Below are 57,671 nucleotides of genomic sequence, written 5' to 3' on the forward strand. Positions count from 1 at the left end.
GTCGTTGGCGATCTTCATCAGCGCCACGGCCAGTGTTTTCAGCGCACCATGCGCGCTGACCAGCGCCTCATGTCCGGCCAGCGCGGCATACGGATTGGGCGCACGGCGAAACGGCAGGCCGGTATCGCGCACGAGCAGCGCGGCGACCCGCTGGCCGAATTCCGGGTGGGTGTTCAGGCCGGTGCCCACCGCAGTGCCGCCCACCGCCAGCGCGTGAAGCCCGTCCAGACTGGCCTGCACGCCCTGCTCCGCCAGCGCGAGCTGCGCCACCCAGCCCGACATTTCCTGTCCGAGCGTGAGCGGCGTGGCGTCCTGCAAGTGGGTGCGGCCAATCTTCACGATGTCGTCAAATGCCGTGGATTTTGCTTCGAGCGTGCTGCGCAGTACCCGCAACGCGGGCAGCAGGTCATGCGCGAGCGCCAGCACAGCGGCGACATGCATGGCAGTCGGGAAAATGTCGTTCGACGACTGGCCCAGGTTCACGTGATCGTTCGGATGCACGACCCGACCGTCACCGCGGCCACCGCCCATCAGCTCCGACGCCCGATTGGCCAGCACCTCGTTCATGTTCATGTTGCTCTGCGTGCCCGAACCGGTCTGCCAGACCGACAGCGGAAAGGCGTCGGCATGCGCGCCGGCCAGCACCTCGTCGGCGGCGGCGGCAATCGACGCCGCACGCGCTGCGTCGAGCAGGCCCAGGTCGCCATTGACCAGGGCCGCGCAGCGCTTCACACGGGCCAGCGCATGCAGCAGTGCGTCGGGCATGCGCTCGGTGGAGATGCAGAAGTGGACGAGCGAACGCTGCGTCTGCGCACCCCACAGGGCGGCAGCCGGTACCTCGATGTCGCCGAACGCATCGTGCTCGGTCCGTGTGGCAGGTGTCATGGCATGGCCTCCGGTACGACGCCGGTCCGTGACACGGTCCGGCGACCTCTCGCTTGCAGCCTAGTCCTTCGCGACGGCATCCGCCTGCCCGGCGCAGGGACGCATGGTGCGAAGCTGTCATCTATGCTGGAAATGTGCGGTTCCGTATGCGTGATCCACGCCGCCGGCAACGCGCCGTATCATCGCTGCGGTGCGCGTCGGCAGCGCCACGCATCACGCCCGACACATACAACGATGAATCAGAAGAGGAGAAGGATCATGCTTATCGTTCATCACCTGAACAACTCGCGGTCGCACCGCATCGTGTGGCTGTGCGAGGAACTGGGCATCGACTACGAACTGGTCGGACACGCGCGCGACCCTGACAGCCAGCGCTCGCCCGACTCGCTGAAGAAGGTGCACCCGCTGGGCAAGGCGCCATTGATCCAGCACAACGGGCAGACGATCGTCGAGTCAGAAGCCATCATCGAATACATCTGCAATGTCTGCGCCGACGGACGGCTCAGCGTGAAGCCTTCGTCGCCGGAATACGGGCAGTACCAGCAGTGGCTGGCGTTTTCCGAAGGCACGCTGTTTCCAGGCCTTCTGGTCGATCTGGTCGACGCCTGGACCGGCCGCAGCAGTCCGGACCTGATGGGTTTCTTCGATGTGGAAACCGCGAAGAACCACCAGTTCGCCGAAGACGCGCTCAAGCAGCAGGACTACCTGCTGAAGTCCGGCTTTTCGGGCGCCGACATCAACCTGGGCTGGGCACTGGAATTCAGCGAATGCCGCGGCTGGCTGCGCGACTACCCGGCACTGCAGGCCTACGTCGAGCGCCTGCGCGCACGTGCCGGTTACCGCAAGGCGATTTCGCGCGGCGGACCCCAGGACCTGTCCGTATTCTCCGCCGGCGCCCGCTGACCGTCGTCTGGCTCCAGCGGAAAATCGGCAGCGCGATCCGCAGTCGCCGTGTCGGCATGAATGACGCGATGCTTTTGCCGGCGCGATCCATCGATCGCGATCCGGCACATTGATCAGGCACCTGCACCTTTTCAAGGTCCGCTTTCGCGATCAATGGGCGGCACGGGGGTTTCGGCGAGCACCCGCCGCCGCCCGCAGGGCCGGCTGTGGCGCACTCACATGAAAACCTTCAACCGGATGAAGGCAACGCCGCTTTCAGGCAGCGGGCTTCAGCGCATCTTCGGGTTGAGCGTGCCGCGGTTGTAATCCTTGTCGCCCGGCATCAGCACGCGGGTGCCGAACCAGCCACCTTGAGCGCCTTCGGGGCGCAGGTGATTCTCGGGGTAGGTGTCGGCGATTTTCTTCGCTTCGGCCTGCTTCGCCTGATCGATGAACTTCCAGCGGCCGTCGGGCAGCAGCTGCACGCGCTCGCCGGCTGCCGTGGTCGCTTCGATCACCGTGCCCTCGCCTGCCTGCGCAGACGCGCCGGGCAGGAAGGCTGCGGCGGCCACCAGGGCGGCGAACGCCACAAGCATCGATCGTTTCATTACGCTTGTCACGCCACCTTTCCCTTCACCCAGGCGGCCACGCCGGCCAGCGCTGCCGGCAGGTTTTCCGGCTGTGTGCCGCCTGCCTGCGCCATGTCCGGCTTGCCCCCGCCCTTCCCGCCGACCTGGGCAGCCACGAAATTGACCAGTTCGCCGGCCTTCACCTTCGCGGTCAGATCCGGCGTCACGCCGGCGATCAGGCTGACCTTGCCGTCCGCCTCGGTCGCGAGGACGACGACCGCCGAGCCGAGCTTGTCCTTGAGCTGATCGAGCGTGACGCGCAGTGCCTTTGAATCGGCCCCGTCGAGGCGCGCGGCGAGCACCTTGATGCCCTCGATCAGGATCGCCTGAGACGCCAAATCCTGACCGGCGGAGCTGGCGAGTTTGGCCTTGAGCTGCTCGAGCTCCTTTTCGAGCCGACGGCTGCGCTCGAGCAGCGCAACGACCCGCTGATCGATGTCGTCGCGTCCGCCCTTGAGGAGTCCGGCAAGGCGAATGAGTCGATCCTCGTCGGCCTCGATCCAATCGAGTGCGGTCGCACCGGTCACGGCCTCGATTCGCCGCACACCGGAGGCGATGCCGTTCTCGCCGACGACCTTGACCAGGCCGATATCGCCGACCGCTTTGACGTGGGTGCCGCCGCACAGCTCGGTGGAGAAGTCACCCATGCGCAGCACGCGCACCTGCTCGGAGTATTTCTCGCCGAAGAGTGCCATGGCTCCGGACGCCTTGGCATCGTCGAGGCTCATGATACGGGTCTCGACGAGATGATTCTCGCGGACCTCGCGGTTGACCATCCGCTCGATCTCGAGCAGCTGCTCGCGCGAGACTGCCTCGTAGTGCGAAAAATCAAAGCGCAGTCGCTCCGGACCGACGAGCGAGCCCTTCTGCTGCACATGCTCGCCCAAGACTTGACGCAAGGCCGCGTGCAGCAGGTGGGTCGCGGAGTGGTTCAGCGCGGTGGCGCGCCGACGCTCGCCGTCGACGCGCGCATCGACCCGATCGCCGACCGCCAGGACACCCTCGCCGACACGCCCGAGATGACAAACGGCGCCCTCGCCTTTCTTCTGGGCATCCAGCACTTCGAACCGGCCGCCCTCGCCGACGAGCCAACCGCGATCCCCGACTTGGCCGCCGGACTCCGCATAGAAGGGCGTGAGATCCAGGACGACCAGACCTTCCTCGCCTGCGGCGAGCTGATCGCGCGAGCCATCGGCGGAGTAGATGGCGACCACGGTTGCCTCCTCTTGCAGCCGCTCGTAGCCACAAAACTCGGTCTCGCCCTGGACATCGATCTCGAGAGTGGCCGCGCCGCCGAAATGGCTGGCGGCGCGTGCGCGCTCGCGCTGCTGCGCCATCGCCTGCTCGAAGCCGTCCATGTCGAGGGTCAGACCGCGCTCGCGTGCAATGTCGGCCGTCAGGTCGGTCGGAAAGCCATAGGTATCATAGAGCTTGAAGACGGTCTCGCCCGGGATCTGCACATCGGCCAGACCCGCGATGGCCTCGTCGAGCAGGCGCAGACCGTGCTCGAGGGTCTCGGCAAAGCGCTCTTCTTCGAGCAGGATGATGCGCTCCACATGCTCACGAGCGGCGACCAGCTCGGGGTAGGCCGCTCCCATCTCGGCGACCAGCGGCGACACCAGCCGATGGAAAAATGGCGCGGTGCAACCGAGCTGGTAGCCATGTCGGATGGCCCGACGCATGATGCGACGCAGGACATAGCCCCTGCCCTCGTTGCCGGGCGTCACCCCGTCGGTGATCAGAAAGGCGGCCGAGCGGATGTGGTCGGCGATGACACGCAGCGATTTGTTCTCGCGATCCGCGCAGCCGGTGAAGCGTGCCGCCGCGTCGATGAGACGCACGAACAGATCGATCTCGTAGTTGCTGTGCACGCCCTGCATGACGGCGGCAAGGCGCTCCAGACCCATCCCGGTGTCGACCGACGGGCGCGGCAGCGGGGTCAGATTGCCCTCGGCGTCGCGGTTGTACTGCATGAAGACCAGATTCCAGATCTCCACGTAGCGGTCGCCGTCCTCGTCCGGCGAGCCGGGCGGGCCGCCGGGGATCTCGGGGCCGTGGTCGTAGAAGATTTCCGAACAGGGGCCGCAGGGTCCGGTTTCGCCCATCGACCAGAAGTTGTCTTTCGCCCCGCAGCGCGAGAAGCGCGAGGCGTCGGCGCCGATCTCCTTCAGCCAGATGTCGGCTGCTTCGTCGTCTTCGGTGTAAACGGTAATCCAGAGCCGCTCGGGCGGCAGGGCCAGGACGCGGGTCAGATAGTCCCAGGCATACTCGATCGCCTCGCGCTTGAAATAGTCCCCGAAGCTGAAGTTGCCGAGCATCTCGAAGAAGGTGTGATGCCGCGCGGTGTAGCCGACGTTCTCCAGATCGTTGTGCTTGCCGCCGGCGCGCACGCAACGCTGCGAGCTGACCGCGCGGTTGTAGGCGCGACGTTCGCGCCCGAGAAAGACCTCCTTGAACTGCACCATCCCGGCATTGGTGAAGAGCAGGGTCGGGTCGTTGCCCGGCACCAGTGGGCTGGACGGCACGGGTTCGTGATCGCGTTGCGCGAAATAGTCGAGAAAACTCGCTCGAAGCTCAGCGCTGGTGCGGATACTGGTGCTGGTGGTCATGGGTATGCTCGGTTGGACTGCGGACGCCGGCCGGTCACTCGGGCCAGCGCAGGAAGCGGCGGATCATCTCGGGGGGAAATCCACGTTGCTCGAGGAACCGACCGCGTCGGGCGTACTCGGCCCGGTCGGGCGGCGGCTTGCTGCCGAATCGGCGATCGTAGATTTCTGCCATATAGGCGACCCAATCATCCCGCATGGCGTCGAGATGAGGGTCGACGAGGGTATCGGGAAGGCCCTTGTCATACAACTCGGCGCGGATGCGCAGGGGGCCGAACCCTTTGGCGGCGCGCTCGGCAACATACTGCTCGACCATACGCTCTTCATCGAGCGCGCCTTCGGCAACCAGCCGGTCAAGCGCCTGCGCGATCCCTGCGTCGTCGAAGCCGCGCGCGCGGAGCTTGCGCAGAAGCTCCGCGCGCGAATGCTCGCGGGCGGCCAGCAGCCGACGGGCTCGATCGGCGATCTGCGCCGCGGGGTCGGGTTCGTCCATCGCTCGACGAGGGGCTTCGGCCTAGATCTCCGCCGGGTCTTCGGCGAGCGGGGCATCGGCGAGCGGTGAGGCGCCGGGCAAGGGTTCGCCGATCTTGGGTAGAAGCTTGTCGCGAATCTTCGCCTCGATCGCCCGTGCGATCTCGGGGTTCTCGCACAGGAAGACCCGCGCATTGTCCTTGCCCTGCCCGATGCGATTGCCCTCGTAGCTGTACCAGGCACCGGACTTCTCGATGAAGCCCTCATTCACGCCCAGGCTGATGATCTCGCCTTCGCGCGAGATGCCTTGGCCGTAGAGGATGTCGAACTCGGCCTGTCTGAAGGGCGGCGCGACCTTGTTCTTGACGACCTTGACCTTGGTCTCGTTGCCGATGACCTCGTCGCCCTTCTTGATGCTGCCGATGCGCCGGATATCCAGCCGCACCGAGGCGTAGAACTTGAGTGCGTTGCCGCCGGTCGTGGTCTCGGGCGAGCCGAACATGACGCCGATCTTCATCCGGATCTGATTGATGAAGATGACCAGGCAGTTGGAGCGCTTGATGTTGCCGGTGAGCTTGCGCAGGGCCTGGGACATGAGGCGCGCCTGCAGACCCACGTGGGAGTCGCCCATCTCGCCCTCGATCTCGGCCTTCGGGGTCAATGCCGCGACCGAGTCGACAACCACGACATCGACCGCGCCGGAGCGCACCAGCATGTCGGTGATCTCGAGCGCCTGCTCGCCGGTGTCGGGCTGGGAGACCAGCAGGTCGTTCATATTCACGCCGAGTTTCTCGGCGTATCCGGGGTCCAGGGCATGCTCGGCATCCACGAAGGCCGCCGTGCCGCCGGCCTTTTGCGCCTCGGCGATGATGTGCAGCGTCAGGGTGGTCTTGCCGGAGGATTCGGGCCCGTAGATCTCGACCACGCGACCCTTGGGCACGCCGCCGATCCCGAGCGCGAGATCCAGGCCGAGCGAGCCGGTCGAGATGGCCTCCACCTCGCGAATGACGCCGGTGTCGCCCATGCGCATCACCGAGCCCTTGCCGAACTGTTTTTCGATCTGGGTCAGCGCGGCGGCCAGTGCCTTTTTGCGGTTGTCGTCCATTGGGTCTCCGTTGAACCTGATCGGTTTGATCGTTCGTAAGGGGGGCTTGCTCTGCAACGTTTGGATCCGACGTGGCCGGCGAGCGCCCGGGTGTCCGACAAGACACCCGTAGCCCCACGCCGCGGCTCGCGGATTATCGCATAGCGAATCGGAAAACGTCACAGGCATGCCAAATGGGATCGACCTCGACAGGCTTGACGAGCGTTGGAGTCGGCGCGGTTTAACATATTAAAAAATATATTATTTCAAACCGCGTCCCCGCCTAGGGTCCATGGATGCACCAAACGTCGAGCTCACTCGAAAACGAGCATCTCGCTCTGGACGCGGTTTAGATCAACGTCCAGCGACGACGTACCCGATAACGCGGCCCGGGACCGCCGTATCCGGCGGCCAGCACAAGCTCGCGGGCCGACCAACGAATCGGCGTCGGCCAGTCCGATCTCGGCGCCGCCGCGGCCTTGCGTGCGAGTGTGATATGCGGACGATACGGACGCGGATCGGCGGCGAGACCGCAGGTCGAGAGCCGCTCCCGAAGATCCGCGGCGAGCGCCGGCAATGCCTCGGGCGGCGATGCAGGCGCGCACCAAAGCACGCGCGCCCGCGCAAAATGACCGACCCGATCGATCTCCAGATCGAATGCGGCGGCACGGATCCGATCCGCGGCCTGCTCCGCACAAGCGAGCACATCGGGCGCGAGCGGGCCGAGGAAGGCAAGCGTCAGATGAAGGTCGCTCGGATGGGTTGCCCGTGCGCCGACGGGCAGGAGCGCGGGGATCCGGGCAGCCACGGCGTCGCGGACCGCCTCATCGGGCCACAGTGCAAAAAACCAGCGTTCAGACAAGGTCGCCGAGCCGCTCGACCAAGCCGTCGATCGCCGCCTGCACCGAGCAACGCCGCACGTCATCGCGATCGCCGTCGAAGTGGAAACGCCGGGTCTCGACCCGCCCCTTGGGCCAGGCCCAGGCCAGACAGACGGTCCCGACCGGTTTCTCGGGACTTCCCCCGCCGGGTCCGGCCACACCGCTGATGGCGACGGCGACTTGCGCTTGGCTGCGACTCAAGGCGCCCATCGCCATCTCCGCAACCACCGCCTCGCTCACGGCACCCCGAGCGGCAAGCGTCTCGGCACGCACGCCGAGCATCTCCTGCTTAGCCGCGTTGCTGTAGGTGACGAAACCACGATCGAGCCAAGCGCTGCTCCCGGCGAGATCCGTGACGACCTTCGCCAACCAGCCGCCGGTGCAGGACTCCGCAACCACAAGCCGCAGACCCGCGCGCAGCATCAGCTCGGCAAGCAGGGCTGCGCTCGGCTCTCGCTCGCGGGGGGATTCAGTGTCGTTCATCGTGGAATCAAACCGCAAAGGCGCAGAGGACGCAAAGTTTTTCAGGCGTACCGATGGATCACTCTCCCGGGCCCCGCAGCTCGTAAGCGTCCCTTCAGCCGGCCTCTCGGGTGGAAAATCCAACGGATTAGCTCCAGAATGCCGAGCCATCAAAGCCAGACCCGCCGATCGCGGCGGCCGACCCCGGAGCCGATGGATGACCGACCTTCAGATTTACTGCGAGCATAAGCCCTCACCCGCCAAGCTGGACGTTCTCGGCGTCGAGGACTGGGCGATCTGGAAAAAAGAGCCCTCGACCTTTCCCTGGCGTTACGATCGTGCCGAGACCTGCTATGTGGTGCGCGGGCGCTTTCATGTCACCCCGACCGGCGGCGTGCCCCAGACATTCGGCCGCGGCGACCTCATCACCTTCCCCGCCGGCATGGAATGCACCTGGGAGGTCGTCGAGCCGGTCGAGAAGCACTACCGATTCGACTAAACCCACAATACAAAAACACAACCGGAGAGAGACGACAATGAGAAAGATTCTGCTGTCACTGCTGATCGCCCTTCTGCCCTTGACCTTCCTCGCCACTCAGACGCATGCCGAAAGCATGACGATCGCCGATACCGTGCTCAAGATGCCGCTGGCCGAGGATGTTTCGATGGATGACGCCGTCGAATCCATGAAGCTTCGGGCCAACACGCTGAACTTCAAACTCGTCGCTCACCTGCCGCTCTACAAGGAGCTGGAGTCGATGGGTGTGGAGACCAAGCGCATCGAGATCTTCCAGTTCTGCGATGCTCGGATCGCCAATGAGATGATCAAGGAAAACATCGACTTCTCCGCATACCTGCCCTGTCGAATCACCCTGATCGAGGATCAGGAAGGCAAGGCATGGCTGACGACGCTCGATCTGAACAAGGTCATCGAGATGGCCGGCCTGCCGCCGAATCTGATGGAGAATGCGATCGAGGTGCGCGATACGATCGAAGAGATTATGACCGCAGGCGCCACCGGCGACCTCTAAACCGCGTCCGGAGCGAGAGGCTCACTTCCGAGTGAGCTCGACCTTTGGCGCATCCACGGCCTTTGGCGGGGACGCGGTTTAAGACCTGCCGCCATGGCCGCTCACGAAGGCGTGCAACGGCTGAGTCTCCTCGAACAGACGCGCCTGATCCGCAGTCGCCTCTTGCTGATAGCGGGTCTTCCAGTCCGCGTAGGGCATGCCGTAAATCGCCTCGCGTGCTTGGTCGTAGGACATCTCGACGCCGCGCTCGGCAGCGGCGTTCATGTACCACTTCGACAGGCAGTTTCGGCAGAAACCGGCCAGGTTCATGAGGTCGATGTTCTGCACGTCGGTGCGGCGTTGCAGGTGCTCGACCAAACCACGGAATGCGGCGGCTTCGATCTGTGCCTTGGTGTTGTCGTCCACGTCATCTCTCCTTCGAAAGGCGGGTTGAGCCGATGGATTGAAGTCGCACCGGGAGGCGCGGATACTCGGCACCGGATGATATCGGGATGACGCGGAGGTTTTGCGCGTTCGACCCGAGCAAACACCTTGCGTACGACAACCCGACCCGCCGGCCGGAACGGAGACCTCACGCCCATGGACTACCTGAGCCTATCCCGCGCCGCACGCCTCGCGGGCGTTACCCGCGCGGAGCTGCAGCGGCGTATCAGACGCGGCGAGATCGCCACCTTCGAGGGCTCGGTCGCCGTCGGCGATCTCCTGCGCGCCTTTCCGGCGGTGAGTCTCGCGGACGACGCTGCGCTCGAGCGGGTCGAGCGCATCAAAAGCGATGCGCTTCCCAAGACCGAGGGGCACGACGCTGTGCTGCCCAGCCCGCAGGTTCTGGTTGCACGACTGCGCGCGATGAGCAAGACGCTCGTCGAGCGCATGTCCGCTTTGAGTGCCGCCGAGGACCTTTTGGATCAGGTCGGCGTTCGCCTGGAGTCGCTCGCGGACTTACCCCCGGAAACGGCTCGGATCAAGGCTCGCGAAACATGCGATTGGCTCCGGGCGGCACGCGCGACGCTGGACACGGACACCTTGAACGACGAACGCGCACAACTCTTCGCCAAAGATACCTTTCTTCGCATCATGGCAGCCAACGTCAAGCTCATTCCAAGCGGTCACGACTACTTCGTCGAGGGCAACGAGTCGATTCTCGACGCCTCGGTGCGGGCCGGGATCAACCTCAATTACGGTTGTGCGAGCGGTAATTGCGGGGCCTGCAAGGCGCGCTTGATCAGCGGGGAAACGCGGAAGATCCGCGAGCACGACTATGTCTTGAGCGAGCGCGAGAAGGCGATGGGCTACCTCTTGACCTGCTCGCATACGGCGGTGACCGACGTCGTCATCGAGGCGGCCGAGGCCCTTTCGGTCGCCGATCTCCCGCATCAGGAGATTCGAGCCAGTCTACGCAAGCTCGAGCACATCTCCGAGGATCTCGTCTCGCTCAACGTCCAGACCCCGCGGACCCAGACGCTGCGCTTCATGTCGGGCCAGCGCGTGCGACTCACGCTCGAAGACGGCGCGAGTCGCGAGCTGCCGATCGCGAGCTGTCCCTGCAACGCCCGAAACCTCTGGTTTTACGTCAGACGCGGCGCCGATGCCTTCTCCGAGGCGGTCTTCAAACCACTGCGCCCCGGCCATCTGATCACGGTCGAGGGGCCTTACGGTGGGTTCGTCTTGACCGAGGACGCGCCGGAGCCCGCGGTTTTCATCGCCTTCGGAGACGGCATTGCGCCTGTGAAGAGCCTGATCGAGCACGCCGTCTCGATCGATGTGATCGAGTCCTTCCACCTCTACTGGGATACGCAGTATCCGGAGGGGCACTATCAGGGACGTTGGGGCCGCGCGCTCACGGACGCGCTGGACAACTTCCAACTGACTCCCCTGATGAGCGGCCGGGCGGAAGATGTCTTTGCGGTGATCCGCGCCGATCACCCGGATCTGCGCAGACTGCGTTTCTATCTGGCCGGTCAGGAAGCGCCCATCAATCGGCTGACGGAACTGCTCCGCAGCGAAGGAATTGCCGATGACCGGATCGCTTGCGAGATCACCGAGACCTAAACCGCGCCGGCTCCGAGGTCCGATAAAACCCGGTATCCGGCCTCGGATCCTCCCGTCAATAGAGTCACGTCAATCGCCCTGTTCTCCCTGTTCACCCTCCTCCCGGAGATCGTCGAGCAAGGTCAAGGGCTCGATCACCACGCCCGAACCGTCCGGCGCGGGAAAGACGGCAACCATCCGGCCGTCCTTCGCCATACCGGTCAACCAGCGGGTCATGAAGACGTCGAGCGCCAGCGGCTCGGCACGACAATCGGCCCATTCCCGTGTCGCCAGCGCCGTGGCACATGCCGCATCGGGCCAGAAGGGAAAACACTCCCGCCCGTCATCGTCGGAGAAGGCGATAAAACCATCATCTCCCTTCAAGGTCCAGACCTGGCCCTGTTGTGTGACCCGTGCAAGAAACGCGATATAGCGCTCTTCACCCGGCAGGTCGAAACTGCCCGAGAGATCCTCTGCGTTCGGTAATGCGTTCATTGCAAGGTCGTTTCCCAAAGTGTTGTCAGCCGAAATCCTGCTCGAGGATCGCATTGACCCGTCGGCAGATCTCGCGCCCGTAGTCGGTCCAAAGGCCCTGCCCCCAGTAGCGATAGCAGCTCGTTTGAGAGGCCATCAGATGGAAGAGCGCATTGCGATAGCGCGGGTCGTTGGTAGCGACGTCGGGGATCAGGACCTTTTGGTTGAAGTTGGCGCTCGCCTCCTCCATCGGGCCCAGCACGTCGTCGTAGCCCTTCACCCAGGACAGATCGGATGTCCAACTGCCGCCTTCCATGTGGAATCGGCCGTCTTCCTGCTTGAGTTCGGCGATCGCCTTTTCCAGCTTCTCCGGTCCGTCGCCCGGCTGGATGCGCGCCCAGATGCGATCGTGAAACAGGGGCTGGACCTCGGGCAGATCGGACTCCTTGATCCCGAGCGCGAACAGATGCTCCAGATATTCGCTCCCGTTCATCATGGGCGTGTCGGTGTGGCTCGAGGCGGCGACGACCTCCATGAACTTGCCCGGGAACTCGTTCATCATGACGCCGCCGTTCTCGCCGTCGGCGATCTGGGTGACCAGCGGCGGGATCGACTGACCGGCGAGCGCGACGCGCTGCAGCCCTTGCGCCTCGTACCAGGGCTGCATCTGGGCGACCAGCTTGGTGTCGGAGCCCTGCGTCTTGACGATGGCGATGATGCTCGCGGTCTCGCCGTGCGAGTTGGTGACGACCAGACGATGCGGGATGTGCGGCTGCTGCGGATTCCGCCCGGTGTCGACCTGCTGGACCGTGTGCTCCTGCACCAGGACCCATTGAAAACCGCAATCCAGGAGCGTCTTGACGAAGGCGTAAGCCACGTCGGGATGGTTCGGCAGGGCCATCTCCGAAGGCGAGAAGCCGCGCATCCGCTCCAACGCCTCCCATCCGAAGATGGCGGCGAAGTGATGCTGGAACGCCTTCACGTGCAGACGGAAATCCTGCACCGGCGTAGAGGGCGCGACCGCATGGCCCCAGGGCATGCCGAGCCACTCCACGGCCCAGTTGTAGTCCGGGTTGCAGGTCATGCCCTTGAGCGCATCGATCACATGATGCTCGCCCATCTTGCGCAGACCGTGCAGCAGGGTGCCCGAGTATTCGAGCATGCAGCGCGGCGACTTGCCCTCGTTGATCAACTGCGGGATGAACTCCCCCATCCGCTTGTAGCACCAGACGAAGGCCGGGGCGTTGTAATTGTCCCCGATGTGCTGGTTCTCCATCATGTATTGGAGGTTGCTGATCAGGGCGGCGCTGCGCAGATCCCCGCCGCCGGCCGGGATCAGGGGCTGATGCTGATGCAGCGCGATGGTGGTTGCCGAGCGGATGGAGCTGAAATCGATGCCGCCGCGATCGGCGAACAGAGTACGCGTGCGCGCTTCGGCAACGACGGCCTCCACCTCCGATTCATGGCCGCAGATATTCGGAAGGTCATCGACGTACTCGGGTAGCGGTTTCACGCTGGACTCCTTGAGAAGTGTGGCTCCGGGGTTGCCGGAGAGGTTCAAGATGCTCTCGGTGCGGGTGTCTCGAATGCGGCCGGCGGATCGGGCGCATGGGTCGTCGGCGGGGCGTTCGCGGTCGCCTCGGTGCGGATGTCCATGACATCCGCAGCAGACGCGGGAGTTGTATCGGTCGCGGTCGCGGGTGCGGGCGCAGGTGCGGGTGTATCCGTGTCGGTCGGCTCCGGGCGGATCCCGACACGCTCGAGCGCGGCACGACTGGCCTCGAGATCGGCCTCGGCACGCGGCACCCAGGCCTCGCCCCAGTAAAGGTGGCAGCTCGTCTCGGCGCGCAGCAGACGCCACATCGCCTCCTCGATCGCCTCGGCCTCCGGGCCTTCGGAGACGCCTCGCTCGGTGGCGTACCAACGCGCGTCATGCACTAGACGGCTGGCCTTGGCGAAGGCGTCGATCGCCTGTTTCTGGCGATCCGAGCCGGTCCATTGGGTGAAGTCGCGCCCGTGATGCCAGCCGGTGTTCCAGGCGCCGGTGCGCACGCGCACCTCGCCGTGAGCGCCGTAGTTATCCAGATAGCAGCTGATGAAGGTGGGTGCGATCGCGGCCTCGCCGGCGGCAACCCGCTCGAGCAAGGGCAGATAGAAGGCACTCCAGAAGTTGGCCCCTTCGGTCACGTTCCTGAACCAGCCGCCGTTCTCGCCGTCGGTACAGGTCGTCACCAGAGGCGTGAAGTCGCACCACTGAGTCCGCTCGGCAACCTCGGCGAGGAACCAATCCAACTCCATCCCGGATTCCTGCGCATCGGAGAGATCGCGATCGCGCACGATGACCGTGATCGCCTCGCCGCCGAACCGCGCAATGTGCGGTCGATAACGCAGCTCCTGCCAGCTCATGGGCGAGATCGGCTCGACATGTTCGCTGTCGACCATGACATAGCGATAGCCGAATGCGCGCAGCAGCGGGATCAGCTCCATCGAGAAGCCCATCTCGGGCGGCCAGAAGCCTTGGAAGCGCGGACGCCACAGCAGGTGATGTGCGATGCCGAGCCAGCGGCGCAGCTGCTCCTCGCGGTCGGCCTCGGGGATCAGCGGCAGTACCGGATGGTAGTAACCCGTCCCCAAGACCTCGAAGAGCTTCTCGTTCTGGAAGTGCCACAAAAGAGACCCGCAATCCACGGTACCGTAGACACGCTTCTGGAACTCGGGATTCGACAGGGTCTCGAGCAGGGTACCGGATAGGGAGAGATGGACGCGAGCCAGGTCTTCGTGACCCCAGAGACTGCGCGGGATGCGATCCAGGGCGAAGAGGATCTCGTTGGCCTCCCAGCTCTGGTTGTCGAGGAGCTCCTCGAGATTGCCGGCGGGCTGATGCAGGTTTAGAACAAGCGCATGCTGAGCGATCACGGTACGACACTCCCGGATGGCATGAAGGCCGTTAGGATAACAGAGGCGCGACCAACGCCCAAAAACCCGACACCTCCTGTCGATGCGCACTTGCGAGCGCGAAGCGGACGCACCATCTCGCTGGAGGGGTGGTGCGTTTCACCCTCCAATCGAGTACGCCGCGCTCCCCGTCGATCCAAGCCTTCGAGACCGGATATCGCATGCCCAAGATTCTCATCGACCCCGAGTCGACGTCGCTGGATCACAGATTCGCGATCGTCAAGACAAAGCGAACCGACCGTGCCCGCTATCCGGAGGGGTGCGTCACGGTCGTCGCGGACGCGGACGCGGCACTCGCCGGGGCTGTCGCGGGAGCGGAGCGCGGGCTCCATCCGGCGATCGTCTACGGGCCGTCGAGCTCATCGGAGGGTCAGCGACTCTACTATCTGGTGCGTTGGCTCGCATGAGTGCACCGACCTTTGACCAGCCCTCCGCAGACGTCCCGGTGCTGCGCATCCGGGATCTGCACAAGTTCTATCGCGAGGGCGAAGGCACGACCGAGCACCGCGTCTTGGACGGGATCAACTTCGACGTGGGCCGAGGCGAGTGCGTCGCTCTGCTGGGGCGAAGCGGCTCGGGAAAATCGACCCTGCTCAACCTGCTTGCCGGCATCGATCGGCCCGACCAAGGACAGGTCGAGGTCATGGGGCATCGCCTCTCGACGCTCGGCGAGCCCGGCCTGACGCTCCTGCGACGGCGCCAAGTCGGATTCATCTATCAGTTCTTCAATCTGATCCCGACCCTGACGGTCGCCGAGAATCTCGCCTTGCCGCTCGAGCTGAACGCCACCTCGCTCGCACGCGGCATGCCGCGGGTCGCCGAGATGTTGGAGCGTCTCGGACTCGGCGCTCGCGCCCGGGCCTTCCCGGATCAGCTCTCGGGCGGGGAGCAGCAGCGCGTCGCCATCGGTCGCGCGCTCATCCACTCCCCCGCCTTGGTGTTGGCCGACGAGCCGACCGGCAACCTGGATGTGGAGACCGGCGAGCAGATCCTCGCGCTGCTGGCCGAGCTGTTTGCGGATCGGCGTCGTACGCTGATCCTGGTGACGCACAGCCTCGCGGTCTCGCGCATCGCCGACCGCGTGCTCACGCTCGACAAGGGCCAGCTGGTCGACTCGGCTCGGGATCTCGCCTGGTGATTCCGGTCCTCGTCCGCGCCAGCCTGCGCTATCTGGCCCGCCACCGCTGGCAGTCCGGTCTTTCGATCCTCGGCATCGCGCTCGGCGTGGCGGTCGTCATCGCCGTGGACATCGCCAACGAGAGCGCACGGCGGGCCTTCGACCTCTCGATCGAGCGCGTCGCCGGTCGAGCGACCCACCGCATCGAGTCGGCCTCCGGCGGCATCCCGGATGCGGTCTATGCCGATCTGCGCCGCCGCGGCGGGCTCGCAGCCGCCGATGCCACGCCGGTCATCGAGGCCCCGATTCGGATCGGCGAGGCGACCTTCACACTGATCGGGCTCGATCTGCTGGCCTTCTCCTCCATACGCGGCACCGGATTGACGGTGGAAGGCACGTCGCTGATCCGTCTGCTGACGCAGCCCGACACCCTGCTCCTGAGCGCAGCCGACGCGCAGCGTCTCGGCGTCGCGCCGGGCGATGCCTTGCCGTTGCGGATCGGGACCCGCGCCATCTCGGCCGAGCTGGTTGGTATCCTCGCCTCGGATCAGGCGGGGGGCTTCGAGGGTCTGGCGATCGCGGACATCGCAACCGCGCAGGAGATCGCCGGGCGGATCGGCTCGATCGACCGGATCGATCTGGTCCTCACGCCCGAGGACGCGCCCGTTCTGGCCGAAAGGCTTCCACCCGGACTGCGGCTGGTCGAGTCTGCGCAACGCAGCGAGACCCTGCGCCAGATGACACGGGCCTTCCATACCAATCTGACCGCCATGAGCCTGCTCGCCATGCTGGTCGGCGGATTCATCATCTACAACACCATGACCTTCGCGGTGCTGCAACGGCGCAGCCTGCTCGGATCATTGAGGACACTCGGCTGCACGCGTGCGCAGCTCTTTGTGTTGGTCCTGTCGGAGGCATTGGTCTTCGCGCTGGCCGGCGCACTCCTCGGGCTGGGCTTGGGCATCCTGACCGGCTGGGGATTGGTGCAACTGGTCACGCGCACCATCAACGACATCTATTTCACGCTGACCGTACGCGAGCTCTTCGTCACGCCGCTCTCGCTCGTGAAGGGCGTCGCCGCCGGACTGCTGATTACCCTGGTCGCCGCACTCGGCCCGGCGATCGAGGCCGCGCGGGCTCAGCCGCGCGACATGCTGCGTGCCAACAGCCTGGAGCGTCGCGGACAGCGCTGGGTGCTCTGGCTGGGTGTATTCGGTCTGGCCCTGATGATTACCGGATGGGGTGCGGCCCAGATCCCGAGTCGCTCGCTCGGTCTCGGCTTCCTGGCCATCCTGATCCTGATTCTCGGCTTCAGCCTCTGTGTCCCCGCACTGCTCCGCGCGATCGCACTCGGCTTGACGCGCATTGTCGGACCGATCGGCGGAGTCCCGGCCGTGCTCGCGGCGCGCGGAGTGGCCGCATCCATCACACGGACCGGCATCGCCGCGGCGGCCCTGACCGTCGCCATCTCCTCGACCCTCGGGGTCGGCGTCATGATCGACAGCTTTCGCAGCAGTCTGGTCGTTTGGCTCGACACGACGCTGCAAAGCGACATCTATGTCTCGGCGCCCTCGGAGACGGGGAATCGCGCGGACGGCGTCCTGCCGTCCGGTCTTGCACAGCGGCTGGCCAGCCTTCCTGGCATCGCCGAGATCAGCATGGGGCGCAGCGTGCGTGTCGAGACGGACACCGGCTCGGTGCTCCTGCTCGGGCTGACCTCCTCCTCGGTCAGCCCGAGCGGTTTCAGCTTCGAGGGCGGAGCAGCCGCGGATCTCTGGACGCGTTTCGAGACCGGCGAGCTGATCCTCGCCTCCGAGCCCTACGCCTATCACCACGACGTCGGTGTCGGAGACCGGGTTGTCCTCTTCACCGCCCGGGGCCGGCAGTCCTTCGAGATCGGCGGGATCTTTCGCGACTACGGCTCGGATGCAGGGATGCTGGTCATGTCGGGTGCCCGTTACGCCGCGCTTTGGGGCGATGATGCCGTCTCCTCAATCGGCATCATGGTGCGCGACGACACCGATCGCGCCGAGGTCTTCGAACGGGTCCGCGACCTGACGGAGGCGCTCGATGCCCCGGTCCTCGTCGCCTTGAACGATGAGATCCGCGAGCAATCACTCGAGATCTTCGACCGCACATTCGCCATCACCCATGTCCTGCGTCTGCTGGCGATCGGTGTCGCCTTCATCGGCGTGCTGAGCGCCCTGATGGCGCTCGAGCTGGAGCGGCGTCGCGACTACGCCGTGATGCGCGCGACCGGCATGACCCGGCGCGAGCTGACCCTGTTGATCTTGACCCAAACCTCGATCTTGGGCCTCGCGGCCGGCCTGCTGGCGATCCCGCTCGGACTGGTCATGGCAGACCTCCTCATCGGTGTCGTGAATCTGCGATCCTTTGGCTGGACCATGGAGATGCGCATCCCGCCCCTGACCCTGATTCAGGGTGTGGTGCTCGCTTGGAGCGCCGCCTTGCTCGCAGGCCTCTACCCGGCTTATCGCTCTGCCAACACGGACCCGGCGCGGGCGTTGCGGTCGGAATAAGAGGGTTGAAATCCAAGCGTCCGTTCTTGCCACGAAAGCGAGAATCCCGTGTATCCTTATCGGCGATGAGAGAAAGAACCGCCGGTCTTGAATGAAGACGTTGAATGACCGACGGGGTCTCAGTAAAAACCCCGAAGAGACCACACCGGAATCCAAGAGGCGAGCGACATGGCCGACGACAAAACCATCGTAACCAAGAAGACGGCGCCCAAGGCAGCCGCAGACACCAAGAACACAGCCATCAAGAAGACCGCAGCGAAAAAGACGGTCCCGAATTCGGCCGCCGTCGCAAGCGCCGGGCTCAAGGCTCCACAGAGCAAAGCTGCACCAACCAAGGCGACTCCCGAGAAGGCCCCCGCCAAACCGACCGCCATCGCGACGAAACCAGCCCCGGAAAAGCCAGCTCCATTGAAGCCGGTCGAGACGAAGAAGACCGCACCCGCATCCGCCAAGACCTCGACGTCGGCCACAAGCGCAAAAAAAACACTTGCCAAGAAAGCAGCCGCAAAACCCGCGGCCGCGGCGACGCGATCCGCCCCGAGTGCACTCGCAGGCAAATCGATCAGCCTCAAATCACTCGCCAATGTCTCGGACGAGGAGCGACGACACATGATTGACGAAGCGGCCTATTACCGCGCCGAGAAGCGCCGCTTCGAGCCCGGACACGAGATCGAGGATTGGGCCGAAGCTGAACGCGAAATCGACGAGCTGCTCGCCAATGCCAAGCGGATCTCCGGACGCTGACCCCGAACGATGTGCCGAACGGAGCCGGTTCAGCGTGTTCGCGAAACACCGCTCGATACCTGTCAGCTCGCCGAGAAGCCAAACCGGCCGGCCCAACCGACCGGAAACCCAAGCAAAAAATCGAGGATGGGTAGAGCGCAGCGAAACCCATCCTCCCACACTTAAAGCTTCAAGCCGCAGCGCCGAGATCGCAGCGCAACCCATCCTCGCGCACCCAACACCAAAACCAGACCCGTTCAGCGCAGCATAGTCTGCACCCCGACCAAGGCCCAGCGTCGCGCCAATAACGCCGACAGCACGCTGCGAGTCAAGCCCGGCTCCAACGCCACCAGCGCGATCAAGACGCTCGGCAGACCGATCGAAGAGCGTCGCCCGACTAGCGTCACGCCGAATCGCTCGGCCGTGCAGTCCCCAAAAGCCCGTCAACCTTCCGGAAAGACGGAAAGACCCGGATCTGGCCAGAGATAAGGCCTTGTATTACACTTTCATGTCAACTTCATGACGCTTTTGTCTGCGTCCTTGATGCTCCGTCGACCACAGGGGAAGAGGGATCTTGGCATGACTCGAATCGCGATGAACCAGCTCCGTCTTTCAACTCCGTTTTCGAGCGGGCTCCGCCGGCTTATCGGCTGGATCGGCGCGATGTTTTTCGTCGCGGCCTGGTATCTGGTTGCGCAGGCGCTCATGGATCTCCTGTTCGAGGTCAGACCAGGACCCGAGGCCTTTCGAGCTGACCTGATCGCGCACCTCTTGATCGGCACCCTGCTTTACGGTATGTCGAGCAGCCTCGCACGCTTTGCACTCGCAACGGCGGCCCTGTTCACCGCGCTGACGCTCGGCAATGCGCTCAAGATGTCGGTCCTGGGCGGCCCCTTGATGCCGGACGACTTCGTTGCCGCCAAGAACATGTTTCTACTGCTCGACGGATGGCGACTCGTAGGTGCTGCACTCATGGTGGCCGTCCCGGCGATCCTGCTCTGGTGGATGATCGCCTGGCGTCGGGCTTGGTCCTGGCTCAATCTAGGCGTCGTCACGCTCGCCGTCGCACTGCTCGTCGCCTTCCCCGAGCCGGCAAGCCTTCAGCTTGACAAGCAGTTCGGCAACTCGGTGTGGAACCAAAGGGGCAACTTCGAGTCTCGAGGTCTCCCGTTGCAGCTCCTGCAGGAGGGCGTGCGCAGCCGCGCCCGGCACGAACCCGCGCCGACGGCCGGTGAGGTCGAATCAGCGCTTTCACGACTCGGCGCCACGGCTCCAAGCGACCTGATCAAGACCGCAAGTCCGGCGGGCCCAAGCCGTAATCTCCATATGATCGTGCTGGAGTCCTTCTGGGATCCGATGCTGCTGAGCGCGTCCGAGCTCTCGGCGGATCCCCTCGATCCGGCCTTCCGTGCGCTTTGGGCCGCCTCCGGACACGCCAATGCCCTCGCACCTGTCTTCGGCGGCTACACCGCAAACACCGAGTTCGAGATCCTCTGCGGCTTCCCGGTCGAGCGCGACAACGTCTTCTTCGAGGGCGGACTGCGCAACAAAGCACCCTGTCTGCCGCGCCATTTGGCGAGCGCCGGCTATCGGTCCTTCGCATCGCACCCCAACGCTGCGTCCTTTTGGAACCGCGTCAACGCCTATCGTCGCATCGGATTCGACACCTACTGGTCCGACGGCGATTTCGAGCTCGACGACATGAATCGCTCGTTCCTGAGCGATGCATCGCTTTATCGGCAGGTCCTCGACCGGCTCGGACCACAGCTGCAGGGACCCGCGCCCGTCTTCAACTACGTCTTGACCTACTTCGGGCATCTTCCCTACTCGCTCAACGCGCAACGCCCGAACCTCATCAGCGCCGCCGAGGGGCACGAGACGGTCGAGGCTTACGCCAATACCATGTACTACAAGTCGCGCGAGCTGATGGACTTCCTGCGCGAGCTGCGGCAGCGCGACCCGGACGGGCTGATCGTCCTCTTCGGCGACCATCTCCCGGCGCTCGGCAACCAGTTCGGCGGCTTCAGGGAATCCGGCCTCCTGGCTTCGAGCCGCGCCGAATTCACCGACGAGATGTTCCGCACCCTGGTCGCAACCCCCTTGATCCTGATCGACGGAAGCCGCGGCGTCCTCGAGACCGGCGACCTGCCCTTCTACCAGCTCCCGGGGCTACTGCTTCGGCTTTTGGGCGACACGCGCCACTCGATGATGGCCTTGACCGCCCCCGAGCCCGGCGCCCCGGCGATCCGCCCGCTGCCCGGCCTACACGTCATCGACGACGGCGACACGGTGACCACCTGCCGCGATCCTGCAGACCAACCCGCCGCCTGCGCGGCATCCACCTCCTGGCTCGCGGCACTTCGCGTCATCGGCCGCGACATCTTCGGCGGTGCCCAACACGCCTTGCGCCGTCTGGAGCCCGCCCCCGGTTTCAGGGCCGCCGCCACCGCGTTGCCGCCGGATGAGGTGAAACACAGACTCTGATGCCACCGCGCCGGACGGCACCCCCACACGCGCAAACCTCGTTAGAATAACCGTCGCCGACCCCATATCCCGTCCTGCCTCGGCAGCAGGCGGGCGGGCATCCTTGCAGATATCGGAGTTGTCGACATGAACTACACCGAGGTCATGGACGCGCTGGATCGGGCCAGCTTGTTCGAGCTCTTTCGCTTGAACGCGGCCATCAGCAACCAGCTCGACGACCCGAGGCGCATCCATGCCGTGAAGCAGGCGCTGCGTGTCGGTCAGACGGTGCGTTGGTTCGACCATGTCGAGAACAGGCTGCAGGAGGCCAAGCTGCTGCGGATCAATCGGACTCGTGCGGAGATCGAGAATCTCGGTGACGGGAAGCGATGGAGTATTCCCTTCCATCAGATCGATCTGGAGGGCGAGGACGTGACGATCGCCACGCAGAAGCGCCAAGCGGTGGACCGCAATCGGCTGAGCGTCGGCGATCGGGTCGCCTTCAAGGATCGCGATGGGCATGAGCGGTTCGGCCAGGTGGTGAAGCTGAACACCAAGACCGCGTCGGTGCAGGTCGGTACCGTCCGCTGGCGGGTGGGCTACGGGCTCTTGACGCCCGTGATCGACGGCGCTCTCGGCGAACTCCTCGACGACCCGCTCGCGCTGCCGGGCGTCTGGAGCCGGGTCGAGCCATGACGCAAGAGGTGCGGATCGGTGTCGACGGCATGACCTGCGCCTCATGCGTGGCGCGCGTGGAGCGTGCAATCGCGCGCGCGCCGGGCGTGGAGTCGGCGACGGTGAACCTCTCAGCCGGCACCGCGGTCGTGCAGTTCGATCAGGTGAGCGTGCCGGCCTTGCTCGATGCGGTTCGCGGCGCCGGTTACGAGCCGGTGGTCGAGTCGGTCGCCTTGGGCGTCGGCGGCATGACCTGCGCGTCCTGTGTGGCGCGCGTGGAGCGGGCCATTCAAGCCGTGCCGGGCGTCATCGAGGCGAGCGTCAATCTCGGCACCGAATCGGCGACCGTCGGTTATCTTCCCGCCACGGTGAGCCCGGAGCGCATCGCCCAAGCGATCCGTGCGGCAGGCTACGAGCCGGCTGCGCTCGAGCAAACGGCGGAGACGGACGAGACACGCAAGGCACATGAGCTGCGCGGTCTCGCACGCGACCTGGGCGTCGCCGCGTCCCTGACCTTGCCGTTGTTGCTGATCAGCATGGGGCCGATGGTCGTGCCGGGTCTCCATGCACTCATGGACAGCGTGGCACCGACGGGCCTATGGGCCTGGCTCGAGCTGATACTGGCCACCCCGGTGCTCTTCTGGTCCGGGCGGCGCTTCCTCGCGCGCGGTCTGAGCGAGCTTCGGCATCGCAGTCCCGGCATGGACAGTCTGGTCATGCTCGGCAGCGGCGCGGCCTATCTCTACTCGCTGCTGGCACTGACCCTGCCGGGACTGTTTCCCGCGGGAACGGTCCATCTCTATTTCGAGGCCGCAGCGGTCATCGTCACCCTGATCCTGCTCGGGCGTTATCTCGAGGCCGTTGCCAAAGGACGAACCTCGCAGGCCATTCGACGTCTGGTGAACCTACAGCCCAAGACCGCCCGCATCATCGGTCCGGACGGCGAGCTCGAGATCCCCGCCGACGCGGTCGTTCCGGGCGACGTCATCCAAGTGCGCCCGGGCGAACGCATCCCGGTCGACGGCACCCTGACCGAGGGCGGCAGCCGGGTCGATGAGTCCATGATCAGCGGCGAGCCGGTACCGGTGCGCAAGGATCCGGGAGACGAGGTCATCGGTGGCACGCTCAATCAGACCGGATCCTTCCGCTACCGCGCCAACCGCGTGGGCGCCGAGACGGTGCTGGCGCAGATCATCCGGCTGGTCGAGGACGCCCAATCCGGCAAGCCGCCGATCCAGCGTGTCGCCGACCGGATCGCGGCTGTTTTCGTGCCCGTGGTCATGGTCGTCGCGCTCGTCACCTTCGTGGTCTGGCTCTGGCTCGGTCCGTCGCCGCCCTTGAGCTATGCCTTCGTCGCCGCGGTCAGCGTGCTGCTGATCGCCTGTCCATGTGCCATGGGGCTTGCGACGCCGACGGCCATCATGGTCGCTACAGGACGCGGCGCGGCCTTGGGGATCCTCGTCCGCAACGGCGCCGCGCTGGAAACGCTGGCCCGCGTGGACACCCTCGTCCTGGACAAAACCGGGACCTTGACCGAAGGCCATCCTGCCCTGACCGCGCTCGACGCCTACGGCATGGACGAGGACGCGGCGCTGGCCTTGACGGCGGCAGTCGAGCACCACAGCGAGCATCCGATCGCCGCGGCCATCGTCGCGGAGGCCAAGGCGCGTGGATTGACCCTGCCGGGGGCCACGCAGATCGAAGCGGAGCCCGGGTTCGGCATTCAGGGCCAGGTCGACAAGCAACGGATCGCCGTCGGCGCACGGCGCTGGATGGAGCGTCTGGAGGTGCCCCTCGACGCAGCGAACGAGATCGCCGAGCGACTCGGCGCGGAAGGCCAGACCCCGATCTATGTCGCGGCGGATCAACAACTGATCGCGGTTCTGGCTGTCGCGGATCCCATCAAGGCCGGCAGCCGGGAGGCAATCGCGCAACTGCGTGCGCTGGGACTCGAAGTCGGGATGCTGACTGGTGACGGCCGCCTGACCGCCGAGGCGATCGCACGCCAAGTCGGCATCACACGCGTCCTCGCCGAGGTGTTGCCGGCGGATAAGGCCGCCGAAGTCAAGCGTCTGCAAGCCGAAGGGCGTCGCGTCGCCTTCGTCGGGGACGGCATCAACGACGCCCCTGCCCTTGCGCAGGCGGATGTCGGCATCGCCATCGGCACGGGGACCGATATCGCGGTCGAAGCCGGCGAGGTGATCCTGATGCAGGGCGACCTGCGCGGCACCGCCACCGCGATCGCTTTGGCGCGCAAGACGCTGCGCACCATCCGCATCAACTTCTTCTGGGCCTATGCCTACAACGTCGCGCTCATCCCGCTCGCGGCCGGCCTCTTCTTCCCGCTCACCGGATGGCTGCTCAACCCCATGCTTGCCGCCGGCGCCATGAGCGTGTCGAGCCTCTTCGTCGTCACCAACAGCCTACGGCTGCGGCGCTTCGGTCAAGCCGCGCAGGGCTCCCGCCAGCTTGCCGCCAAGTCATCGTAGACGACATCGATCTGCTCCGGCGTCAGCGCGCCGAAGTGCTGGCTCAGGCGGTATCCCAGATTCAGCCAGGTCAAGCGCTCGAGCTTCTCGGGCTCGTACACCTTACCCTCCAGCGCCGCAGCCCAGCCCACCCGGAACTTGCTGCTGCGATGCGCATCCGGCGCCTTGCGCTCGTCACGATCGTAGACGAGTGCGGCGAAGGCCTCGTCGATGGCCTGATGTGTTGGAGTCGGCATGATGGGTCTCTCTGTCCTGTTGTGGCCTGAATCCGGCGGTTGAACTGCCCTTGGCATGCTTCAAGCGGGGTGTCCGAGCATACCGGGGGCGCATTATAGATCCACAATGCCTGTAGGGTGCGTTGAGAGATCGCAAACCCGACAGAGAGCCGCGACGGCCGGCTGTTTTGGACGCTTTGCGGTCGCTCACAGGCAACCCCGTGTGCGACTCTGGACGGCCAATTCCCGTTACCCACCCAACCGCGGCGACCGTCTCCTGACCGGCTCAAAGCGGTAACTGCAAGGTAAGTGATCCGTTAACCCAAAACCCTGCTGGGCAGGGGTTGATGGATCACTTACGGAGATTCGTGGTCGGGGCATATAGGGGTCCCGCTCGCGGACTCAGGTCGAGTCCAGTCCTCGCGTTGTCCTTTTCACTGCCGAGGTTCCGGGCCTACCAACGCGACTATCTTGGCCCGAACGTCGTTCAGCTCGGCGGTGGACACCTTCCCTTTGCGCAGGGCCTTGCGGGCCACCCAATCGAAGCTCTTGACCTGGTCGGCTAGAACGGCGCCCGGGCGATCCCCCGGTATCGGTACTTCGAAGGGGTAGCCCTTGACTTGCGTGGTCATGGGACAGCAGAGCATCAGCCCGGTCTTGCCGTTGTAGGCCGAAGGGCTGACAACCAGCGCCGGCCTGTGGCCAGCCTGCTCATGTCCAGCCTGCGGATCGAAGTGCAGCCACACGATGTCGCCAGCCTCGGGAGTGTAACACCGAACCATCAGAGCGCTTCCTGACCCACGGGTCCACCAAAGTCAACTTCTGCGTGCAGGTTCTCCGGTGTGATGCCGGCCAGCAATTCGGCAAGGTCGTATCCCCTGGGTCGTACCGGCTCGATCACGATGGTCCCGCCTTCTTCGCGGATATCCACGACTTCATCCAGTGTCAGGTGGGCCGCCTCCATGACGGCGGCAGGTATACGCACCGACGCACTGTTGCCCCACTTCTTCACAGTTACACGCATAGCCGATTTCCGATGTATCTTCAATGTTGATACATTACGCCGGAGCCACGCGGCTTGCAACCTTGCCGACCGTCGGGTCGGGTCGCCGCGAAGACCCCGCCAGCGCACTACCCGGTTGGAAGATGAGCAACGTCTGCTAACTGCCCCCTATGTCAGGATAGATGTCGCCACGCCTCGGGATGAACCATGCCGGCCGGCAGGATTCTTCTCCTTGAGCGCCGGGAGTGTGAGTGCGGAGGACTTACCCTTGGATTTGGCACGCAAGCTTACCCGCTATCCGGTGCCCGTGGCGTTGCTCGGGCGCTTGGCCGTCGACGAGACCTTCAAGGGCCGAGGACTCGGTTCGATCATGCTCTCCGACGCCTGCAAGAAGGTCATTCAGGCCAGCCGTGTTCTGGCGGTTGCTGCGCTGTTGGTCGATGCCAAGGATCCATCGGCGGCGGCATTCTATCGGCACTTCGGCTTTACGGCCCTTCCGGGCCGACCCGACCGACTTCTGTTGCCGGAGAGGGTATTGCGGAAACTCTTTCCCCGATCGGATCCGCCTGACTAGAGCGGATGGCTTCGGCTGACCCTTGCTGCGGTCTGGCATCGTATCAGGGGGACTCCGCCGCCTTCTCTTGCGGTGTTTTAGCCTTGATCGTCAAGGTGTGCAGTGCCCCGGACTTCAACTCGTCCTTGAACAGGGCCAATACGCCGATGATCTCGCCCTTGATGAAGAGTTGCGGGAAGGTAGATCTGACCGTCGATCTCCATGGACCGCAACGGCTTGAGTCGCTCGCCGGAGCACAACACACTCAAGGATTCACCGGTCGTCGGGTCATAGACGATGCCGTGCATGGAGCAGCGCAGATGCTCGTGCGCTGCATCGAAGACCGCGTCGTGCATGCAGTCCAGACGCCGGACCATGTGCACGCATTGATTCAAGTCGGCATAGACCCGGCCGCCATGCCGCAGCACGATGACGCTCTGCGGCTCGTGCTTGAACAGCACGGGGATGATGCGATGCCGACGATCCGTCAAATCAGTGCTGGCACAGACCAGCAGCTTGCGTTTGTCGAGCGCGGAAGCGGCCCGGGGTTGGTGCCGTGCTCACCGTTCAGGACCCCTGGTTCGCATTCAGATGGGCGATGAGAACGTTCGGTTTCGGTGTGTGGGTTGGTGCCATGCGGTCGATTTGCGCTGCTGTTGTGCTTAGGCTAACGAACGCAAACGACGGGCCAATAATCGTGAACTATTTTTCAATGACCTACCGGAAAATACGGCCCGTTGCGAGGGCGACGTGTCGCATTCGCGACAAGGACAGGCAAGAGGTCAGCCACGGCGAGTGACATGTCGCCACATCCGGTCCGCCCGCATGCAGTGAAGCAGTGCCGCGGCACCAGCGGGTGCGCGCCGGCGACAGACGTGTCAAGCGGCGTTGGCCATTGCCGACCAAGAGACGGCGTGCCAGATGAGCGAGAAGACCTTTTGAAAGCAACAGCATCTCATCTCGGCTCGGCCTCCTCGGACAGAACGCCGTTTCGCACCAGCACGCGATGGATCTTGCGAGCGGTCTTGGCCAGACGCGACAGGTCTGCAAGACTCGGCCGGTCTCCCTCGGCAAGCCGCTGCTCCCGGGCCGCCAGCTCTCCATCCAGATAGTCCAACAGCTTCTGCGAGCAGCCCGAGCAGTCGCCGCTGCAGACGCGGGCCTGTACCGCGTCGAACGGGATCGCGCCGCGCACCTGATCGATGAGCTGGCGCATCGCGGTTCGGGTATCGGATCTCATGCTGCTTTCGGTGTTCGGGAGACCGGCCTCTCTCGGGCGAATCCCCTAAAAAGGTGCCCGGGGTTGAAGGGAGACGTCACATGAGATCTCGTGGACCGCATACATCGTCAGTCGCGGGGCATCCGTGCCCCGCATTCCGGACTTGATCGATCTAAGGCATCCTGCAATCGACGGGACGGGTGATCAGTCGAAAAGCCGCCGGAAGGATCCGAGATCCATGAACCAGGTTTCGCCCGACCAGTCGTCGACTCCGTCGTTGTCGGTCACCACGAAGGTACGCCCGGCTGCGGTAATCGCGACCCCTTCCGGTTTGTCCGTGATCCAACCATGGGTCGACTTCAACCGCGGTATCAGATCATAGACAGCCTTGTCGTCTTCGGCGACCACCCCGTCGCGCAGGTCGCGCTGCGACACCCTGACGAGCGTCTTGAGTGCGGCGAAATCTCCGGTCAGATTGTCGCGCTCGATCAGCACGTAGGACCCGTCTCGGGCGCGTGTGATCTCGGAGAGTCCGACCCAGGACGCGTTCTCGGGCAAGGGCGCCAACTCCCACGCCATGTGATCCCAGGACATCGCCTTCGGGTCGTAGATCCAAATTCGCGTCAGGTTCGGCTGACCGAGCGCATTCAGGCCACCTGCATCGTCGTCGAGCGCCTCGCATTCGCCCGTCGTGTAGTCCCAACCGCGCTGCTGGGCGACCAACAAACGATATCCGCCACGCATCGGCTCGACCGCAACACCCTCGAAGCCCGAACCCAGGGTCGCCCGGTTCGCTGTCGCCTTGCGACACGCCAGAACCTCCGGGGGCAGACCGATCTCTTGCATGACCTGACCGGTCGCCGGATCGACCTGAAGCAGACGATTCGGCCGCGAGTCGCTCGCGTTTCCTTCGCTGGCGATCCAAAGGGTACCGTCCGGCGCCACCGCGATGCCTTCCGGATCATAATCCCCGGAGCCGCCTTGGACGGTCAGAGCGTCGGTGATCACGGCCGGCTTGGCAGAGACATCAATGCCGAAGATGCGGCTTTCGGAGAAATAGGAATCCCAAACCGCCAGAAGGCGATTCGGCTCTCCGGGAACAGCGACCATCCCGGACAAGGCCGACCAGGGGATCGGCGAGCCGCCGGCGGTGTCGGACAAGATCTCGGGATAGGTCGGCCGGCCACGATTGAGCTGGTAGATCATGACCGCGGAGCGCACGCCGAACTCGGGATCGTCGTTCTCGCCGGTGGCGATCAGGAGGTTGCGGGACGGGATCGCGAGCAGACCTTCCGGACCCAAGGGCGCCGGCAGGAGCTGCTTGAAGACCGGGCCGTTCCCCGTCAGCTCATAGACGGCCACGAAGCTGCCGCGTTCCGAGCCGACGAAGAGGTAATCCCGAGCGCCGAAGCGGCCGTATTCGATCGACTCGGGCTCATTCCCCTTGTTCTCGGAACGTGACTCCGGGTAATGACCGTGCTGGACCGCGATCTCTTCGAGCGAGGCTCCGCTATCAAAGAGCACCCCCCCCTTGCGGTCGAAGATCGAGAATCCGCGGCTGCCGCCGAACAGGTCGCCCTCGTTGGCTGTTGCGATGCCATAGGTTCGGCCGAAGCGGCCGGTCGGAAGAACCCAGGCCACGGCGTCCGGCTCGCGCGGGATGTCGGTCAGGGATTCCGTCAGTGCAATAACGTCGTCTTCCGTGGCGTCGATCCCGTCCAATGACACCGTGCCGGCCTCGAAGTGACGCCTCACGACGCCACTGACCAGATCGACAATGACCAGATGATTGTTCTCCTGGAGCGAGACCACGGCCTCGTTCGCGGCGTTGATGTCCACGAATTCGGGCTCGGGATCCTCTGGCGCGTAGCTCGCAAGACCCGTCAGGTCGACGGTCCGCAGCAACCAATTCGTCGGATCCTTGCCCTTGATGTCGACGATCGCGAGGAACCCCGCGGGCAGCTGCGGAAGACCGCCCTCGACGTCACCGACTTCGCGCTCTTCATCGCGCTCGTTCTCGATCGCAATGGCGACGTAGCGACGATCGGGACTGATCTTGATCGAATCCGGTTGGCCTCCCAGCGCGATCGCACCGATGATCGTCCGGGTCGCGATATCGACCACCACCAACTCGCCGCTCACGTCGACGAAGTCCCGGCTGGTGTTCACCGCAACCAGCGCAAGGTCATTGTCCAGGATATCGACGGAGGTCGGCTCACCAGGCAGCTCCAACGTCCCGGTCGGCTTCGGATTGCTCGGATCCGCGATATCGATAAAGCCGATACGCTCACCGGGGCTGTCCGTATAGACCAGCGTCTTTCCGTCTTTGGTCGCAGCAATGATCTCCGACACCGTTTCCTCTGCGATGTCGTCCCGGTTCAGATAATTTCCGAGTGTTGCGATCCGTTGAAAGCTTTGGACCGGCGGGCGCCAGCGCAGATCGTATGAGGACGCCCATGAGTCGTTCGGATTGAGGGTCGCCTGGCTGGTGCCGACCAGACCGACCATCAGGAGACTGGCCAAGGCCAGCCAAATCTTCGTTCTACGCATTTGATTTGTCTCTTCGCTGGGTTGATCGCCTACCGAACCGATACCGCCGCTCCCGAGACGAGACCCGGAGGACTCTTTCCGGCCGGACCCGTCCGCAGCGGAGTCGGCCGGCAATCATCCACGAACCCTGCCCGAGACAATGACGCGGGGCGGCAATCCAAGAGGCCGCTTCCCGAAACCGACTCCAGGGCCGACCGCAGACGCGGCGCGGCCTCGAGACAGCTCGGATCCGCCGGGGTCGGTTAAGACCGACCCGGGCTCGCGGAGGGTAACGGAATCGGTTCGGCGAGTTGTTACGCGGGCATGACGATTGCCGTCGTAAGGTTTGGACGCGCACGGGCAATCGCTCGCGCGCCACCGAGGTACGGATCGGGCGCGTGGCGCCGCCCGGGTCCGGAGCTTCGCCATTGAGCTAAGGACCTTCACCCCATCGCAGCCGCGGATATCCTCGCCTTGACGTTCACCGCCCGCAGCAGGCTGTCCGGCGAACCGGCTCGCAGCGCTCCGGCAAGCCGGGTAGCCCGAAGTCCGACGGCAGCCACGCCCAAGAGGACCCGGTTTGACATTCGCACGAGTTGGATGCGACGCGCGGTCGCCCGGGGTTCGCAGATTACCTCCGATGCCCTGCGCACTGTCTGTCGCCCGGGCGACGCTTGGTATACCATCACGGCGCTCGACATGAATTCGGTCAACCCTCTTCATGCGAGTCTCTCTTGTGAAGAGTTCCTCGCCCTGTATCGACCCGCGGCGGTGATCGCGTACCGCACCCTCTTGAGTCGGAACGGGATGTCACGGCGCCCAGCCGAGGTTTCGATGGTCAACATCGGCTCGCGACCCTTCGCGCTCGGCTGCGGTCAGGCCGGCGGCTTGCCTCGCGACCTCGGCAATCGTTTTCGACAATATCCCGGGCAGCCCCATCGGTCGCTCGTGTTCCCGCTTCAGCGAACAGCCTTGGCCGTCCGAGCGTCCGCCGCGAGCACCCGAGAGCTCACTTCAGACCGGGCCCCGACGGAGCGCCGTCGGATCCGGGTCCGCCATTTCGCAGCAGGATGTCTATGAAGATTCCCAAACGCCTCGAACCCTTGGTCCAAGACGGCCTAATCGACGAGGTGATCCGGCCGCTCAAGAGCGGCAAAGAGGCCGCGGTCTATGTGGTGCATGCCGATGGCGCGGTGCGTTGTGCCAAGGTCTACAAGGAGGCCAATCAACGGGGTTTTCATAAGCAGGTCTTGTACAGCGAAGGGCGTAAGGTGCGAAACAGCCGACAGGCGCGCGCCATGGCAAAAGGCTCGCGCTACGGGCGCCAACAGCAGGAAGACGTTTGGCAGAACACCGAGGTCGATGCCTTGTACCGATTGGCCGCTGCGGGTGTGCGCGTGCCCAAGCCTCATCTGTATGTCGAGGGCGTCTTGTTGATGGAGCTGGTCACCGACGACGAGGGCAATGCGGCGCCGCGGCTCAATGATCTGGACCTGACGGGCGAACAAGCGCTCCGCTACCACGAGATCCTACTCAAGGATGTGGTGCGGATGCTCTGCAGCGGGCTCGTTCACGGCGATCTCTCGGAATTCAACATCCTGGTCGACCAGGATGGCCCCGTGATCATCGACCTTCCGCAAGCGGTCGATGCGGCGGCCAACAACAATGCCGCGCGAATGCTGGAGCGCGATGTCGGAAACCTGGCGGCCTATTTCGGACAATTCGCCCCGGAGCTGCTCTCGACCAGCTATGCGAAAGAGATCTGGTACATCTACGAGAGCGGCGCCTTGACGCCAGAGATCAAATTGACCGGGCACTTCAAGGGCACCAATAAGGAAGTCGACATCGACAGCATCATGCGAGAGATCGACGATGCACGCGAGGATGCGGTCAGGCGTCGCCAGGGTCGCGAGGAGGCATGATGCGCGATTCGCATGGACCGACCTGAACCGGCGCACAGCGCCGGCAGAGGCGCGACACCGCCGGAGCGGTTTCGCGTGCGCCACCCGAGAAGGGTCACGCCGGTGCCGGCTTCGCCCTGAACAACCGGCCCAGACGTCCATGCGCACTGTCGTGGATCGAGAGCAACGCCGGGATGACGAGCAGAACCAACAGGGTCGCAAAGCCGAGCCCGAAGGCGATCGAGGTCGCCATCGGGATCAGGAACTGGGCCTGCACTGATTTCTCGAATAGCAGCGGCGTCAGTCCGGCGATCGTGGTCAGCGAGGTCAAGAGCACGGCGCGCAGCCGCTGGCAGGCCGCCTCGATCAACGCCTCGCTGCTGGCGATCCCTTGGTCGAGCTGCTCCTGGTAGAACTTAACGAGGATGATGGAGTCGTTGATCACGATTCCGGACAGGCCGAACATCCCGAACAGCGAGAGTATGGTGACATCGATGCCGATCAGCCAGTGCCCGAAGAGTGCGCCGGTCAAGCCGAACGGGATCGCGGTCATGACGACCAGCGGCCATCCGTAGGACGAGAAGACCCAGGTCAGGATGATATAGATCAGGATCAGACCGAGCACCAAACCCTTTCGCATGTCGCCCAAGGTCTCGCGTTGATCGGCGGAGCGGCCTTCGAACGAGTAGCTGATTCCGTAGGTCGCCTCGAGCTCGGGCAGGGTCGAGGCGACCAACCCTTCAATGATGGCCCCGGCGTTGTTGACGTCGGAGTCGACATCCGCAGAGACCTCCACCGCCAACTTGCCCTCGGCATGACGCAGGATCTCGAAGCCGCGTTGCGAGCGCCATTGCGCAACCGTCGTGAGCGGCACCGAGGTCCCGTCGGGAAGGCGGATGTTGATGCGCTCGAGTGTTCCCAAACGCTCGCGCTCGGCCCGCGGGAGCTTGACGCGGACCTCGACCTCGTCCGCGCCGTCTTGGAAGATCTGGACCAATTGCCCTTCGAACGCGGTCCGCAGCTGGGTCCCCAGCTCGGCAACCGTGAGACCGAGCGCCTGTCCGGCGGGGGTGAGCGAGTAGATGATCTGCTCGCGCCCGAAGGCCATGTCGTCCTCGACGGCCATGACGCCCGAGATCCCTTTGAGAACCTCGGAGATATCCAGTGCCGCGGCCTTCAGCGTCGCCGCATCCGCACCGAAGAGCCGCACCGTCAGGTCTCGGCCGGGCGGACCGGCGCGCCGCGAAGCAATCGTGAAACCCTCGAGCCCGGCAGGCAGCTCGATGCGTTCCTGCCAGGCCCGGATGAACTCCTCGTTGCGCACCTCGCGCGCGTCGGGTGCGACAAGCTCCACCTGCAGGGCACCGAGCTGGTCCGCGGAAGAGCCGCTGCCCTCGCCTTTGGAGCCGTGCAGGGCGATCGCCAGATTGACCAGCTTGCCTTGATCGAAGGCGCGTTCGGTTTCCCAAAGCGTCTCGTCGAGGTGCTCCAGAAGCGCATCGACACGCGCGCGCGGTGTGCCTGCGACAAAGGTCACATTTGCCGTGATGATCTGGCCCTCCGGCGTCGGGAAGAAGACGAAACCCAAGCGCCCGCCGGCCAGCAGTCCGATGGCAATCATCAAGGTCGCCACCGCACCGGCAATGGTGGCAAATCGATGGTGAACGGCGAGCGTCACCAGGGGTCGGAACAGTCGGTCGCGAAAGTACTCGAAGGCCCGATCCAAGCGTGCGCGCAGCGAATCGGGTTTGACCTTGTGCGAGTGCACGAAGGCGCCGCGCAGATGGCCGGGCAGGACCAGCATGCTCTCCAGGAGCGAGGCGAGGATGACGGCAACGATGACCAGCGGGATGACGTTGAGGATGTTGCCGATCACACCGCCGACCAACATCAGCGGCAGGAAGGCCGCGATGGTGGTCAGCGAGGACGCGACCACCGGCGCCAGCATCCGACGCACCCCGCCCTCGGCCGCGAGGAGCGGATCCTCGCCCATCTGATGGTGGGCCATGGCATCCTCGCCGACCACGATGGCGTCGTCCACGATGATGCCCAACGCCATGATGAGCGCGAAGAGGCTCATCATGTTGATGCTTCCGCCGGCCAGGTAGAGGATGAAGAGTGTCGCCATGAAGGACACCGGGATCCCCCAAGCGACCCAGAAGGCGACCCGACCGCTCAAGAACAAAAAGAGGATCGCCACGACCAGGACGAGACCGCCGGCCCCGTTCGTGACCAGCAACATGATGCGGTCGCGAATCAGCTCCCAGGAGGCGTCGTAGACCACCAGCTCGACCCCGGGCGGGAGCAAGGGACGCGTCTCGGCCAGCCAGTCGTCGAGCGCCTTGGCCGCGGCGAGCGAGTTGCCCGTTTCGGCGCGCTGCAGGACCATCTCAACCGCAGGACTTCCGTTCATCGAGAGCCGCAGGGTCGCGTCGCGCGGCACACGCTCGATCTCGGCGATATCGCCGAGCTGTAGATTCAGCGTCTCCTCGGTCTTGATCGGGATCTGTGCGAACTCGAGCGCATCCCGGCGCTTATCCAGGCTGCGCAGCTCGCGCGTCGCCTCGCCCCGACCGATCGCCCCGGCCGGCAGATCGCGGCTGAAGGCACCGACCCGCTCGCCGATCTGCGGCAGCCCCAAACCCAGCTCTTCGAGCCGCGCCTGATCGACCTGGATGCTGATCTCTTCCAGCGGAAGCCCGCGGATCTCCACCTTGTCGATCCCGTTCTCGAGCAGCTCGGACTCGAAGCGACGTGCCAGCTGACGCAGCTCGTCCGGGCGCTCGAGTCCGGTCAGGACCAGCCGGGCGACGGACTCGTAGCGCGTCACCAGCGAGACCTCGGGCTTCTCGGCGTCCTGCGGGAGGTTGCGGAAATCGTCGACCAGGCGCCGCACCTGATCCAGGGCCAGCAAGGGGTCGACCCCCTCGTTGAACTCGATCGTGATCGACGAGACGCCCTGGGTCGACGTGGAGGTCATCTTGCGCAGCTCATCGACCGAGCGCAGACGCTGCTCCAAGGGATTGGTGATGCCGTCCTCGATGTCCTCGGCACTCGCACCGGTCCAGATGACCCGCACCGTCACCAAATCAAGATCGAAGTTCGGGAAGAACTGCACGTTCAGGCGATCCAGCGCGAAGATCCCGCTCAGAATCATGACCGCCATCAGGAGGTTGGCCGCGACCTTGTGGTGGGCGAAGAGGCCGACGATGTCGTTTTGATGCCCCTTGACCACCTTTTCCTTCACCGGCCTGCTGCTCGTCACTGCACCGTCTCCACCCGCAGCCCGTCCACGGCATTGGGCATGTGGGTCACGATCAGGCGGTCCCCTGCGGCAAGATCGGCTGCCTGAACCAGCAGGCGTTCCTCGCCCGTCTCGGTAAACCAGCTCCCCAGACTGCGCACCGGCACGCCCTTCATTCGGCCGTCGACGAGCTTGTAGACGCGATCACCGCCGTAGACAGCGCCGAAGGGAGCCGGCACCACACCCTCCTGCGGCGGACGGTCCAGGCGCAACGCGATCATCTGCCCGGCGCGCAGAAGGCCTTCCTCGTCCTCGACATCGAAGAGTCCGTCGATCCCGCTCGCACTCGCCTCCCCGGCGAGTCGTTCCAGCGAGAGCTGCAGGGTACGATCCCCGACTCTGGCCGTCGCGGGCAGTCGGCCCGCAGCCTGCAGCGAGGCGGTCAGCTCCGCTTGAAAGGGCGCCGGGATGCGCGCCCGCACCTCTAGGCTATCGATGGCGTAGAGCGTCAACAGGACATCGTCCTTGCGCACCTGATCACCCGCCGTCACCGAGACCTTGGCGATAATGGCGGCGTAGGGCGCGACCACCGGGGCACGCTCGAGCTCGAGCGCGATCTCGTCGAAACCCGCCCGGGCGCTCGCGAGTTTGGCCTCGAGTGCACGTTGACGCGCCGGAAAATCCGCGATGCTCATCTCGCGGTTGCTCACGGCCAGCGCTTGGCGGGCCAGTTCCTGCTCGGCGATATCCAGGTCGGTCTGAGAGCCGACGCGCTGTTTGGTGAGCTGCGAGGCGCGCTGCACACCGTCTTGCGCAATCGCGAGCAGCTTGCGCTCCTGCTCCAGCGCGGCGAGATCGGTCTCGTGCCCGGTGCGCTCGCTCTGGACCTGTGCCTCCAACTCGTCGATCTGCGCCCGGGCTTGGGCGAGACGGAAACTGAAATCGCGCGGGTCAAGCTCGACCAAAAGTTGCCCGGCCTCGACCCGATCGCCCTCGCGCACCAGCACCCGAGCGACGCGCGCCTGCGCCGAGGCCGCCGCGCGCAGAAGATCCGGCGTCTGAACGCTCCCGTACAACTCAAGCCCGGGCGAGAGCCTGCGTGGCTCCACCGTCTCGGCCTCGATCCGCCAGATGCGCTCCACGATCTCCGCCGGCGGGCGCTCCGGACGGGTCTGCTTGAGATACTGAAAGACTCCGATACCGACGGCGAGGATCAGAACGGGCAACAAGAACTTGGTCAGGCGCTTCACGGTGACTCGCGGGGTGACGAACTGGGAGTCTAGTGTCGGGGCGCATCCTGTTCAAAGCAACTCGTCGGAGCACCCGGCGAATCGGCAACGGCGGCCGATCCGGGGTGTGCCATAGCTACAGGTCGCTGAGGAGACGCAGTATTCGGCGGCCCGTTCCATCGAGCCTGGATCCGGGTGCGCGCCCTCCTCGCGCGCGCATTCTCGGGACCACCCCGTCGGGTTCAGCTATCCTTGACCCAAAAGGCATCGTCCACTCCTCCGGAGGGTTCATCCGCGCAACACAGGAAGCAGCGTCTTGACTCAACCGAGGGGATCTGATATGAGCGCAACCGAGATCCACCGCGGGCGTCACCAGCGGGTGCTTCGCCTGCTCGACCCGGCGGCTGGTCCCTTGATCGTCAAGCAAGGCCGCGATGACGGGGATCTCGGCTCCGCCCGGGCCGCGCTGCACAACGAGCAACGTATCCTGGATCGCTTGCAGGGCCTCCCCGGTTGTCCGCGTCTGGTGCGCTACGACCCGGCCACGCCGGAGCTGGCCATGGCGGATTTCGGCGGGATCACCCTGCAGGCGTCGGGGTTCTTGGGCGACCTCGATCTGGAGCGCTTTCTGACCATCGCCCACGCGCTGGCGCATGCCGTGGCGTGCATCCACGGGCGCGGCGTCATTCACAAGGATCTGAACCCCGCCAACATCCTGGTGCGGCCCTCGGACCTACGTGTTCAGATCATCGATTACGATCTGGCCACGACCTTTGCCGAGGAACACCCGGGGTTCGATCACCCGAGTGTCCTGCCGGGCACCCCGGCCTATCTGTCGCCCGAGCAGACCGGGCGGATGAACCGGCCGGTCGACTACCGCACCGACCTTTATTCGCTCGGCGCCACCCTCTATGCCCTGGCCACCGGTGCCCCGCCCTTCGCGGGCACCGATACCCTCAGCCTGATCCACGCCCACCTGGCCCGCACGCCGGTGCCGCCGCAAGAGCGGGCGCCCTGGTTGCCGCCCCGCGTGGCAGAGCTGATCCTGACCCTGCTCGCCAAGGAACCGGACGACCGCTATCAGAGCGCGGCCGGGCTCGCCCACGATCTGGAGCAGTTGCACACCGCGCTGGCCGCCGATCAGCCACTCGCGGCGGTGCGGTTGAAGGAGTTCGACCTGACCCTCGCCCCCCGCCCGCCGCGCCGCCTATACGGACGCGAGCAGGAGCTGGCCACGCTGATGGCAGCCTTTACCGACGCGTCTGCAGGCGGTGCGCGGGGCTTCTTTGTGGCCGGCTACTCGGGGGTCGGCAAGACGGTGCTGATCCACGAGATCCACCGGCCGGTGACGCTGGGCAATGGCCTCTTTATAAGCGGCAAGTTCGAGCAGTTCAGCCGCAACCGCCCGTTTCTGGCCCCGGCACAGGGCCTGCGCCAGTTGTGCCAGTTGCTTCTCGCGGAACCGGAGGCACAGGTCGAGGCGTGGCGCGCGCGCATCCTCGATGGCGTCGGCCCGGACGCCGCCGCCTTGTTCGAGGTCGTGCCGGAACTGGAGGCCCTGCTCGGTGCGCAGCCCCCCGCACCGGAACTGGGGCCACGCGAGGCGCAGGTGCGTTTGCGCGCACTCTTGGTCGCCCTGCTGCGGCAGGTCGCTGCGCCCGAGCATCCGCTGGTGCTGTTTCTCGACGATCTGCAATGGGCCGACCAACCGTCACTGGACTTCATCGGGGCATTGCTCGAAGACACGGCGCTGCGTGGACTCTTATTGATCGGCGCCTATCGCGACAACGAGGTCGACGCGGCCCACCCCCTCCTGCGCCTGCTGCGCCAACCGACAGCCACCGGCAGCCCGGCCCAGGTGCTGACCCTGGCCAGCCTGACGGCGGACGACATGACCAGGTTGCTTGCCGACATGCTGCACCGTCAGCCGGACAGCGTACAACCCCTGGCCACCGCGCTCTACGCCAAGACCAGCGGCAACCCCTTCTTTACCATCGAGTTCCTGAACGCGCTTTACCGCGAAGGGGCGCTGCGGCCGGACCCGCAGAAGGGGAGCTGGCACTGGGACCTCGCCGCCATTGCCGCCCACCCGGCAAGCACCAATGTCGTGGATTTCCTCGCCGACGGGCTGCGCACCTTGGCGCAGGAGAGCGCCGATACCTTGGTCGCCGCCGCCTGTCTGGGCAACGCCTGCACCCTGGGCTTACTGGCGCTCGCCACCGGTGAGGATCCCGACGCACTCGCGCCGCGGCTCGGACCTGCGTTGGAGCGCGGAATTCTGGTCACGCCCAAGGCGCTGGCCATGCATCGAGCCGACCGCGGGGCGGCGCTGGCGTTTTGCCACGACCGCATGCAGCAGGCGGTGTATCAACTGCGCGACGACGCCTGGCGCGAGCGGCTGCATCTGGCGATGGCCCGGCGCCTGGTCCAGGCCGCGGCCGATCCCGAGCATCCCTTACGCGCCGCCGAACATTATGCGATGGCCGCGCCGCTGATCGTCGAGAGCGCCGAGCGCTCGCGCGCCCGCGCACTCTTCCTCGCGGCCGCGGTTCAGGCCCGCCAGGCCGGTTCATTGATCACCGCGGAGCGATTCCTGACGCTGGGGATCGGGCTGTTGGCGGCGGACGCCTGGCAGCGCGATCAGGCCGCGGCGTTCAGCGTCCATTGCGAATTGCACCTGGTGCTCTATAGCCAATCGCGCCACGACGAGGCCGATGCGGTCTATGCCATGCTGGCGCCGCAGGCGGCATCGCCGCGTCAATTGCTCGCACCCCTGTGCATCCAGATTGCCAGTCTGTCCAACCGCACCCGCTACGACGAGGCCGTCAGTCTGGGGTCCGGCCTGCTGGCCGAGTTGGGTATCGCATTGCCGCTGGAGAACACCCGCGACCATCTCGATCAGGAGCTCGATCGCTTCTACCGCCACGTTGCGGCCGGCGCGCTGGAGCAGTTACCCACCCAATGCAACCTGGACGATGAGCAGCTGCTCATGGTCGCGCAGCTGCTCAACCGTTTGATCCCGGCCGCGCTCTTTTCCGGCTCGCTGCTGGGATTCTGGATGATGGCGCGCTGCAGCCGCCTGTGGATCGAGGCCGGCTACTGCGAGCTCCTGTGCTACCCGATGTGCTGTATCACGATGGTGACCATCGCCCTGCGGGACGACTATGCCACGGGTTACCGCGCGGCCCGCGCGGCACTGGAAACCGCACTCGCGCGCGATCACGGCCCTGAAGTGGCTCGCGCCCAGCATGCCTTCGGGCTCTTTGCCTGTCATTGGTTTCAGCCACTGCCCGATGATCTGGACCATGCCCGGGCGGCTTACGCCGGGCTCTTGCGGGCCGGCGACCTGGAGTTCGCCAACTTTACTTTTTTTAACTCGCTGGCGGCCCTGTTCGACACCTGCGCACAACTCGCCGAGATGGACACTGAGCTCGCTGCGGCCATCGGCTTTACGCGCAAGACCGGGAGCAGGCATTCGGAGCAGGCGTTCTTGCCCTACCGCCAGCTCGTGCGTGCCTTGCAGGGCAAGACCCGCGAGCGCGGGGGCTTTGCCGACGCCGATTTCGACGATGCGGCGCACCTCGCGGCCATCCAGGGCAACGCCATGGCGCTCGCCTTTTATCAGACCTATCGGGCGCTGGGGGCCTGTCTGTTCAACGACATGGCGGGGCTGTCTCGCCATGCCGAGGCCGCGGTCGGCCTGTCGCGTCACATCAGCGGTTTCTACCCGACCGCCCTGACCATGTTTCTGCATTCACTCGCGCTGATCGAGCAACTGCGGCTGACCGACGAGGCCGGCCGGCCTGCCCTGCTGGAACGGCTCGGTGCGAACCAGACCTGGCTCGCTGTGCGCGCCGCCGACGCACCCATGAACTTTGGCCATCTCCACGACCTGGTGGAGGCCGAGCGGCTGGACGTCCTGGAGCAACCCTGGGACGCGCTCCAGCGCTTTGAACGGGCGATACGCCACGCCGGCGCCGAGCGGCGCCCCTGGCACCAGGCACTGATCATCGAGCGGGCCGGACACTGCTACCTGCGCCGCGGGCTGGAGGACGCCGGCCGCGCCCTGCTGGCGCGCGCGCATGCCCTCTATCGGCATTGGGGAGCCGTTGGAAAGGCGCGGGCGATGCGCGACGCCTGGCCGTTTTTGGACACCAGCCGTCCAGGCAGCGCGCGGGATAGCCAATGCGATGCCTTGGACCATGAGGCACTGCTGCGCGCCTCCCAGGCCCTTGCCGCCGAGCGGTCGCTGCCGCGACTGGTGGCGCGGGTGGTGGAGCTGGTGGGCCAACTGACCGGCGCGACCGACGTGCGGTTGCTGGTCCTGAACGAAGCCGGGCGCTGGTACCTGGAGGGCGGGGTGCGCGGCGAGGAGTCGTTGGAGCGCATGACGGTTGAAGAGGCCGCGGAGAGGGGAATCATCACCGCCGCCGGGATGCGGTTGGCGCTGAAGACGCGCGTGCCCCTGGTCTCCGACGATGCGGTCATCGACAGCCGCTTTGCCGGGGATCCCCACTTCGCCGGTCTGCCGCTGTGTTCGCTGCTGGGCCTGCCGATCTTCCTCCATGGGCGACTCACGGCTTTTCTGGTCCTTGAGAACCGGCTGTTTCGCGCCGCCTTTACCGCCGCGCGCATCGAGGCCGTGTCCGTCCTCGGCGGACAGTTGGCGGTTTCACTCGAAAACGCCGGGCTTTACCGGTCACTCGAAGAGAAGGTCGCGCGGCGCACCGGCGAGCTGTCCGAGGCCAACCGGCTGCTCACGGACGCCATCGATCGCGCCGAGGCGGAAATCGCCGAACGTCAGCAGGTGGAAGCGGCATTGCGCGAGAGCGAGGAAAAGTTCAAGGCCATCGCCAATTACGCGGCCAGTTGGGAGGCCTGGTTCAGTCCGGAAGGCAAGCTGTTATGGATGAATCCGTTTTCGTTGGAGCTGACGGGCTTCACCCCGGAAGAATACGTGGCCGCCGACGACTTCCTGATCATGGTCACGGACGAGAACGATCGGCCCCCGGTGGCCAGGGCATTCCAGGAGGCGATAGAGGGGAGTAGCGGCGAAAATCTGGAGTTCCGGAGTCGATGCAAGGACGGTTCGACAGTCTGGGTGTCCGTGTCCTGGCGCCCCATCCTCGATGCCAATGGCCGTTCGCTCGGTTTTCGCACCAGTGCCCAGGACATCACCGCGAGCCGACAGGCGCGGGAGGAACTCGCCCGCGCCCGGGCGGCTGCCGAGGCCGCCAACCGCGAACTGGCGATCCTGAGCACCACCGACAGCCTGACCGGCCTCGCCAATCGTCGCCGCTTCGACGAGACGCTGCAGGCCGAGTGGCAACGCGCTACCCGCGCCGCACGGCCTCTAAGCCTGGCGATGCTCGACGTGGACTGGTTCAAGCATTACAACGATCGCTACGGCCACCAGGCCGGCGATGAATGCCTGCGCGCCATTGCCGGGGTACTGAGCGCCCAGGCGCACCGGATCAGCGACCTGGCTGCCCGCTATGGCGGCGAGGAGTTCGCGGTCATCGCCCCCGACACCGACGCGGCGGGCATGCTGCGCCTCGTCGAGTCGATCCGCAGCTCCCTGGAGGCCCTGGCCCTGCCCCATGACGCCTCACCGCTCCGCCGGGTCACAGTCAGCATCGGCGTGGCGGTGCTGGTACCCGGGGACGCCACCTCGCCCGAGTCACTGCTGCGGCTGGCGGACGAGGCGCTCTACCGCGCCAAGGCCGGGGGTCGCAATCGGACGTTCCCGGGAGGCGCGGGGTCCATGCCATTGCCGTAAGCGGTCCGGCGATAGGGTCTGCGGAATCCTGGATCAAACCGCGTCCCCGCAGGCACCGCCGTAGTCGAAGGTGATCTCCTCGTCGACCGCAATCGCCCGGCGTGCGTAGAGATCGAAGCCGTCGAGCTCGGCGTTCGGGACGTCGCTGTGGTTCAGCCAACGCAGGAGGTTGCGCCCCTCGCGACCGGTGAGGACGTTGCCCTCGGCATCATAGGTCCAGAGCACATGGGTGCCGTCTCGGTCCACCACGGGGCCTTCGAAGGTGCCGATGAAGTCGCCGCTGCGAAACGCGATCTTGGCAAAGCAGCCTTGGCCGTGAATCGGCGAGGCGGCGCGGTAGACACGCGTGCGCAGCAGGTCGTCGGCGGAGTGTGAGCGGCGGCCCATCAGAGGCGGGGGCGGGGCGCGATCGCGTCGCGTTACGCGACCTCAGCGGCGTTTGGCCTTGGCGAAGGCATCCGCCATGGTCCCGCCGCCGGAGGCCTCGGACGCTGCCGGCGTCTTGGCGCGTGCCGCACCTCGCCCGTCGGATGCCGGGCGTGCATCGGCCGAGCGGCCGGGCCGACCCGGCGTCGTGTGTGCCCTCGGGCGCGGCTCTCGACCCGGCGAGCGGCTCTCCGAGGCATCGCCGGCCGCGCGCTCGGGCGCGACATCGCCCAGACGCATGCTCAGTGCGATGCGTTTGCGCATGAGGTCGACCTCCATGACCTTGACCTTGACTAGATCGCCTGACTTGACCACCGCATGCGGATCCTTCACGAAGCGGTCGGCCAAGGCGGAGATATGCACCAGGCCGTCTTGATGGACCCCGACATCCACGAAGGCGCCGAAGTTGGTCACGTTGGTGACGGTTCCCTCCAGGATCATGTCGGGTTTGAGATCCTTGAGTGTCTCCACCCCTTCCCTGAGCGTAGCGGTCTTGAACTCGGGACGTGGGTCGCGGCCGGGCTTCTCCAGCTCGGCGAGGATGTCCTTCACCGTCGGCAGACCGAATCGCTCGTCGGTAAAGCGGGCGGGATCCAAGCGGCGCAAGGTCGCGCTGTCGCCGATCAGCGCGGTGATGGGTTTGCCGGTCTCGGCCAGGATATTGCGCACCAGCGGATAGGCCTCCGGGTGAACGGCGGAGGCGTCCAGAGGCTCGTCGCCGTCGCGCACCCGCAGGAAGCCGGCGCTCTGTTGGAACGCCTTCTCGCCGAATCGCGGGACCGCCATCAGGCGCTTGCGGTTGGAAAAGGCCCCGTTGGTCTCGCGAAACTGGACGATGTTTTCGGCCAGGGTGCGGTTGAGACCGGAGACCCGGGTCAGAAGCGGCACGGAGGCGGTGTTCAGATCCACCCCGACGGCGTTTACGCAGTCCTCGACCACGGTGTCGAGGGCGCGCGCGAGACGCGGTTGATTGACATCGTGCTGATACTGCCCGACACCGATCGCCTTGGGCTCGATCTTGACCAGCTCGGCGAGCGGATCCTGTAGACGGCGTGCGATCGAGACCGCGCCGCGCAGCGAGACATCCAGCTCGGGCAGCTCTTTGGATGCGAATTCGGAGGCCGAATAGACCGAGGCGCCCGCCTCGCTCACGACAAGCGAGCGCAGGCCGAGCTCCGGATGTTTCTGGATCAGCTCGCGCACCAGCCGGTCGGTCTCGCGCGAGCCGGTCCCGTTGCCGATGCTGACAAGCTTGACCTCATGCTCCTTTGCCAACAGGGCGAGACGCGCAATCGAGGCATCCCACTGGTTTTTCGGCGCATGGGGGTAGATGGTGTCGGTCGCCGCGACACGCCCGGTGCCGTCCACGATAGCGACCTTCACCCCGGTGCGCAGTCCGGGATCCAGTCCAAGTGTCGCAAGCCGGCCTGCCGGGGCCGCCAACAAAAGCGCCTTGAGGTTGAGCCCGAAGACGCGGATCGCCTCTTCTTCGGCCGCCTCCAGCATCCGACCTTTGAGCTCCAGGTCGAGACGCGTCAGCAGCTTGATCCGCCAGGTCTTGCGCACCGTCTCGATCAACCAGTCGTCGCCGGAGCGCCCGGCCTGCCGGACCCCGAAGCGCGATGCGATCAGACCGCGACAGATCGCGTCCGGATCATCGCCCTCCCCGGCCAACAGCTCCAAGTGCAGGACGCCTTGGTTGCGCCCGCGAAACAAGGCGAGTGCGCGGTGCGAGGGAATGCGTGCGAGGGGCTCGCGATAGTCGAAATAATCCGAAAACTTATTGCCCTCTTCTTCCTTGCCCGGCATGACCTTGGCGACCAAAATCCCCCTCTCCCAGAGGTGATCGCGCAGACGCCCGGTCAGTTCGGGATCCTCGGCAAAGCGCTCCATCAGGATCTGACGCGCACCCTCCAAGGCGGCCGCGATATCCTCGACCCCCTTGGTCGCTACCACATAGGCCACCGCGCGCGATTCGGGCGACGCGCTCGGATCCGCAAGCAGCGCATCGGCCAAGGGTTCGAGCCCCGCCTCGCGTGCGATTTGGGCCTTGGTGCGCCGCTTGGGTTTGAAGGGCAGGTAGAGATCTTCAAGACGCTGCTTGGTCTCGGCGCCGACGATCTCGGCTTGGAGCTCCGGCGTCAGCTTGCCCTGTTCCTCGATGCTCTTGAGCACGGTGGCGCGGCGCTCGTTCAGATCGCGCAGATAAACCAGGCGTTCTTCGAGCAAGCGCAACTGGATGTCGTCCAGCCCCCCGGTGGCCTCCTTGCGATAGCGCGCGATGAAGGGCACGGTCGCGCCCTCGTCGAGCAGTCGGATGGCGGCCTCGACCTGTTCGGGTCGAGCGGCAAGCTCCTGGCTGAGTGTCCGGGTGATGTCGGTCATGCGCGATGGGTTCCGATGCGGCGAATCAGATTGGATAGCGTCGGGAGCATACACCCCCGACGCGAAGGGCGCAGGCGCTCAGGGCGGCGGCAGTCGACAGGCATCGCCGTAGACGGCCATGATCTGCTTGAGTTCGCGCAGCAGGGTTCGGCACTCCTCCTCGCTCAGATCACGCGTCTCGGGCAGCTGCACCCCGGCCTCCAAGGCGGCGATGTCTTGCCTGACCTGATTGCAACCCTTCGTGCACACCGCCTCGATGCGCGCATCCACACGACACTGCTCATGAGTCTGCAAGGCACTGGCCTCCAGCGGGGAGCGAGATGGTCCGACAGACAGGCGTATACCCGGAGAGACCGTGTCGCCCTGTTTGTCGAGGATTCGGCGATTATAGGAAGATGAAGACGGAGGTCACAACGCATGTCGACTCAAAGACAGGATGAAGTGGGCAAGATGACGGTCCCGCCGAAGATCGAGTGGACCGCCGGGCCGAGCCGTTGCGAGATCCGATCGGGTGCACTGCATCTATGGCGAATCCGCACGGATGCGGACGGGATCGAGTTCGCGCACGCCCTGAGCCTGCTCGGGGAACGCCAGCGCGCACGCGCGGCGCGGTTGCGCCATCTGCCCTATCGCGAGCGCTATGTGCGCGCGCATGCCGGACTGCGCGAGATCCTCTCGCACTATCTCGACGCCCCGCCGGGGTCACTCCGCTTCGACTATGGTCCGGCCGGCAAGCCGGCACTCGCCGGCGCAGCGGTGCCGCTTTCATTCAATCTGACGACGACCGGCGATCTGGCCTTGGTGGGCGTTTGCTCCGGGGTCGGTCCGAGCAACGATGTGGGTGTGGACTGCGAGTGGATCCGCCCGCGGCACAGCATCGAGGCGGTGGCGGAACGGATGTTCGCGCCCGAGGTGGTGCGGGCCCTCGCATCAGCCCCGCAGGAGGAGCGTCTCGCCCGCTTCTACCGTGCCTGGACTGCGCTCGAGGCGGATGCCAAGGCCGACGGTCGCGGACTCTTCCGGCCTCGCCCCGCCGGCGCACAAGTGCCGTCCGTTCTGCATTGCATCCCGGAGGCCGGCTATATCGCTGCGATTGCGCGCGAGACCCTGCCGCCGGTGTCGGACTGGTCGACGTTCGATCTGCTGCCGCAGGCATGATCGGCGCCGGCATCGTCGATCGGTGGATAAGGTCGCGCAAGATCGCGGTGAAAAGGCCGGCACGCCGCGTATAATCCGCGCCTTCAGTCCCGAGGAGCGCCGTTCGTTGGATACCATTCAGATCGCCTTACTCGCGTTCGTCCAGGGCCTTACGGAGTTCTTGCCGATCTCGAGCTCTGGACATCTGATCCTGACACCGCTCCTGTTCGGCTACGAGCTGCAGAGTCTCGCCTTCGACGTCGCCTTGCATCTGGGCACGCTCGCCGCGGTGATGCTCTATTTCAGACGCGAGATCGCGACCATGACGATCGCCGTCCTGCAGTCGTTGCGCACACGCAGATTCGACGCGCCCGATGCCCGCCTGGGCTGGATGATCATCCTCGCCACCCTGCCGGTGGTCCTGCTCGGCCTACCCCTCAAGTCCGTGCTCGAGGTTCTGCGCGACGACCCGACCCTGGTCGCCCTGGTGGTCGCGGCGACCAGCATCGGGTTCGGGTTGCTGCTGTGGTGGGCGGACTTCAGCGGCAAACGCGCCCGCGACGAGTACAGCGTCGGCTGGAAGGCGGCCCTGTTCGTCGGCGTCATGCAGGCGGTCGCCATCATTCCGGGGACCTCGCGCTCGGGCATTACCATTACCGCAGCACTCATGCTCGGGCTGACCCGTAAGGCGGCTTCGCGCTTCTCGTTCCTGCTCGCGATCCCGACCATCATCATGGCCGGCGGGCTCGAAACGCTCGATCTGCTGCAGGCCGGCGAGCCGGTCGACTGGATGTCGCTGTTGCTCGGCGCGGCCCTGTCGTTCGTTTGCGCCTACCTAACTATTCATTACTTCCTGAAGTTCATCGAGCGCATCAGCATGCTACCCTTCGTCATCTACCGGGTTCTGCTGGGCGCCGTGATTCTGATGCTGGTGTGGTGATCCGCCGTGAGTCTCGAAGCCGAAATCGCAACGACCTTGACCTCCGGGATCGCAAGCCTGCAGCCGATCCTGGACCGCTACGGACTCTGGGCGCTGTTTGTCGCCTGCATTGGCCGAAGGCTTCGGAATCCCGCTGCCGGGCCAAACCCTCTTGATCGCCTGCGCGCTCTTGGCTGCAACCGGAAAGATGGACATCGTGGCCGTCTTGATCGTGGCGTGGACGGCGACCCAGCTCGGCGACATCATCGGCTATCTGATCGGACGCTACGGGTTGAAGGGGCTGCTCAAACGCGCGTCCAAACACCGCGAACGTCTGGAAAAGGCCAAGGCGGCTTTCGCGCGTTGGGGGATCGGGTTGCTGATCGTCGCACGCTTTCTCGACGGGTTGCGTCAGACCAGCAATATCGCAGCCGGGGCGCTGCAGATGCCCTGGTGGCGCTTCCTCACGGGAACCATTCTGGGCACCAGTCTCTGGGTCGGCGCCTTCGGGTTCGGGGCCTACACCCTGAAGGAGGACTTCCAACGCATCACCGATGTCATCGAGCCGCTCAGACCCTATGTGCTCGCCTTCTCGGCGGTCTTGATCCTCGCGTTCATCTGGTTCCTGGTACGCCGTAAATCGGCCGGCCAACACGCCTGAACCGCGACAAGTCGCACCGCGGGCGCGCCCGTGACCTGGGCAACAACCAACGGGGGGCGGAAGCATGGTCGATTCCCAGCCACCGGACGCGCTAGAGATGACACGGCCGGACTACGACGGCGGCGGTATCCTCAATCTGATGAGCAGCATCATCCAGGCCCGCGGCGGGCGATCCGACGCCCCGAGCCTGCGCGATCTGCCGACGGACGAGCTGGCGCAAGCCACTAATCTGATCCTTATGGTCATCGACGGTCTGGGCGCCGATTGGCTCGACAAGCGATCACCGGACGGGATCTTGAGCCGAGCGCGGCGCGCGACCCTCACCTCGGTCTTCCCCTCGACGACGGCCGCCGCGATCCCGACATTTCTGACCGGCGAAGCGCCGTCGGCACATGGACTGACCGGCTGGCATACCTATCTGGGCGAGCTCGGGTGCGTGATGACGGTGCTCCCGGGCACGCCGCGCTTCGGCGGCGTGCCTTATCGGAAGGCGGGGATCGATCCGGTCAAGCTCTTCGGGACCACCCCGATCTCCGACCGGATCGCCACCCGCAGCATCTTGGTCTCGCCGGCACACATCGCCCGGTCGGACTTCAACCGCGCACATCTCGGGCGCGGCGAGCTGATGACCTTCAAGGGATTGCGCGACATGTTCACTCGCACTGCCGGGGTTCTGCGCGGTTGGGGGCGACGTCGCCGCGAGCCTAAATATTGCTATCTCTACTGGCCGAGACTGGACGCCATCGGTCACGAGCAGGGCATGGAGAGTCCGGCTGCACAGGAACACCTTTTTGCGATCGAACAGGAGATCGCCGCCTTTATGCATGAGATCGACGATACGGACAGCCTGCTGCTGGTCAGTGCGGATCACGGTCAATTGGATACTCAGCCCGCGGATGTGATCGATCTCGCCGATCATCCTGAGCTTGAAAACCATCTCTTACTGCCGCTGTGCGGCGAGCCGCGTGCGGCCTTTTGCTATCTCCGCTCCGGCCATGCGGACGCCTTTCGCGACTATTGCAGCGATGTCCTCGCGGACCGAGTGGCACTCGTGGCGAGCGAGCAGCTGGTCGAGGAGGGATTCTTCGGAAGGGGGAGACGGCACCCGCGATTCATGGAGCGTGTCGGGGATGTTTGTCTGCTGCCGAAAGGCAACGGCGTCATCAGACAGTGGCTGCCCTTCGAGCAGCCATACCGCCAGATCGGGGTCCACGGCGGGCTCAGCGAGACCGAGCTTCGGGTTCCCTTGTGTCTGCTGCGCACTTAAACCGCGCCTCGCGCAGTATGCGATGTTTTTTGGATGGGATCGGGACCGGCAGACTTGACGCAAGTTGGAGCTTGCACGGTTTAAGATATTAAAAATATTCCATTTTAAACCGCGTCCCCACTACGGGTTGTGGACGCACCGAACGCCGAGCTCACTCGACAATGAGCAGTTCGCTCTGGACGCGGTTTAATATGCCGAGCGCCGTCACATCAAGCCGAGCTGGAGACGTGCCTCGTCGCTCATGTTCGCCTGACTCCAAGGCGGATCCCACACCAGGTCGACCTGAATCAGCCCCACGCCCTCGACCTTCGAGACGGCATCCTTCACCATGATCGGCATCATGCCGGCGACCGGACAGGCCGGCGCGGTCAGCGTCATATCGATCGAGACGTCACCGACCGGCGAGATGTCGACCCGGTAAATCAGACCCAGATCGTAGATGTTGATGGGGATCTCCGGATCCTGGACGCTGCGCAGCGCCTCGATAATCGGCTCGCGCAGCTCCTCGGCGTCCATCTGCTCGACCGCGACATCCTGCGTGAGCACGGTCGTATCCGCACTCCCCTCGTCATCGTCATGCTTCCCGAAGCCGGCGAAGCGGGCCAGTCTGTTCATGCTCGACCTCTTGACTACAATTTCCGGTTGAACCGCGTCGGGCGCTACAGGCGATGCGCGCGATCGGCTTGACCATTCTCGATCCCACGGCCTCCGTAGAAGACGCGCTTTAGGTCAGCGGAGCGGTTTCGAGTCGGCGCCCGACCTCCTCCGACACCGCCTCGCGCAATGCATCGCTGTGCAATGCGTCGATGATCTCCTCGGCGAATCCCAAGCAGAGCATGCGACGTGCAAAGGGTGCGGAGATGCCGCGCGAGCGCAGATAAAACAGCTTCTCCGGCTCGATTTGGCCGACGGTCGTGCCGTGGCTGCACTTCACGTCGTCGGCGTTGATCTCGAGCTGCGGCTTGGTGTCGATCTCCGCATTCTCGGACAACATGAGATTCTTGTTGGACATGGCTGCATCGGTCTTCTGGGCGTCCTTGGCCACCACGACCCGGCCGTCGAAGACCGCCCGACCCTTGCCGTAGAGGATGCCCTTGAATGTCTCGCGGCTCGAACAAGACGGGAGCGCATGATTCACATCGATGTGGTAGTCCATCAACTGCCGATCGCCCGCCAGATAGAGCCCTTGCAGGTCGCATTCGGCATGCTCGCCGCTGAAGCGGGCCACCAGATCGGTGCGCGCCCAAGCGGCGCCAAGGCCGATGTTGACACCGACATAACGGCTGCCGGCGCCCTGACTCAGATAGAGACCCGTGATATGGAAGGCGTTCAGGCTCTCGACCTGGATGCGGTCGTGCTTCAGCACGGCGTCGCGCCCGAGCGACAGCTCCAACACCGAGTTGGTGCAGTAGAGCGACTCGCCGAGACTCACATACCGCTCGATCAGGGTCGCTTGCGCACCGTCCGCGAGCGAGACCAGATGGCGGGGCTGAGCGACGCGCGGCTCGTCCATCCCGACGGAGAGATGGATCAGCTCGATCGGCCGCTCGAGGGTCGCACCGCGGTCGAGCAAGACCACAAGGCCATCGTCCAGACCCGCCATGTTCAAGGCCGCAAACAAGGGCTGGCTCTCGCCCGTCACGCCGTTGAGGCGCTCGCGCAAGGCATCGGGGTCGCTTGCCAACAAGGCCCGCAGACCGGTCACGCGAACACCGCGAGGCAGGTCGCCGAGCGCGGACAGAGAAGGCGTATAGCGGCCGTTCACCATCACCACGCGATGGCTGTCCAACCCGGGGATCAGCAGCTCCTCGATGTCCTGCAGCTGCAGCGCGGTGACCTCGTCCTCGACCCGAGCGAACCCCTGCTCGATCAGTCGCTTCAGACTGGTATAACGCCACGCTTCCTGCTTGGTACCCGGCACGCCTTGCTCGCGCACTTGGTCCAAGGCACTGCGCCGCTGCGCCTCGAGCCAATCAAGCCCGGCGCCGGCCTCGCCGTCCGCGCGCGCGGAGAGCCAGGTGTCGAAGCTGGTGGGCGAAGCGCCGTTCATGCCGCCTGCTCCTGCTCGAGGATCCAGCCGTATCCCTTCTCTTCGAGCTCCAACGCCAACTCCTTGCCGCCCGAGCGGATGATCCGGCCTTTCGCCAAGACATGGACACGATCGGGCTCGATGTAGTCGAGCAGACGTTGATAGTGGGTGACCACGATCATCGAGCGCTCGGGGCTGCGCAGTGCATTCACGCCGTCCGCAACAACCCGCAGTGCATCGATGTCCAGCCCGGAATCGGTCTCGTCGAGGATCGCGAGCTTGGGCTCGAGCAGGGCCATCTGGAAGATCTCGTTGCGCTTCTTCTCACCGCCGGAAAATCCTGCGTTGACTGCGCGCTTGAGCAAAGAGTCGTTCAGATGCAGGATCTTCAGCTTCTCCTTGATGAGGCGAAGAAACGATACCGCATCCAACTCACTCTCGCCGCGGGCCTTGCGGATGCTGTTGAGCGCGGCCTTCAAGAAATAGGTGTTGTTGACGCCGGGCAGCTCCACCGGATACTGAAAGGCCAGGAAGACGCCCAGATGCGCGCGCTCCTCGGGCTCGAGCGCAAGCAGGTCTTGCCCCTCGAAGGTCACCGAACCGGCCGTCACCTCGTAACCCTCGCGTCCGGAAAGGACATGCGAGAAGGTGCTCTTGCCCGAGCCGTTCGGACCCATGATGGCATGGATCTCGCCGGGACCGACCTCCAGATCCAGCCCCGTCAGGATCTCGTTTTCACCCACATTGGCCCGAAGGCCCTTCACAGACAGCATCATATGTCTCCTGATCGGTCGCGTCCGGCGTCACAGCCTCGATCCTTTGGTCGGATCGACCCGAGAGATGGCCAACAAGCGTCTGCGCCGACGCGATCGATGTGTTTAATGTCGTTTAAAGACGCGAAGCGCGTCGCGCGAACGGTGTTGATCGCCGCAAGACCGAACGCGTGCATGACCATCCGAACGCGGTTCAACAAGGTTCAACCGACCGCGCCTTCCAAGCTGATACTCAAGAGTTTCTGAGCCTCGACCGCGAACTCCATCGGCAACTCGTTGAAGACCTCTTTGCAGAAGCCGTTGACGATCATCGAAACGGCGTCTTCCTCGGTCAATCCGCGCGAGCGGCAGTAGAACAGCTGGTCGTCGCTGATCTTCGAGGTGGTCGCCTCATGCTCCAGATTGGCACTCGGGTGCTTGACCTCGATATAGGGAAAGGTGTTGGCGCTGCAGCGGTCGCCGATCAGCAGGGAGTCGCATTGGGTGTGATTGCGCGCACCCTCGGCCCGCTGACTGATCCGTACCAGGCCGCGATAGGTTTGCTGACCTTCGCCGGCGGAGATGCCCTTGGAAACGATGGTCGAACTGGTGTTGCGCCCCAAATGGATCATCTTGGTGCCGGTGTCGGCCTGCTGACGACCCTTGGTGACGGCGACCGAGTAGAATTCGCCAATCGAGTCGTCCCCGCGCAGGATGCAGCTGGGGTATTTCCAGGTGATCGCCGAACCCGTCTCGACCTGGGTCCAGGAGATCTTGGAGCGCGCTCCGCGACACTCCCCGCGCTTGGTCACGAAGTTGTAGATGCCGCCACGGCCTTGGGCATCGCCGGGATACCAATTCTGGACGGTCGAGTATTTGATCTCGGCATCGTCCATAGCGATCAGCTCCACCACCGCGGCGTGAAGCTGGTTCTCGTCGCGCTGAGGCGCCGTGCAGCCTTCGAGATAGCTGACGTAGCTGCCGGCTTCGGCGATGATCAGTGTTCGCTCGAACTGGCCAGTGTTGCGTGCGTTGATTCGGAAATAGGTGCTGAGCTCCATTGGACAGCGCACGCCCTTCGGGACATAGACGAAGGTGCCGTCGCTGAAGACCGCGGCGTTGAGGCCGGCGTAGTAGTTGTCGGTATGTGGAACCACCGAGCCCAGATACTGTTTGATCAACTCCGGATGCTCGTGAACGGCCTCGGAAATGGAGCAGAAGATGACGCCCGCGTCGGCCAGCGCGGCGCGGAAGGTCGTGGCGACCGAGACGCTGTCGAACACGGCATCCACGGCGATCCCGGCGAGCGCCTTTTGCTCCTCGATCGGAATGCCGAGCTTCTCGTAGGTCTCGAGCAAGGCCGGATCGATCTCGTCGAGGCTCTTGGGCATGTCTTCCGGACGTTTCGGGGCCGAGAAGTAGGAGATCGACTGGAAATCGATGGGCGGGTAGTGGACCGAGGCCCAGTGCGGGGTCGCCATGGTCAGCCAGTGGCGATAGGCCTTGAGCCGCCACTCGGTCATGAACTCAGGTTCGCCTTTACGGGCGGAGATGGCACGCACCACCTCTTCGTCCAGACCGGGCGGCAGGGTATCGGACTCGATCTCGGTCACGAACCCATGCTCGTACTCGGATCGGACGATATCGTCGACAGCTTGGGTTGAGGTCATCTCTCCTGGCTCCGTTTTCTTGAGCGTTTTACTGGGTATTTACTATACGCCCTTCGCAGCGGGTTTCAACATCCCGCGGGACGTTCGGAATCGATCGGATCGTTCGGGCGTTGATCCTGACGAGAACCATGTCCGAGCGCCGCGCTCCGGTTTCAAGTGGTTTTGCGCGGCCGCTCAAATAATGACGCGATTATATTCGAATTTTCGCAACGCATTCAGCGCGGACTTGTTAATGCGAACAGTTCCCATTATTCTTGGCTTCAGACGGGAAACCGCCAAAACCGCAACCCACATTCGGCCCATCGGGAGGCCCGTACGCATGAAACCATCACGCTGTCTCATCTCCTCGATCTCCGGCGGAATCGCCGCAGCGCTCATTTTCGCCGTCCCGCCGAGCGTCGCCGCAGCCGACGAGGAGGTCAACCTCTACTCCGCGCGCAAGGAAGAGCTGATTAAGCCCTTGCTCGACCGCTTCACGGAGCAGACCGGCATCAAGGTGAACATGGTCACGGACAAGGCCGAGACCTTGCTCAAGCGCTTGGAGAGCGAGGGGATCAACTCCCCCGCCGACCTGCTGGTGACGGTCGATGCCGGCAATCTCTATCGCGCCAAAGCGGCCGGAGTGACGCAGCCGATCGAGAGTCAGGTGCTGGTCGAGGCGATCCCGGAGGCCTACCGCGACCCCGCGGGTCATTGGTTCGGTCTGTCGCTGCGAGCGCGCCCGATCCTCTATGTCGAGGGCAAAGTCGACCCCGCCAGCCTCTCGACTTACGAGGCCCTGTCCGACGCCGCCTGGAAGGGGCGTATCTGTATCCGCTCCTCGGACAATATCTACAATCAGTCGATGGTCGCCTCCATGATTGCCGCCGACGGCGTCGAAGCCACGCAGATCTGGGCAAAGGGTCTCGTCGCCAACATGGCGCGTCCGCCCAAAGGCGGCGATCGGGATCAAATCGCCGCCGCTGCGGCCGGGCAGTGCGACCTCGCCATCGCCAACACCTATTACCTTGCCGGCATGCTGACCTCGGGCGATCAAAGTCAGGTGGACGCCGCGCAGGTCATGCGCGTCTTTTGGCCGAACCAGGACGGTCGCGGCGCCCACGTCAACGTGAGCGGAATCGCAATGACCCACGCCGCCAAGAACAAGGAGGCGGCAACCAAACTTGCCGAGTTCCTCGTCAGCCCCGAGTCCCAGGCCTGGTATGCCGAGGTCAACGGCGAGTACCCGGTGCTCCCGGGCGCCCAAGTCAGCGAGCTCCTGCAATCCTGGGGCGAGTTCAAGGCCGACGACCTTCAGCTCTCCAAACTCGGCGAATTCGGGCCGGATGCGGTGCGCCTGATGGACCGCGCCGGCTGGAAATAGACGGGCGACCGCTCGAGAAGCGATAATGGGGCCCGAAAGGGCCCTCTCGGCGGGTCCTCCGCAACGCAGAGGCAGTCCTTTTCATGAGGCGATCGTGAGTTCGCATGAACGCCGAGGGTTGTGGTCGGCGAGCATCGTCGCGATCGCACTCTTGACCGGCCTGCCGGTTCTGGTGATCGTCGGCTTCGTCCTGGTTCCCGCCGGCGATGTCTGGCAGCATCTGGTCGACACGGTCCTCGCCGACTATGTGCTCAATACGCTGCTGTTGATGCTCGGAGTCGCTTTCGGCACCCTGATCGGCGGCGTCGGCACGGCATGGCTGACCAGCATGTGTCGCTTCCCTGGACGTGGCCTGTTCGAGTGGGCCCTGATCCTGCCCATGGCGATGCCCGCCTACATCATCGCCTATACCTACACCGGCATGCTGGATTTCGCCGGGCCGGTTCAAAGTACCCTCCGCGACTGGACCGGATGGGGGTTCGGGGACTACTGGTTTCCCGAGATCCGCTCGCTCGAAGGCGCCGCCCTGATGCTCGCCCTGGTCCTCTACCCTTACGTCTATCTGCTCAGCCGAGCGGCCTTTCTCGGTCAGTCGCTGTGCGTGCTGGACGTCAGCCGTACACTTGGCAACGGCCCCTGGCGCACCTTCTTTTCGGTCGCCCTGCCCTTGGCACGTCCCGCCATCGTCGCCGGCCTGACCCTGGCCCTGATGGAGACCCTGGCCGACTACGGTACCGTTCAGTATTTCGGCGTCCAAACCTTCACGACCGGGATCTTCCGCACCTGGTTCGGCTTAAACAATGCCGCGGCCGCAGCCCAACTCTCGGCGATGCTGCTCGGCTTCGTCTTGGTCCTGATCGCGCTGGAGCGGATCTCGCGCAGCCAGGCCCGTTACCACGATACCGGCCGGCGGCATCAATCGATCCGTCGCTACCATCTGACCGGCTGGCGCGCCGTCGCGGCCGTCGTCTTTTGCCTGATTCCGCTGATGCTCGGGTTCCTGATCCCCGCCGGACAGCTCGCAACCTGGGCACTGACGATCGCCGAGGGTGCCTACGATGCAGCCTTCTGGCGCTTGGTGCGCAACAGCCTCGAGCTCGCGGCCATCGCCGCATTGATCGCCTTGCTCTTGGCCCTGGTGCTGGGCTACGGCAAACGGCTGCATCCGACGCGAACGGTCACCGGAGCCGTCAAGATCGCCGGTCTCGGTTATGCCGTGCCCGGTACGGTCATCGCCATCGGCGTCATCATCCCCTTCGCCTGGTTCGACAATACACTGGACGCCTGGCTGCGCAGCACCTTCGACATCTCCACCGGCCTGCTGCTGAGCGGGACCCTGGCGGCCCTGATCTTCGCCTACCTGACGCGCTTTCTGGCCGTTGCGCTTCAGACGGTCGAGGCGGGGCTCGGACGGATCCGGCCATCGATGGACGAGGCGGGTCGCGCCATGGGCTATCGGCCGGCGCAGGTGTTGCGGTGCATCCACATCCCGATGCTCAGGGGCAGTCTGCTCACCGCGGTACTCTTGGTCTTTGTCGACGTGCTCAAGGAACTCCCGGCGACCTTGATCCTAAGACCCTTTAATTTCAATACGCTCGCGGTACGCGCCTACGAGCTGGCCTCCGACGAACGCCTGGCGGATACCGCGCCTGCCGCACTGACCATCGTGCTTGCAGGCTTGGTTCCGGTTATCCTGCTGAGCCGTTCCATCACCAAGTCCCGCAATGCCGACACAGCTTGAGGTCAGAGACGTCAGCGTCGCCTATGGCGACACCACGATCGTGCGCGATGTGTCCTTCCTCCTCGAGCGAGGCGTCATCGGGTGTCTGCTCGGCCCCAGCGGCTGCGGCAAGACGACCCTGCTGCGTGCCATCGCCGGGTTCGAGCCGGTCAGCCGCGGCGAGGTCCTTTTGCACGGGCGTCGTGTCTCGGTGCCCGGCAAGACCCTCCCCCCGGAGCAGCGGCGGGTCGGCATGGTGTTTCAGGACTTCGCTCTGTTTCCCCATCTCACGGTCGCACGCAACGTCGGATTCGGACTGCGCGGACTCAAACGCGTGGAGCGCGAGCAGCGCGTCGCCGAGCTTCTGGACCTGGTAGACCTGCGCCAAGCGGCATCCCAGTATCCGCACGAACTCTCCGGAGGAATGCAGCAGCGGGTCGCCCTCGCCCGCGCCATGGCGCCGCGCCCCGACATCCTTTTGCTCGACGAGCCCTTTTCCAGCATGGACGCGGAGCTGCGCGAGCAGCTCGCACGCGAGGTGAGGGATTTACTCAGACGCGAGGGTGTAACGGCGATCCTGGTCACGCACGACCAACTCGAGGCCTTCGCCATGGCCGATCAGATCGGGGTGATCGCAAACGGCAGCATTCGACAATGGGGAACCGGATTCGGGCTCTACCATGAGCCGGCGGACCGCTTCGTGGCCGATTTCATCGGCCAAGGCGTGTTGCTCCCGGCCGTCGTGGTCGACGAGACACGGGTGAAGACGGAGCTCGGGCGCGTTGCCGGGAGCAAACCGCACGGTTTGGTACCGGGAACGGCGGCGGAGGTCTTGATCCGACCCGACGACATGCTCTATGACGAGACCAGCCCGCGGCGCGCGGTCGTGGTCGAACGCGCGTTTCGCGGTGCCGAGTATCTCTATCAGCTGAGGTTGGAAAGCGGGACCGAGGTGCTCTGTTTGGTCCCGAGCCATCATCAACATGCGCTCGGGGATGACATCGGGATCCGACTCGAAGCGGATCATCTCGTGGTCTTTCCCTGCGCAAGCGCCGAGCCGGATGCGCCGGAAGACGCCGCGATCGGCAGCGAACCTCCGGCGCGAGCTTGATTGTCGATGATGGTCCGGAAATGGCGTCGGATCCCGGCGATGCAGGACCCCTTGCGCTCAGCCGCTTCGGCCGCCCTTCTTGGCCTTTTTCTCGGCCCGCTTCTCCTTCATGTTCTTCAGCGGCTGCTTCTTGGCTTCCTTCTTTTTGTCTTCGCCTTTGCTCA

The 57,671-nt window shown here is 64.9% G+C and carries 48 protein-coding genes; 21 read left to right on the forward strand and 27 right to left on the reverse strand.

Translation table 11 applies throughout. From position 1 onward, the window contains the following. Positions 1-885: lyase family protein (locus B4N44_RS09405; protein ID WP_296699837.1), on the reverse strand; the 885-nt coding region annotated here is incomplete at its 3' end. Between the two features lie 258 nt (positions 886-1,143). Here B4N44_RS09405 and B4N44_RS09410 point away from each other — a divergent pair. Then, positions 1,144-1,788 (forward strand): glutathione S-transferase family protein, encoded by a 645-nt coding sequence (locus B4N44_RS09410; RefSeq protein ID WP_296699839.1) that lies wholly within the window; start codon positions 1,144-1,146, stop codon positions 1,786-1,788. A 269-nt stretch (positions 1,789-2,057) separates the two neighbouring features. Here B4N44_RS09410 and B4N44_RS09415 read toward each other — a convergent pair whose 3' ends face one another. From B4N44_RS09415 to B4N44_RS09440, 6 genes are all read right to left on the reverse strand, one after another. Continuing rightward, positions 2,058-2,375, reverse strand: a complete 318-nt coding sequence (locus tag B4N44_RS09415; RefSeq protein ID WP_296699841.1) for a hypothetical protein — start codon at positions 2,373-2,375, stop codon at positions 2,058-2,060. Between the two features lie 8 nt (positions 2,376-2,383). After that, the gene (alaS, locus tag B4N44_RS09420) at positions 2,384-4,987 is read right to left on the reverse strand and encodes an alanine--tRNA ligase (RefSeq protein WP_296699997.1); all 2,604 of its coding nucleotides are present in this window, start codon (positions 4,985-4,987) and stop codon (positions 2,384-2,386) included. Positions 4,988-5,039: 52 nt separating this feature from the next. Next, positions 5,040-5,495: a regulatory protein RecX gene (locus B4N44_RS09425; protein ID WP_296699844.1), complete on the reverse strand. Its 456-nt coding sequence runs from the start codon at positions 5,493-5,495 to the stop codon at positions 5,040-5,042. A gap of 21 nt (positions 5,496-5,516) precedes the next feature. Beyond that, on the reverse strand, positions 5,517-6,578 hold the full coding sequence (gene recA / locus B4N44_RS09430) for a recombinase RecA (RefSeq protein WP_296699845.1): 1,062 nt from the start codon (positions 6,576-6,578) through the stop codon (positions 5,517-5,519). A gap of 328 nt (positions 6,579-6,906) precedes the next feature. Continuing rightward, a complete protein-coding gene (gene thpR, locus B4N44_RS09435; protein ID WP_296699847.1) occupies positions 6,907-7,419 on the reverse strand; it encodes an RNA 2',3'-cyclic phosphodiesterase in 513 nt (170 codons plus the stop codon). After that, positions 7,412-7,921, reverse strand: coding sequence for a CinA family protein (locus tag B4N44_RS09440; protein ID WP_296699850.1), 510 nt, complete (start codon positions 7,919-7,921; stop codon positions 7,412-7,414). Before B4N44_RS09440 ends, thpR begins: the two co-directional genes overlap by 8 nt. Positions 7,922-8,117: 196 nt before the next feature. Between B4N44_RS09440 and B4N44_RS09445 the strand changes: the two genes are divergently transcribed. Together B4N44_RS09445 and B4N44_RS09450 are read left to right on the forward strand one after the other, a co-directional pair. Next, positions 8,118-8,399 carry a cupin domain-containing protein gene (locus B4N44_RS09445; RefSeq protein WP_296699853.1) on the forward strand — a complete coding sequence of 94 codons (282 nt, stop codon included), beginning with the start codon at positions 8,118-8,120 and terminating at the stop codon, positions 8,397-8,399. Positions 8,400-8,436: 37 nt separating this feature from the next. Further along, positions 8,437-8,931, forward strand: a complete 495-nt coding sequence (locus tag B4N44_RS09450) for a DUF302 domain-containing protein (protein WP_296699855.1) — start codon at positions 8,437-8,439, stop codon at positions 8,929-8,931. Between the two features lie 78 nt (positions 8,932-9,009). Here the strand turns inward: B4N44_RS09450 and B4N44_RS09455 are convergent, their stop codons facing one another. Then, the gene (locus B4N44_RS09455) at positions 9,010-9,336 is read right to left on the reverse strand and encodes a DUF1244 domain-containing protein (protein ID WP_296699858.1); all 327 of its coding nucleotides are present in this window, start codon (positions 9,334-9,336) and stop codon (positions 9,010-9,012) included. A gap of 174 nt (positions 9,337-9,510) precedes the next feature. Between B4N44_RS09455 and B4N44_RS09460 the strand changes: the two genes are divergently transcribed. Further along, a complete protein-coding gene (locus tag B4N44_RS09460; protein WP_296699861.1) occupies positions 9,511-10,980 on the forward strand; it encodes a 2Fe-2S iron-sulfur cluster-binding protein in 1,470 nt (489 codons plus the stop codon). A gap of 69 nt (positions 10,981-11,049) precedes the next feature. Here the strand turns inward: B4N44_RS09460 and B4N44_RS09465 are convergent, their stop codons facing one another. Genes B4N44_RS09465 through B4N44_RS09475 form a run of 3 tightly spaced genes read right to left on the reverse strand, consistent with a single transcriptional unit; the run spans position 11,050 to position 14,349 of the window. Then, positions 11,050-11,454 (reverse strand): DUF2750 domain-containing protein, encoded by a 405-nt coding sequence (locus tag B4N44_RS09465; protein WP_296699864.1) that lies wholly within the window; start codon positions 11,452-11,454, stop codon positions 11,050-11,052. A gap of 25 nt (positions 11,455-11,479) precedes the next feature. After that, on the reverse strand, positions 11,480-12,946 hold the full coding sequence (locus B4N44_RS09470) for a glycosyl hydrolase family 57 (RefSeq protein ID WP_296699865.1): 1,467 nt from the start codon (positions 12,944-12,946) through the stop codon (positions 11,480-11,482). Between the two features lie 44 nt (positions 12,947-12,990). Beyond that, positions 12,991-14,349 carry a glycoside hydrolase family 57 gene (locus B4N44_RS09475; protein ID WP_296699869.1) on the reverse strand — a complete coding sequence of 453 codons (1,359 nt, stop codon included), beginning with the start codon at positions 14,347-14,349 and terminating at the stop codon, positions 12,991-12,993. Between the two features lie 200 nt (positions 14,350-14,549). On the opposite strand from B4N44_RS09475, the gene B4N44_RS09480 reads away from it, so the two are divergent. The 4 genes from B4N44_RS09480 to B4N44_RS09495 all read left to right on the forward strand — a co-directional run bounded on the left by B4N44_RS09480 (position 14,550) and on the right by B4N44_RS09495 (position 18,789). Next, on the forward strand, positions 14,550-14,795 hold the full coding sequence (locus B4N44_RS09480) for a hypothetical protein (protein ID WP_296699871.1): 246 nt from the start codon (positions 14,550-14,552) through the stop codon (positions 14,793-14,795). Further along, positions 14,792-15,526 carry an ABC transporter ATP-binding protein gene (locus tag B4N44_RS09485; protein WP_296699875.1) on the forward strand — a complete coding sequence of 245 codons (735 nt, stop codon included), beginning with the start codon at positions 14,792-14,794 and terminating at the stop codon, positions 15,524-15,526. The genes B4N44_RS09480 and B4N44_RS09485 overlap by 4 nt, the downstream gene beginning before the upstream one ends. After that, a complete protein-coding gene (locus B4N44_RS09490; protein ID WP_296699878.1) occupies positions 15,523-18,045 on the forward strand; it encodes an FtsX-like permease family protein in 2,523 nt (840 codons plus the stop codon). The genes B4N44_RS09485 and B4N44_RS09490 overlap by 4 nt, the downstream gene beginning before the upstream one ends. A 168-nt stretch (positions 18,046-18,213) precedes the next feature. Beyond that, the gene (locus tag B4N44_RS09495) at positions 18,214-18,789 is read left to right on the forward strand and encodes a DUF2934 domain-containing protein (protein WP_296699880.1); all 576 of its coding nucleotides are present in this window, start codon (positions 18,214-18,216) and stop codon (positions 18,787-18,789) included. A 236-nt stretch (positions 18,790-19,025) separates the two neighbouring features. On the opposite strand, the gene B4N44_RS09500 is transcribed toward B4N44_RS09495, so the two are convergent. Beyond that, on the reverse strand, positions 19,026-19,175 hold the full coding sequence (locus B4N44_RS09500; protein WP_296699882.1) for a hypothetical protein: 150 nt from the start codon (positions 19,173-19,175) through the stop codon (positions 19,026-19,028). Between the two features lie 256 nt (positions 19,176-19,431). On the opposite strand from B4N44_RS09500, the gene B4N44_RS09505 reads away from it, so the two are divergent. The 3 genes from B4N44_RS09505 to B4N44_RS09515 all read left to right on the forward strand — a co-directional run bounded on the left by B4N44_RS09505 (position 19,432) and on the right by B4N44_RS09515 (position 24,395). After that, complete coding sequence (locus tag B4N44_RS09505) at positions 19,432-21,252, forward strand: LTA synthase family protein (RefSeq protein WP_296699884.1); 1,821 nt, start codon at positions 19,432-19,434, stop codon at positions 21,250-21,252. Positions 21,253-21,378: 126 nt separating this feature from the next. Continuing rightward, positions 21,379-21,927 carry a hypothetical protein gene (locus B4N44_RS09510; protein WP_296699886.1) on the forward strand — a complete coding sequence of 183 codons (549 nt, stop codon included), beginning with the start codon at positions 21,379-21,381 and terminating at the stop codon, positions 21,925-21,927. After that, a complete protein-coding gene (locus B4N44_RS09515) occupies positions 21,924-24,395 on the forward strand; it encodes a heavy metal translocating P-type ATPase (protein WP_296699887.1) in 2,472 nt (823 codons plus the stop codon). The genes B4N44_RS09510 and B4N44_RS09515 overlap by 4 nt, the downstream gene beginning before the upstream one ends. On the opposite strand, the gene B4N44_RS09520 is transcribed toward B4N44_RS09515, so the two are convergent. The 3 genes from B4N44_RS09520 to B4N44_RS09530 form a co-directional block, all read right to left on the reverse strand. Next, positions 24,350-24,631, reverse strand: coding sequence for a hypothetical protein (locus tag B4N44_RS09520; protein ID WP_296699889.1), 282 nt, complete (start codon positions 24,629-24,631; stop codon positions 24,350-24,352). The genes B4N44_RS09515 and B4N44_RS09520 overlap by 46 nt on opposite strands. Before the next feature lie 413 nt (positions 24,632-25,044). Then, a complete protein-coding gene (gene mazF, locus B4N44_RS09525; protein ID WP_296699892.1) occupies positions 25,045-25,392 on the reverse strand; it encodes an endoribonuclease MazF in 348 nt (115 codons plus the stop codon). Next, entirely contained in the window at positions 25,392-25,634 is a 243-nt protein-coding gene (locus B4N44_RS09530; protein ID WP_296699893.1) for an AbrB/MazE/SpoVT family DNA-binding domain-containing protein, read from the reverse strand. The genes mazF and B4N44_RS09530 overlap by 1 nt, the downstream gene beginning before the upstream one ends. A 211-nt stretch (positions 25,635-25,845) precedes the next feature. On the opposite strand from B4N44_RS09530, the gene B4N44_RS09535 reads away from it, so the two are divergent. After that, complete coding sequence (locus tag B4N44_RS09535) at positions 25,846-26,187, forward strand: GNAT family N-acetyltransferase (protein ID WP_296699895.1); 342 nt, start codon at positions 25,846-25,848, stop codon at positions 26,185-26,187. A gap of 77 nt (positions 26,188-26,264) precedes the next feature. On the opposite strand, the gene B4N44_RS09540 is transcribed toward B4N44_RS09535, so the two are convergent. The 3 genes from B4N44_RS09540 to B4N44_RS09550 all read right to left on the reverse strand — a co-directional run bounded on the left by B4N44_RS09540 (position 26,265) and on the right by B4N44_RS09550 (position 29,935). Beyond that, entirely contained in the window at positions 26,265-26,627 is a 363-nt protein-coding gene (locus tag B4N44_RS09540) for a Rieske (2Fe-2S) protein (protein ID WP_296699896.1), read from the reverse strand. Positions 26,628-27,121: 494 nt separating this feature from the next. Beyond that, positions 27,122-27,406, reverse strand: coding sequence for a hypothetical protein (locus B4N44_RS09545; RefSeq protein WP_296699898.1), 285 nt, complete (start codon positions 27,404-27,406; stop codon positions 27,122-27,124). Between the two features lie 183 nt (positions 27,407-27,589). Then, complete coding sequence (locus tag B4N44_RS09550) at positions 27,590-29,935, reverse strand: esterase-like activity of phytase family protein (RefSeq protein WP_296699901.1); 2,346 nt, start codon at positions 29,933-29,935, stop codon at positions 27,590-27,592. 1,055 nt (positions 29,936-30,990) lie between these two features. On the opposite strand from B4N44_RS09550, the gene B4N44_RS09555 reads away from it, so the two are divergent. Continuing rightward, positions 30,991-31,836 carry a PA4780 family RIO1-like protein kinase gene (locus B4N44_RS09555; RefSeq protein ID WP_296699903.1) on the forward strand — a complete coding sequence of 282 codons (846 nt, stop codon included), beginning with the start codon at positions 30,991-30,993 and terminating at the stop codon, positions 31,834-31,836. Positions 31,837-31,930: 94 nt separating this feature from the next. Here the strand turns inward: B4N44_RS09555 and B4N44_RS09560 are convergent, their stop codons facing one another. Further along, positions 31,931-35,080, reverse strand: coding sequence for an efflux RND transporter permease subunit (locus B4N44_RS09560; protein WP_296699905.1), 3,150 nt, complete (start codon positions 35,078-35,080; stop codon positions 31,931-31,933). Further along, positions 35,077-36,309 (reverse strand): efflux RND transporter periplasmic adaptor subunit, encoded by a 1,233-nt coding sequence (locus B4N44_RS09565; protein ID WP_296699909.1) that lies wholly within the window; start codon positions 36,307-36,309, stop codon positions 35,077-35,079. The genes B4N44_RS09560 and B4N44_RS09565 overlap by 4 nt, the downstream gene beginning before the upstream one ends. Positions 36,310-36,628: 319 nt before the next feature. Here B4N44_RS09565 and B4N44_RS09570 point away from each other — a divergent pair, with 319 nt between their 5' ends. Continuing rightward, positions 36,629-42,067 carry a diguanylate cyclase gene (locus B4N44_RS09570; RefSeq protein ID WP_296699911.1) on the forward strand — a complete coding sequence of 1,813 codons (5,439 nt, stop codon included), beginning with the start codon at positions 36,629-36,631 and terminating at the stop codon, positions 42,065-42,067. Positions 42,068-42,100: 33 nt separating this feature from the next. Here the strand turns inward: B4N44_RS09570 and B4N44_RS09575 are convergent, their stop codons facing one another. The 3 genes from B4N44_RS09575 to B4N44_RS09585 all read right to left on the reverse strand — a co-directional run bounded on the left by B4N44_RS09575 (position 42,101) and on the right by B4N44_RS09585 (position 45,172). Further along, positions 42,101-42,454: an SET domain-containing protein gene (locus B4N44_RS09575; protein WP_296699914.1), complete on the reverse strand. Its 354-nt coding sequence runs from the start codon at positions 42,452-42,454 to the stop codon at positions 42,101-42,103. Between the two features lie 42 nt (positions 42,455-42,496). Next, on the reverse strand, positions 42,497-44,878 hold the full coding sequence (locus tag B4N44_RS09580; RefSeq protein WP_296699917.1) for a Tex family protein: 2,382 nt from the start codon (positions 44,876-44,878) through the stop codon (positions 42,497-42,499). A 78-nt stretch (positions 44,879-44,956) separates the two neighbouring features. Further along, positions 44,957-45,172 (reverse strand): hypothetical protein, encoded by a 216-nt coding sequence (locus B4N44_RS09585; RefSeq protein ID WP_296699920.1) that lies wholly within the window; start codon positions 45,170-45,172, stop codon positions 44,957-44,959. 123 nt (positions 45,173-45,295) lie between these two features. Between B4N44_RS09585 and B4N44_RS09590 the strand changes: the two genes are divergently transcribed. The 4 genes from B4N44_RS09590 to B4N44_RS09605 all read left to right on the forward strand — a co-directional run bounded on the left by B4N44_RS09590 (position 45,296) and on the right by B4N44_RS09605 (position 48,862). Further along, on the forward strand, positions 45,296-46,036 hold the full coding sequence (locus tag B4N44_RS09590; protein ID WP_296699922.1) for a 4'-phosphopantetheinyl transferase family protein: 741 nt from the start codon (positions 45,296-45,298) through the stop codon (positions 46,034-46,036). A gap of 106 nt (positions 46,037-46,142) precedes the next feature. Then, positions 46,143-46,955: an undecaprenyl-diphosphate phosphatase gene (locus B4N44_RS09595; RefSeq protein ID WP_296699926.1), complete on the forward strand. Its 813-nt coding sequence runs from the start codon at positions 46,143-46,145 to the stop codon at positions 46,953-46,955. Between the two features lie 97 nt (positions 46,956-47,052). After that, positions 47,053-47,595, forward strand: coding sequence for a DedA family protein (locus B4N44_RS09600; RefSeq protein ID WP_296699929.1), 543 nt, complete (start codon positions 47,053-47,055; stop codon positions 47,593-47,595). Positions 47,596-47,692: 97 nt separating this feature from the next. Then, positions 47,693-48,862: an alkaline phosphatase family protein gene (locus tag B4N44_RS09605; RefSeq protein ID WP_296699931.1), complete on the forward strand. Its 1,170-nt coding sequence runs from the start codon at positions 47,693-47,695 to the stop codon at positions 48,860-48,862. 204 nt (positions 48,863-49,066) lie between these two features. Here the strand turns inward: B4N44_RS09605 and B4N44_RS09610 are convergent, their stop codons facing one another. From B4N44_RS09610 to sufB, 4 genes are all read right to left on the reverse strand, one after another. Next, positions 49,067-49,477, reverse strand: a complete 411-nt coding sequence (locus B4N44_RS09610; RefSeq protein WP_296699934.1) for an SUF system Fe-S cluster assembly protein — start codon at positions 49,475-49,477, stop codon at positions 49,067-49,069. Between the two features lie 109 nt (positions 49,478-49,586). Next, positions 49,587-50,912, reverse strand: a complete 1,326-nt coding sequence (gene sufD, locus B4N44_RS09615) for a Fe-S cluster assembly protein SufD (protein WP_296699935.1) — start codon at positions 50,910-50,912, stop codon at positions 49,587-49,589. Further along, positions 50,909-51,664, reverse strand: a complete 756-nt coding sequence (sufC, locus tag B4N44_RS09620) for a Fe-S cluster assembly ATPase SufC (protein WP_296699938.1) — start codon at positions 51,662-51,664, stop codon at positions 50,909-50,911. The genes sufD and sufC overlap by 4 nt, the downstream gene beginning before the upstream one ends. 203 nt (positions 51,665-51,867) lie before the next feature. After that, complete coding sequence (gene sufB, locus B4N44_RS09625; RefSeq protein WP_296699941.1) at positions 51,868-53,313, reverse strand: Fe-S cluster assembly protein SufB; 1,446 nt, start codon at positions 53,311-53,313, stop codon at positions 51,868-51,870. A 319-nt stretch (positions 53,314-53,632) separates the two neighbouring features. On the opposite strand from sufB, the gene B4N44_RS09630 reads away from it, so the two are divergent. Genes B4N44_RS09630 through B4N44_RS09640 form a run of 3 tightly spaced genes read left to right on the forward strand, consistent with a single transcriptional unit; the run spans position 53,633 to position 57,507 of the window. Beyond that, complete coding sequence (locus B4N44_RS09630; protein WP_296699946.1) at positions 53,633-54,676, forward strand: Fe(3+) ABC transporter substrate-binding protein; 1,044 nt, start codon at positions 53,633-53,635, stop codon at positions 54,674-54,676. A 25-nt stretch (positions 54,677-54,701) separates the two neighbouring features. Beyond that, positions 54,702-56,417, forward strand: a complete 1,716-nt coding sequence (locus tag B4N44_RS09635; protein ID WP_414718136.1) for an ABC transporter permease — start codon at positions 54,702-54,704, stop codon at positions 56,415-56,417. After that, positions 56,401-57,507 carry an ABC transporter ATP-binding protein gene (locus B4N44_RS09640; protein ID WP_296699952.1) on the forward strand — a complete coding sequence of 369 codons (1,107 nt, stop codon included), beginning with the start codon at positions 56,401-56,403 and terminating at the stop codon, positions 57,505-57,507. Before B4N44_RS09635 ends, B4N44_RS09640 begins: the two co-directional genes overlap by 17 nt. The last annotated feature ends 164 nt before the right edge of the window (positions 57,508-57,671 follow it).

The organism is Thiocapsa sp. UBA6158, from assembly GCF_002423035.1.
In the GTDB taxonomy this organism is placed as follows: Bacteria; Pseudomonadota; Gammaproteobacteria; order Chromatiales; family Chromatiaceae; genus Thiocapsa.

Excerpts from the sequence above, each read along its gene's own strand:
- B4N44_RS09410 (WP_296699839.1), top strand. The coding sequence starts at position 1,144 with ATGCTTATCGTTCATCACCTGAACAACTCGCGGTCGCACCGCATCGTG.
- B4N44_RS09415 (WP_296699841.1), bottom strand. The coding sequence starts at position 2,375 with ATGAAACGATCGATGCTTGTGGCGTTCGCCGCCCTGGTGGCCGCCGCA.
- B4N44_RS09425 (WP_296699844.1), bottom strand. The coding sequence starts at position 5,495 with ATGGACGAACCCGACCCCGCGGCGCAGATCGCCGATCGAGCCCGTCGG.
- recA (WP_296699845.1), bottom strand. The coding sequence starts at position 6,578 with ATGGACGACAACCGCAAAAAGGCACTGGCCGCCGCGCTGACCCAGATC.
- B4N44_RS09440 (WP_296699850.1), bottom strand. The coding sequence starts at position 7,921 with ATGAACGACACTGAATCCCCCCGCGAGCGAGAGCCGAGCGCAGCCCTG.
- B4N44_RS09445 (WP_296699853.1), top strand. The coding sequence starts at position 8,118 with ATGACCGACCTTCAGATTTACTGCGAGCATAAGCCCTCACCCGCCAAG.
- B4N44_RS09450 (WP_296699855.1), top strand. The coding sequence starts at position 8,437 with ATGAGAAAGATTCTGCTGTCACTGCTGATCGCCCTTCTGCCCTTGACC.
- B4N44_RS09460 (WP_296699861.1), top strand. The coding sequence starts at position 9,511 with ATGGACTACCTGAGCCTATCCCGCGCCGCACGCCTCGCGGGCGTTACC.
- B4N44_RS09465 (WP_296699864.1), bottom strand. The coding sequence starts at position 11,454 with ATGAACGCATTACCGAACGCAGAGGATCTCTCGGGCAGTTTCGACCTG.
- B4N44_RS09480 (WP_296699871.1), top strand. The coding sequence starts at position 14,550 with ATGCCCAAGATTCTCATCGACCCCGAGTCGACGTCGCTGGATCACAGA.
- B4N44_RS09485 (WP_296699875.1), top strand. The coding sequence starts at position 14,792 with ATGAGTGCACCGACCTTTGACCAGCCCTCCGCAGACGTCCCGGTGCTG.
- B4N44_RS09495 (WP_296699880.1), top strand. The coding sequence starts at position 18,214 with ATGGCCGACGACAAAACCATCGTAACCAAGAAGACGGCGCCCAAGGCA.
- B4N44_RS09505 (WP_296699884.1), top strand. The coding sequence starts at position 19,432 with ATGTTTTTCGTCGCGGCCTGGTATCTGGTTGCGCAGGCGCTCATGGAT.
- B4N44_RS09510 (WP_296699886.1), top strand. The coding sequence starts at position 21,379 with ATGAACTACACCGAGGTCATGGACGCGCTGGATCGGGCCAGCTTGTTC.
- B4N44_RS09515 (WP_296699887.1), top strand. The coding sequence starts at position 21,924 with ATGACGCAAGAGGTGCGGATCGGTGTCGACGGCATGACCTGCGCCTCA.
- B4N44_RS09520 (WP_296699889.1), bottom strand. The coding sequence starts at position 24,631 with ATGCCGACTCCAACACATCAGGCCATCGACGAGGCCTTCGCCGCACTC.
- mazF (WP_296699892.1), bottom strand. The coding sequence starts at position 25,392 with ATGGTTCGGTGTTACACTCCCGAGGCTGGCGACATCGTGTGGCTGCAC.
- B4N44_RS09530 (WP_296699893.1), bottom strand. The coding sequence starts at position 25,634 with ATGCGTGTAACTGTGAAGAAGTGGGGCAACAGTGCGTCGGTGCGTATA.
- B4N44_RS09545 (WP_296699898.1), bottom strand. The coding sequence starts at position 27,406 with ATGAGATCCGATACCCGAACCGCGATGCGCCAGCTCATCGATCAGGTG.
- B4N44_RS09550 (WP_296699901.1), bottom strand. The coding sequence starts at position 29,935 with ATGCGTAGAACGAAGATTTGGCTGGCCTTGGCCAGTCTCCTGATGGTC.
- B4N44_RS09555 (WP_296699903.1), top strand. The coding sequence starts at position 30,991 with ATGAAGATTCCCAAACGCCTCGAACCCTTGGTCCAAGACGGCCTAATC.
- B4N44_RS09570 (WP_296699911.1), top strand. The coding sequence starts at position 36,629 with ATGAGCGCAACCGAGATCCACCGCGGGCGTCACCAGCGGGTGCTTCGC.
- B4N44_RS09575 (WP_296699914.1), bottom strand. The coding sequence starts at position 42,454 with ATGGGCCGCCGCTCACACTCCGCCGACGACCTGCTGCGCACGCGTGTC.
- B4N44_RS09580 (WP_296699917.1), bottom strand. The coding sequence starts at position 44,878 with ATGACCGACATCACCCGGACACTCAGCCAGGAGCTTGCCGCTCGACCC.
- B4N44_RS09590 (WP_296699922.1), top strand. The coding sequence starts at position 45,296 with ATGTCGACTCAAAGACAGGATGAAGTGGGCAAGATGACGGTCCCGCCG.
- B4N44_RS09605 (WP_296699931.1), top strand. The coding sequence starts at position 47,693 with ATGACACGGCCGGACTACGACGGCGGCGGTATCCTCAATCTGATGAGC.
- B4N44_RS09610 (WP_296699934.1), bottom strand. The coding sequence starts at position 49,477 with ATGAACAGACTGGCCCGCTTCGCCGGCTTCGGGAAGCATGACGATGAC.
- sufD (WP_296699935.1), bottom strand. The coding sequence starts at position 50,912 with ATGAACGGCGCTTCGCCCACCAGCTTCGACACCTGGCTCTCCGCGCGC.
- sufC (WP_296699938.1), bottom strand. The coding sequence starts at position 51,664 with ATGCTGTCTGTGAAGGGCCTTCGGGCCAATGTGGGTGAAAACGAGATC.
- sufB (WP_296699941.1), bottom strand. The coding sequence starts at position 53,313 with ATGACCTCAACCCAAGCTGTCGACGATATCGTCCGATCCGAGTACGAG.
- B4N44_RS09630 (WP_296699946.1), top strand. The coding sequence starts at position 53,633 with ATGAAACCATCACGCTGTCTCATCTCCTCGATCTCCGGCGGAATCGCC.
- B4N44_RS09635 (WP_414718136.1), top strand. The coding sequence starts at position 54,702 with ATGGGGCCCGAAAGGGCCCTCTCGGCGGGTCCTCCGCAACGCAGAGGC.
- B4N44_RS09640 (WP_296699952.1), top strand. The coding sequence starts at position 56,401 with ATGCCGACACAGCTTGAGGTCAGAGACGTCAGCGTCGCCTATGGCGAC.